Genomic DNA, 57,671 nt, shown 5'->3' with positions numbered 1-57,671 from the left:
TCGTCGCCGAGCTCCTTGCGGAATTGCAGTATCGTGCGCTCCACGCCTCCCAGGAACGTGTAGTACAGGCCGGCCTGCATGCAGGTTTTGGTGTTCGTGCCGAGAATCGTCTCCGGTCGGGTGATCTCCACCTCGGGCAGCTGGGCCGTGTCGCCCCACAGCGCCGCCGCTCCCGTGCGGATGCCGGTGGTGATTACCCCGGCGTCGATCACGCCCTTGTCGCTCACATGCGTGAACGTGGTGGCCGTACCGAAATCGGCCACCAGCACCGGGCCGCCGTACTCGTAGTAGGCGCCGGCGCAATCGGCCAGGATGTCCGCGCCCAGCGATTTCGGGTCGTCCACGCGCACGTTCATGCCGGTTCTGATGCCCGGTCCCACCACCATCGGATCGATGTCGAAGAACTTGATGATCGATGCCCGGAAGGAATGCATGACCTTCGGCACCACCGAACAGATGACCACGTCGTCCACATCCGCGGGCGCAAAACCGCTCATTCGCAGGAATTCGGTGAGGAACAGCCCGTATTCGTCCGACGTGTGGTTCGCCTTGGTGGTGATGCGGTAGGTGCCGGCCATGCGGCCCTCATCCAAAAAACCGAGCACGATGTTCGTATTGCCGATATCGACGGCGACCAGCATGATAACCCTCCAGCGTTGAGATGGATTTCAAGAGGCAATCCTACCCGTTGCAGCTGCGGTATCGCATTTCTTTTGGTAGGTTCGTCGTTCTTTTGGCAGGTCCATTTGGGAGCGGACATCGTAATCGTGCGTTTTCCGGCCTCTGGGCAGAGGCGCACCTACCAAAGGAACGACGAACCTACCAAAAAAGAAACCGATGCCCGTGAATTACGGCCTCGCGTCTATGATGGGGGCCGGTGGACGACCCGGCATGGGCGGCCAACCGATATATCGATAATCGCACATAACAGAACAGGTAAGAGGAAACACCATGTCTCAAGACATGTCCCGGGACAACGGTGCGCACGCGGGCAACGGCGCAACCGAGAACAACGCGGCGGCAGCGGAGAGCGCCGTAACCACGGCAACCGCCGCAACCACGGCAACTGCCGCGACCACCGACGCGAGCCTGGCCTCGCGCGCGAAGCAGCCGAAGAAGAACGGCCCCAAGTGGTGGCTGATTTCGCTGATCGCCGTGATCGTGGCGGTGGCCGTCGTGGTCGGCATCACCTTCGCGTACGCGAAGGACGACAAGAGCGACTCCCAGACCACGGCATCCGCATCGACGACCGCCGACACCGTGACCATCGGCCTCAAACTGGCCCCCACCAACCTCGACATCCGCAACACCGCGGGCTCCGCACTCGATCAGGTGCTCATCGGCAACGTGTACGAGGGCCTGGTGGCGCGAGACGAGAAGAACCAGGTGGTTCCCGCCATCGCCTCCAGCTGGGACGAATCCAAGGACGGCCTGACCTACACCTTCCAACTCAACAAGAACATGACCTTCTCCAACGGCGACACGCTTGACGCCGAGGACGTGGCCTGGTCGATCAACGAGCTCATCGCCAAGCAGTACCACGATGCCGACGCGCTCGCCGCCGTGAGCAAGGTGGAGGCCAAGGACGCCGACACCGTCGTCATCACGCTGAAGACCCCGAACTCGAATCTGCTGTGGATTCTGACCGGCCGCGCCGGACTCGTGTTCGACAAGGACGCCACGTACGACCTCAAGACCCAGGCCATCGGCTCCGGCCCGTACACGGTCGCCAAGTTCGTGGAGAACAGCTCGATCACGCTCAAGGCCAACGGCAAGTACTGGGGCGACCACAAGGCCAAGACGCCCACCGTGGTGGTCAAGTACCTGGCCGACGACAACGCCGCGGTCAACGCCCTGAAGTCCGGCGACGTGCAGGTGCTCGCGCCGATCACCGAGACGCTGGCCGGACCGTTCGCCTCCGACACCGACAACTACACGGTCAAGGCCGGCAACGGCACCGACAAGTACGTGCTCGCCTTCAACAACGCGGCCGGCTCCAAGCTTGCCGACAAGCGTGTGCGTCAGGCCATTCGCTACGCCATCAACCACGAGGAGATCATCGCCTCCCGCGGCGGTGCGGACAAGGCGCTGGGCGGCCCGATCCCGTCGCTCGACCCCGGATACGAGGACCTGACCGGCCTGTACCCCTACGATCAGGACAAGGCCAAGTCGCTGATGGCCGAGGCCGGATATTCGGCCGATAAGCCGCTCGCGCTGACCCTCACCTACGCCAACATCTACGGCACCGAGCTCGGCGACCAGCTGCGCTCGCAGCTGAAGCCCATCGGCATCGACCTCAAGGTCAACGTAGTGGAGTTCTCCACCTGGCTGCAGGACGTGTACACCAACCACGATTTCGACATCTCGCTGGTGGACCACAACGAGAGCCACGACTTCGCCAGCTGGTCCGACCCGACGTACTACTTCGGCTACGACAACAAGGACGTGCAGAAGCTGTACGCCGAAGGCGTGGCCGCCACCTCGGACCAGGAGCGCGACGCCAAGTTCGCCGAGGCCGCCAAGCTCGTCTCCGAGGACGCCCCGGCCGACTGGCTGTTCAACTACCGCATCACCACCGTCACGGCCAAGGGCGTCGAGGGCTTCCCCTTCGACCTCAACCAGACGGTGCTGCCGCTGTACAACGTGACGTACACCAAGTAGCCGCGGCTCGCGAAAACCTCGGCTCCCCTCCCCGAGAGGAGCCGCCTCATAGGTAACTGAGAAGATCTCCGAAATCATCCAAGTGCCAAGGAAAGGAGGCCGGCGATGCGATTCGTCGTCCGCCGACTACTGCTGTTCGTGGCGGCGTTGTTCGGCCTGTCCGTCGTGGTGTTCGCGGCGCTGCGCATCCTGCCCGGCGACGTGGCCTCCATCATGGCTGGCGTGAATGCCCCGCCCGAGAAGGCGGCCCAATTGCGCGAGCAACTGGGCCTGAACCGTCCGTTGACGACGCAATACCTCGACTGGATGGGCGCGCTCATCCGCGGCGACTTCGGTACGTCGATCCTGACCGGCCGCTCCGTGACCGCGCTGGTCGGCGCGCGGGCCTCCATCACCTTTCCGCTCATCGTCGCGGGGCTGCTTGTCGCGCTCGCCATCGGGCTGCCGTTGGGCTGTGCGGCCGTGCTGGCCCGTTCGCCCCGAGTACGCGGCATGTTCCACATGCTGGCCATCGTCGGCGGCGCCGTGCCCGCCCTGTGGGGCGGCATGCTGCTCATCCTGCTGTTCGGGCGGGGCGTGGGCCTGATCGGCATACTGCCCTCGCAGGGGTTCCCGCTCGACGGCTGGGCCGCGCCGGGCAAGGCGTTGCTGTCGCTGGTGCTGCCGGCGCTCACGGTCGGCATCATCGTCGGCGCATCCCTGATGCGCTACACCCGTGCCGCATTGGGCGATCTGGCCGGCTCCGGCTACATCGACATGGCCCGCTCCTGCGGCATGACCCGGACCCAGGCCGTGCTGCGCGTGGGACTGCGGCTCGCCACCCCGCAGCTGGTCTCGGTGATCGGCCTCACGTTCGCTTCGATGATCACCGGCGTGATGGTCATCGAGAACCTGTTCGCCCTGCCCGGCATCGGCAACGGGCTCGTCACGGACGTCGGCAATCGCGACCTCATCGCCGTGCAGAGCGAGCTGTTCCTGCTCGCCGCGTTCTTCCTCGCCATCGGTCTCGTGGTGGATGTGCTCCACCGTCTTCTCGACCCCCGGCTGAAAACCGCCGCAAACCTTTCGGAGGTGAACGCATGACCGTTTCGCCGACCGCCCCCTCCACGCCGGTCATCATCCTCAAGTCCATGTGGCGCCGCGGCGAGGGCAGATTCGCGCTGATCGTGCTGGCACTGTGGGTGCTGGTCGCCGCGATCTCGCTCATCTGGACGCCGCAATCCCTGTGGGCCACCGACGGCTACCACGTCTGGGCCAAGCCGTCCGCCGACCACTGGCTCGGCACCGACGGTACCGGCTCGGACGTGTTCAGCTGGCTCATGGCCGGCTCTCGTACCAATCTGCTCATCGTGCTGCTTACCGTCGTGCTCTCCGCCGTATGGGGGCTGGCGCTGGTCGCCGCGATGGTGGCCCGCCACGCCGCGCTTTCCAATGCCACCGTTGTGGCGGTCGATGCGCTGATCTCCATCCCCATGGTGCTCGTGGCGCTGATTCTGGCGGTGCCGCTCGGCGCGTCGGTCACCGTGATCGTCATCGCCTGTGGATTCGGGTACGGACTCAATCTGGCGCGTGTGGCCCGGCCTGCCGCAGTGCTGGCCGCCCGCTCGGCCTACGTGGAGTCGGCGCTGTCCAATGGCGCGAGCGGCTGGCGGGTGCTGACCAGCCACATCATCCCCAACATCCTTCCGGTGCTGGCCGTGCAGCTCTCGCTGTCGGCGGGCACGGCGGTGCTTGCCGAATCGGGCCTGACCTACCTCGGCATCGGCGTGCCCTCTGGCGTGCCGAGCTGGGGGCATTCGCTGGCCACTTCGGTCAAGCTCATCAACGTGTTCCCCCTCACCGTGCTGTGGCCGGGTCTGATCGTCACGCTGGTGGTCGTGGCGTTGAACGTGTTCGGTGACGTGCTGCGCGACGCCATCGACCCGGTGTCCAACCCTGCGCTGCGGCAGGCGGGTGCCGCGGTACCCGCCGGGCATGGCGATGACGGCGTCGATGATGTCGATGGCATTGACAATGACGAGGCCGATACGGCACAGAGACGTGCCGAGGATGTGTCGGACACTGCGGCCATGATCGGAAGGAGCACACGGTGAGCGTTGACATCCGTGGACTTGGCGTCGCCATCGGCGGTCGCGCGATCGTCTCCGACGTGGACCTGAGCATAGCCGACGGCGAGCGGGTGGGGCTCATTGGCTCCTCCGGCTCCGGTAAGTCGATGATTTCCAAGGCCATACTGGGACTGCTGCCGCAGGGCGCGACGGCATCCGGGTCGATAACGATGGGCGGCGCCGAGGTGATTGGCGCGCCGGAACGCGCACTCGCCGACCTTCGTGGCCGATACGTGGGCACGGTGTTCCAGAATCCGGCCGCATCGCTCAATCCGGTGATGACCGTGGGGCAGCAGATCGCACTGCCTTTGCGGCTGCACTACGACCTCAGCAAGGCCGAACGGGTCGAACGCGTGACGGCCATGCTCGACAAGGTCGGACTGACGGGGGAGACGGCCGGCAAATACCCTCATGAACTGTCCGGCGGACAGCAGCAGCGCGTCGGCATCGCCACGGCGCTCGTCACCTCGCCGCGCCTCATCATCGCCGACGAGCCGACCACCGCGCTCGACTCCATCACGCAACGGCAGATTGTGGACCTGCTGACCTCGCTCGTGGACGGCGCGGGCGCGTCCTTGCTGTTCATCACCCATGATTTCTCGGTGCTCGCCCGCGCCACGTCCCGATGCTACGTGTTGGACGCCGGACGTATTGTGGAGTCGGGGAATACGGCCGACCTGCTCGCCGTGCCGAAGACCGTCGAAGCGCGACGGCTGGTTTCCGCCGCACGCAACCTGACGTTGCATGCCGGCATCGGGAAGGGGGTTCGATGACGCAGACGACTTTGGCCTCCGACCGGGAGGAGCGTCTTGGGCGCGAGACCGGAGACGATGCGGCCCGGACGCCTCTGGCGTCCTCGGCATCCTTGGTGCGTCCGCCATCCCGGATCCTTCGGGACCAACGGACGGACGACGGCCGGGCTTCCGGCTCCGAAAGGGAATCGGATTCCCTGCTGCACACTGCCGATGCTGATGTCGATACCGATACCGGCGCCGGCGCAGAGCCGCCCCTGCTCGCCGCGCGCAGCATCAACGCTTCGTTCGCGGCCCGCGACATGCATCGCGGCCTGTTGGGATTCGGCCGCGCCCCGCGCAGACAGGTGCTGTTCGACGTTTCCGCCGACGTGCAGCCGGGGGAGTGCCTTGCGGTGATTGGCGCATCCGGGTCGGGCAAGACCACGCTCACCCGCATCATGCTCGGATTGGGGGCTGCCGATTCCGGCGAGATCGTGTATCGCGGTGCCGAGGTGAGCCGGGGCTCGGCCGGGATGAAGGCCCTGCGCGCCGAGTCGTCCATCGTGTTCCAGGACCCGTACGGTTCGCTTGACCCGCGTTGGACGGTCGAGCGGTCGGTGTCCGAACCGTTGTGGTTGCGTCGGCGCGCGCTTGGCTTCGCGGCCGACGAGGTGGAGGGCAAGACCGTGCAGGCGCTGGCCCGCGTGGGCCTTGACCCGCGCATGTTCCTTGGCCGCTACCCGTGCGATTTGTCCGGCGGACAGGCCCAGCGCGTGGCCATCGCCCGCGCCATCGTCAACGAGCCGCGCGTGATTCTCGCCGACGAGCCGATGAGCGCCATCGACGTGGCCGCCCGCGTCCGGATTCTCGAGACCTTCCAGTCGATTCTCTCCGGTGAGGGCTCCCGAGCCCTTGACCCTGCCACCGGCCAGCCGATTCGTCCTGCCATCATCATGGTCTCCCATGATCTGGGCGTTGTGCAGCATATCGCCGACCGCATCCTTGTCCTGCATGAGGGGCGCGTGGTCGAATCCGGACCTACGGCGGCTGTGCTCGGTGACCCTCAGTCCGACTACACCCGGCAACTCATCGCCGCCGCGTCGCTATAAGCGGTGCGCTCATCGCCGCCGGCGTCATGTTCCGTCGTGAAATCAGTCGTGCGCCGAGAGTGCCGGGCTCGTGACCGGGCGGCGTGACCGGGCCGCCGGTGCGCCCGGGGCGACACGCGGAGGTCGTGGGCTGTGCTACGCTATGAGGCATGCAGTTCATCTCATGTTGTTGTCGCTAACCGACGCCCCAGGGCGAGCGGTCAGTGACGCATAACTTGAGATAGAGCATTCGAATCGCGGCGGTCACCGCAGTTGTCTCCGATGAATCACGGTATGGAAGTGTTCCGTACCCGAAGCCATGGCGTATTATGGCGCATCGGTCGAGACGCACGCACAACGGATGGGAGCCACCACCGGACAAAACGGTGAAACGGCGAACGCCGCGCGGCAATCATCCTTGGCAGCCCAACGAATCCCACACGAATCTCAATCAACGGTCATCATCGCTCCTCCGCTCGCCGGGGACGTCGGTTCACGACAGCCAACATGGACAATCAGTCGAAACCAACCACCCCGTACAGCAAAGGACCTCCATCATGACCATCCACAACAGCCTCGCGGAACTCATCGGCAACACCCCGCTCGTCAAGCTCAATCACATCCCGCAGTCGCTCGGCGTCAAGGCCACCATCGCCGTCAAGGTCGAATACTTCAACCCCGGCGGCTCCTCCAAGGATCGCATCGCCGAGCGCATCATCGACGCTGCCGAGAAGTCCGGACAGTTGAAGCCCGGAGGCGTGATCGTCGAGCCCACGTCCGGCAATACCGGCGTCGGACTGGCGCTCGTGGCCCAGCAGCGCGGCTACCGCACGATCTTCACCCTGCCGGACAAGGTCTCCGAATCCAAGCGTGCGGTGCTGCGCGCGTACGGCACCGAAGTCATCGTGACCCCCACCGACGCCGGCCCGGACGACCCGCGCTCCTACTATCAGGTGGCCGAACGCCTCGCCAACGAGATCCCCGGCGGCTTCCGTCCGAACCAGTACGACAACCCGAACGGCCCGGAAAGCCACTACTACACCACCGGTCCGGAGATCTGGGAGGCCACCGACCACAAGGTCACGCACTTCGTGGCAGGCATCGGCACCGGCGGCACGATCTCCGGCACCGGCAAGTACCTGAAGGAGGCATCGAACGGCGCGGTCAAGGTGATCGGCTCGGACCCGGAGGGTTCCATCTACTCCGCCGATTCGCTCGCCGAGGTCCACCAGTACGACATCGAGGGCGTGGGGGAGGACTTTTATCCCAAGGCCTTCGACCGCAACATCACCGACGACATCGTCAAGGTCAATGACGCCGAGGCCTTCGAGATGACCCGCAGGCTCGCGGGCGAGGAGGCGCTGCTGGTCGGCGGCTCCTCCGGCATGGCCGTGGCCAGCGCCATCAAGTACGCACTTGCCAACGATCTGGACGAGAACCAGATCGTGGTGGTCCTGGCCCCCGATTCGGGCCGCAGCTACCTCGAGAAGATCTTCAACGACGACTGGATGCGCGCCAACGGATACGGCGACATCGTGGACCGGACCGCCAAGCCGTCGCTCGCCGCGCAGTATCTGGCCTGACCGGTCCCTCCCATAACCCATAACCGGTCATCAATAACACTGATACCCGCTGACGCCAACACGCCCATCCGTCATCAGTCCATCATCCGTCCCTGAATTACCCTCGAATACGAACACACCGAAAGGAACCACCATCATGTCCGCTGAATACAACGCCAAGTTCGCCGATACCGCCCTCGCCACCCGTGCCATCCACGCCGGTCAGGAGCCGGATCCCACGACCGGCGCCGTCGTGACCCCGATCTTCGCCACCTCCACGTTCAAGCAGGACGGTGTGCTGGGCCTCAGGGGCGGACATGACTACTCGCGTTCCATCAACCCCACGCGCACCAGCTTCGACGAGCAGCTCGCGGCCGTCGAGGGCGCCAAGTATGCGCTGAGCTTCGCATCCGGCCTCGCCGCCATCGATGTGCTACTGCGTTCCACCATCCTGCCGGGCGACAACATCCTGCTCGGCAACGACGTGTACGGCGGCACCTACCGTCTGTTGGCCAAGGTGTTCGTGCCGTGGGGCGTGGGCCTCGACGTGGTGGACATCACCGACACGGCGGCCGTGGAGATGGCGCTCGCCGCCAAGCCGTACAAGTACGTGTGGGTGGAGACCCCCTCCAACCCGCTGCTCAACATCACCGACATCGCCGCCACCGCCGAAGTGGCGCACAAGCACGGCACGAAGGTCGTGGTGGACAACACCTTCGCCTCGCCGGCCCTGCAGCACCCGCTCGCGGACGGCGCGGACGTGGTGGTCTACTCCACCACCAAGTACATCGGCGGCCACTCCGACGTGGTCGGCGGCGCCGTGGTCCTGAACGACGAGGAGATTCGCGAGAAGGTGGCGTTCCTGCAGAATGCGGCCGGTGCGGTGCCCTCCCCGTTCGATTCCTGGCTGGACATCCGCGGACTCAAGACCCTGGACCTGCGCGTCAAGCGTCACAGCGCCAACGCGCTCAAGGTGGCGCAATGGCTGGAATCCCAGCCCTCCGATGTGATCGAGCGAGTCTGGTGCCCGGGCCTTGAATCCCACCCGGGCCATGAGATCGCCGCCCGACAGATGCACGGCGGCTTCGGCGGCATCGTCTCCGTGCAGCTTGCGGCCGGCGGCGAGGCGGCCAAGCGTTTCGTGGACCATACGCAGATCTTCACGCTGGCCGAGTCGCTGGGTGGCGTGGAAAGCCTCATCGAGGTGCCCGCCGCCATGACCCATGCCTCCGTGGCCGGTACCACGCTGCAGGTGCCCGCGAACCTGGTGCGCATCTCGGTCGGCATCGAGAACGCCGACGACCTCATCGCCGACCTGCAGCAGGCGCTCGAGCGGATCTGATGCCGTGGCGGATGCGGGCGAGCGTTCCGCACAGGTTCGCATACGGTTTCTGAATACGAAGAATCCCGACACCGATAAGGTGCCGGGATTCCTTTTACGCTGACCTGTGCGGTTGCTGTTGTGACTGCATCACGCGCCGGTGTACGTGGTGGCATCCGGGCCGGCGGCACGCAACGGCTCGCCGGAGGACGGGGTGGTGCCATCGACCACCACACGGGTGCCGAGCGGTGCGAAGTCATACATCCACTTGGCGTCGGCCACCTGCATGTTGATGCAACCGTGGGAGCCCGGGATGCCCTGCTGGACGTAAATCGGGTGCTCGCCCCACATGTACACGGGCACGCCGTGCAACGCTTCGCTGCCGTTGTAGTAGGACACCCACGGGGTGCCGGGCTGGGAGTAGCCGGGGCCGCTCATCGTCTGGGATTCGTATTTCAGGTACACGTAGAACGTTCCGGTGGCGGACAGTCGCGAACCGTCGGCCGTGTACTGGCCGGAGGCGATGTTGAACGTGGCGACCGGCGTGGTGCCGCGGTAGGCGGTGGCGGTCTGGTTCGTCAGGTTCACATGCACCCACGGATCGCCGTTGGCCACGTCGAAGTTGTGGGGGACCTCGACCTCCTTGACGTCATACGGGGTGTCCTTCACCGCTACGGCCGTATCGACCGGCTGGTTCTGCTCCAAGGCCTTAGCGATCTGTGCGGGGGCATCGCCCACGCCGGTCACCTCCACACCGTCCTGGCCCAAGGTCTTGTCGGCGCCGATGCGCTGACCGCCCTCGGCCTTCGGTGCGATGTAGACCTCGCGGGTCACCTTCTCCTCGGTCAGTTCCTTGACCACGTCGGCGCTGGCGACGTACGTGCTGATGGCCTTATCGTCCACCTTGAGGCTGATTTCGCCCGTCTTGACATTGGTGGTCGGCTTGAGGAACGTGGCGATCTGCTCGGCCGGGATGGTGATGTTCCGGTCCTTCGTGTTGCCGAGGTTGATGGTTAGGCCCAGACGCGCGTTGGCGTCATCGCTGACCTGCTGGGCCACGGCCGGGTCCACGATGTCCTTGCCGGTCTCCAGCTTCACGGCGACCGTGGTGTGCTCGCCCGGGTTGCCTACCGTCTGCTTCACGGCGGCGGTGATGGTCTGCGTGTTCGGCTGCTTGCCATCCTTGCCGGCGACGACCTCGAACTGCTGGGAGTCCTTGTTGTAGCTCACGGAGGTCAGCTGCACGCGGTCGGCCTCATCCACCAGACCATCGGTCACGTACTGTTCGGCCGTGGCGTTGTCCGTGCTGGCGGCAAGCGCCACATGCGGCTGGTCGAAGATGTTGAGCTTGGCGAAATCGCCGGTCTTGGCGTTGAGCAGGGCATCCACCGTCTTGGACGTGTCCACGGACACACCCAGATCGCTCAGGGAGGCCTTGGCGGTCTTGCCGTCCGCGGTGAAGCTCACCACCGTGTTCTTCACCTGCTGGTTGACGGTGTCGGTGAGCTCGTCCTTGGTCTGTCCCATCACGGACACGTTGCCCAGATGCACGCCGGGCGCGGCCTTGTCCTGGAAGTACCAGCGGCCGATGAAGAAGTAGGCGATCAGCGCGGCGAGCAGCACCGCGAGCACGGCGAAGAGCACCACGAGCCCGGTCCTGTTGCGGCGTTTCGCATGGTTCATGCGGGACCTGCGCTTACGGGTATCGACCGCATCCGTATCGGCGGTAGTCCTCGGCATGCCGTCAAAACCCACGGGACGCAGCACTGTGGTCTGCTCGTCGTTCGGGCGTGGGAATGAAGTTGTTACGTCGGTCATATCCACCTTATTCTTTGCATATTCTGCACATCATATTGCGGGAAAGATACACTACTCCCTTTCCCCTTGTCTGCATAGTAATACGGCCGGGCTACCGCATTCCTCGCCACTGCGCCCGTTGAGCCGCCGGCGCAACCGTTTGTGACCAACCTCACGCGGTGCGGGGCAACGTGGTGGCCTCCGGGCCGGGACGCTCAGCATCCCCTCGGCCCGGCGGCGTCGCTACACTGGTCAACTATGACAGCACAGGATGCATTGGGGGCGCTCAAACGGTATTTCGGCTACGATTCGTTCCGGCCGGGGCAGCAAGGGATCGTCGAATCGCTGCTCGCCGGGCGCGACGTACTTGGCGTCATGCCCACCGGCGCCGGCAAATCCGTGTGCTATCAGGTGCCCGCCGCCTTGCTGCCGGGCGTCACAATCGTCATCTCCCCGCTCATCTCCCTGATGCGCGATCAGGTGGATGCGCTGAACGATCTGGGGCTGCCGGCCGCGTTCGTCAACACCACCCAGACCCCGGACGAGCAGTCGATGGTGTTCGCCCAGGCCGCCGCAGGTGAGGTGAAACTGCTGTACGTCGCCCCGGAACGTTTGGAGACGGGACGGTTCCGCGACTTCGCCTCCCGCACGCCGATCGCGCTTGTGGCCGTGGATGAGGCGCATTGCGTCTCCCAGTGGGGGCAGGACTTCCGTTCGTCGTATCTCGGCATCGGCGACTTCATCGCCTCCCTGCCGAGCCGTCCGCCGGTGGGCGCGTTCACCGCGACCGCCACCGAACGGGTGCGCCGGGACATCGTGGGGATGCTGGGACTGCGCGATCCCTCCGTCACCGTCACCGGATTCGACCGGCCGAACCTGTACTTCGACGTGGTCAAGCTGGAGACCAAGTACAAGGCCGCGTGGGTGGCCCGCTATGTGGCCGATCACGCGGACGAATCCGGCATCGTCTACTGCGCCACCCGCAAGGAGACGGAGGCGCTCGCGGCCACCCTCAACCAGATGGGGCATTCGGCCGTGGCCTATCACGGCGGCATGGCCCCCGATGTGCGCGAACGGGCCCAGCGCGACTTCATCACCGATCGGGTGCCGGTGGTCGTCGCCACGAACGCCTTCGGCATGGGCATCGACAAATCCAATGTGCGGTTCGTGATCCACCACAACATGCCCGAATCCATCGAAGCCTACTACCAGGAGGCGGGACGCGCCGGACGCGACGGCGAACCCAGCCGGTGCACGCTGCTGTGGAACGAATCGGATATCGTCACCCGGCGTCGTCTTCTGGACAACGACTACGACAACGAACGGCTCACGCCCGAGGAGCAGGAGATTGTGCGCCAGTCCAAGCGCAGACTGCTGGACGGCATGGTCGGATACTGCCGCACCACCGAATGCCTGCATCGGTACATGACCCGGTATTTCGGGCAGGAGCTCGAGCCGACGGGCGCGGCGAAGGGGACGGCCGGGGCCGCCGAAAACACCTGCGGAGCCTGCTCGAACTGCGAAAGCACGTTCGAAACCATCGACGTGACCCGTGTGGCCCAGGCCATCAGCCGGTGCGTGCATGACGTGAACCAGCGGGTCGGGTCGGGCAAGATCGTGAAGATCCTGCGCGGCTCCAAGGCGCAGGATCTCGCGTGGCTCAATCCGGAACAGATGCCCACCTTCGGCATGCTCAAGGACGTGAACGAGGCGCGCATCCGCGACGTGCTCAGCCAGATGGCCACGGACGGCTATCTGGCCATCGCCGAAGGTCGTCTGCCGATCGTCATGTTCGGCCGTCGCGCCGTCGAAACGGCACAGCCGGACTTCCACTATGAGATCAAGCGGGTGGAGCGCAAGGCCGGTGGGACGGGCGGCTCGGGGCGTTTCGGCGGCGGCAACGGCGCCGGCAATGGCGCCGGGAGCGCCGGATTCGCCGGCGCAGTATCCGACGGCGACGGCCGGGCGCTTGACTCCTACATCCCGGACGACGAGGACGAGGCGCTGTTCCAGAAGCTGCGTGAGCTGCGCCGCACCATCGCGCAGGAGATCGGCAAACCGCCGTACATCGTCTTCTCGGACAAGACCCTGCGCGACATGGCCCGCATCAAGCCGGTCACCGACGCCCAGTTCCTTGCCGTCAACGGTGTGGGCCAGCACAAGCTCGACCTGTACGGCAAGCGGTTCATGGAGGCGGTCGCCGCGTTCGATGCCGGGTGAACCGGCGATTCGCCCACCCCTATTGGCACCCGACCGGCATCAGGGAACACCCCTAATGGGTGCGCAACCTGAACGTTCGCACTAGACTCACTGGAAGAAGTGTGATTCGCGTCACCGCGATGCAACGGTTGTGAGAGGTGCGGTCACGCGCGCAGCGCTCGCCAATGGCGACGAACGAGAGAGAAGGTGCCCGTGCCTCGATCAGACAGTCCCGCCGGCATATCCGGCGATTCGCCCGTCGGCGGCCGCATCGGCGGTTCCGCTGGCCGTCCCATCATCGAAGTGAGGAACCTGCGCAAGGAATACCCCGTCGAGGACGAGACGGTGGTGGCGCTGGACCGCGTGAACCTTGCGATTCTGCAGGGGCAGATCTGCTGTATCTTCGGCGAATCCGGCTCCGGCAAATCCACGCTGCTCAACCAGCTGGCCGGCATGGAGAAGCCGACCCGTGGCGGCGTACGCATCGGGGGAGTGCCGGTCAGCCGTCTCGACGAGCGCGAGCTCGCCGCATTCCGCCAGAAGCATCTCGGATTCGTGTTCCAGTCGTACAACCTGCTGCCGAACCTCACCGCCGTCGAGAACGTGGCGATGCCGCTCATGTTCCGCGGCGTGCCTAGGGAACAGCGGGAGCGGGCGGCCCGCGGCGTGCTCAAGCGCGTGGGATTGGGCCATCGCCTGAGCCACTATCCGCGTCAGATGTCCGGCGGACAGCAACAGCGCGTCGGCATCGCGCGTGCGTTCGTGACCAAGCCGGAGGTGGTGTTCGCCGACGAGCCCACCGGCAACCTCGATTCCAAGACCAAGGCCGAGGTCATGGACATGATCTGCTCGTTCGCGCGCGATTTCAACCAGACCATCGTGCTGGTCACGCACGACCCGCAGATGGCCTCGTACGCCGACCGCATCGTCACGTTGTTCGATGGGCGGATCATCGATGACCGCTCCAACACCGCCCATTCCGATCATTCTGATTATTTCGATTATTCCGACCATTCCGACCATTCCCACCGTTTCAACGCCGCAGTCCAAGGAGTCGACCGATGAAGCACCTCACCAATCGCATGTTCGCCGTCATCACGGCATTGCTCGCCATCCTCGCGCTGGCGTTTGCCGTCGTCTCCCTGCCGCATCCTGCATACGCCGAGGATGGCAATGCCTCCGCACAGACCTCGGACGGCGGCGGTGACACGCCTGTGGCCGGCCCCGTGCCGAACATCATCGTCACCAACTTCACGTACGGCGGCGATTCGGTGGCCGCCGGCTCCAAATTCGACCTGGCCTTCACCTTCCAGAACATGGGGCAGGTCGCTGTCTCGAACATGGTGGTCACGGTCGATGGCGGCGAGAGCTTCGCCATCGCCGGCGGCACCAACACCTTCTACGTGGATGCGCTGTGGGCCGGATACTCGTTGACCCAAAGTCTGCCTATGCAGGCCGTCTCCTCGGCCAAAAGCGGCGCGCAGCCCATCACCGTGAGCTTCCGATACGAGTATGTGGACTCCGGCTCACGTTCCTCGAACCAGTCCGACATCAAGATCTCCGTGCCGGTCAGCCAACCCGACCGCTTCGAGATCAGTGAGCCGGCGCTTCCGGACCAGGCCTTCGCCGGCGAGGAGACCACGGTCACGATGGAATACGTGAACAAGGGCAAGGGCGACATCTCCAATGTCGAGGCCACGATGGAGGGCGAGGGCTTCGACGCCACGATGAAGACCCAGTACGTGGGCAATGTGGCCTCCGGCGCCACCGGCTCGATTGGTTACGCCTTCACGCCGCAGTCCTCGGGCGAGCTCGACGCCAAGCTCAAGATCACCTATGAGGACTCGGACGGGCAGACCAAGACCAAGGAATTCCCGGTCAAGCTCGCCGTGAGCGAGCAGATGCCGGTGACCGACCCCACGATGGACCCCGCGATGAATCAGACCGTCGATCAGGGCCTGCCGTGGTGGGTCTGGGTCGTGGCGGTGGTGGTCGCGGCCGGTGTGATTGTGGCGATCGTGGTGCTGGTCCGCCGTCGTCGCAGCAAGAAGGCCAAGGACGATATCGATGGGGAATGGGATGACTGGTCCGGGAACTCCGGCGCGTCCGGTGCCTCCGGTTCCATGGCTGGCGATGCCGCATCCGGTGTTGCTGGTGGTACCGGCGCGGGCACTGGAACGGGGACTGCGGACGCCACCGTCACCGAGATCATCGACTCCGGCAAGGCGGCGCTGGGCGGAGGTGCCGTCGTCTCCGGCGGGACCGAAGCCGCCGCGTCGGGTGCCGACGGCGGCAAACGGGCCGGCGGTTTTCGCGGCGCCGCCTCGCATAAGGCCTGACGGGAAGGCCATCCCATGCGATTCGGCGATATCCTGCGGCTCTGCCGCCAGAACCTATGGAGACGCAAATCACGTACGATCCTGACCGTGCTCGGCGTGATCGTCGGCTGCTGCTCCATCGTGCTCATGATCTCCCTCGGCCAGGGCATCAACGAGCAGAACGAGAAGATGCTCAAGCAGATGGGCGATCTCTCCATCGTCACCGTCTACACCTCCGGCGGCAGTAGGACGAACACCGGCGCCGGCACCACCGAGGTCAAGCTGGATGACAAGGCCCTCGAGAGCTTCCGTTCAATGAGCAACGTCTCCGGTGTGACGCCGGTGATGAACCTGCCGTACAACGCCACGCTCAAGGCCGGCTCGGGCGGACGGTACGTGGCCGACTTCGTGCAGATCATGGGCATTGACATGACGCAGTTCGACCAGATGGGCTACAAGATCAAGGACGGCTCCATGCCGGTCCGCGATGGTCAGGTCTTGGCCGGCGAGTGGCTGGCGTACGACTTCATGGACACCCTGCGCGGCGGCGAGATGCGCTACGCCAATCGCGGCGACGGCTCGTATTCCTGCACGTATAACGAGGCCACCGGCCAGTGCGAGGAGCCCGAGGATCAGGACCCGTATTTCGATCCGATGAAGACCCAGCTCACGCTGGTCACCGGCACCGATTACCAGGGCAGCTCCTACAGCATGCAGATGATGGGCGGCGGTTCCGGGAGCGGCACGGGCTCCCAGTCGGAGACCGTCACCGTGGACCTCACCGTCTCCGGCATTACCAAGGCGGACCAGAGCAAGGGATACTCCACCTCCAGCGGATTGGTCATGGACCTGAAGGACCTGAAGGCGCTAATCGCCAAAGTGGACCCGTCCACGGCCAAGAAGACCTCGACCACGTACGATCAGGTGTTCGTCAAGGCCGCGGACCTATCGTCCGTGCCCGAGGTGGAATCGCAGATCAAGGCAATGGGCTTCGACACCTCGTCCTACGAGGACATGCGCAAGTCGCTGGAGGAGCAGTCGAGGGCCATCCAGCTCATCCTCGGCGGCATCGGCGCGGTGTCCCTGCTGGTGGCGGCCATCGGCATCGCCAACACGATGGTCATGTCCGTGACCGAACGCACGCGCGAGATCGGCATCATGAAGGCGCTCGGCTGCTATGTGCGCGACATCCGCATGATGTTCCTCACCGAGGCCGGGGCGATCGGCTTCTTCGGCGGACTGGTGGGATGCATATTGAGCGGTCTGATATCGCTGGCCATCAATCTCGTCGGCATGACGTATCTTTCATCGATGTACATGGGCAGTTCGGGCGACGCCGCATCCCTCTCGTTCGGGGAACGCTTCTGGCAGTCGCTGGCTGGCGGCGAGGACGTGACCCGCTATTCGGTGATTCCGTGGTGGCTGTTCCTCTTCGCCATCCTCTTCTCGACGCTGATCGGCATTATCTTCGGCTTCGGACCCGCCAACAAGGCGGTGAAGATTCCCGCGCTGGACGCCATCAAGAACAGCGAGTGATGCTTGCGACAATGATGGGGTCGCCTGTCCAAGAAGACAGACGACCCCATCATCAGAAATCAATCGACATGGGTGCCGCCGCCGATAACCCGTATCGGTCGGCGGCCATGCTCACTGCTCGGCGATAGCGGCCTTGAGCTCGTCCACGCGGTTCGTGCGCTCCCACGGGAACTCCACGTCGGTGCGGCCGAAGTGGCCGTAGGCGGCGGTCTTCAGGTAGATCGGGCGCTTAAGGTCGAGTTCGTCGATGATGGCGGCCGGACGCAGATCGAACACCTTGCGCACCGCCGCGGCGATCTGGCCGCGCGTCACGCCGTCACGCTCCGTACCGAACGTCTCCACGTTGATGGAGACCGGGTCGGCCACGCCGATCGCGTAGGCTACCTGAACCTCGGCCTTGTGGGCGAGTCCTGCCGCCACGATGTTCTTGGCGACCCAACGCGTGGCGTAGGCTGCGGAACGGTCGACCTTCGACGGGTCCTTGCCGGAGAATGCGCCACCGCCGTGATGGGCCGCGCCGCCGTAGGTGTCCACGATGATCTTGCGGCCGGTCAGACCGGCGTCGGCGGCCGGGCCACCCAGCACGAAGGAACCGGTCGGGTTCACCAGCTGGCGGTACCCCTCGTACGGCACTTTGTCGCCCAGCACGTCCTTGAGCACCGGGTCGATGACGTGCTCCTTGAGCTGCGCCTCGAGCCACGCATGGCTGGCCTCGGGATCGTGCTGGGTCGAGATCAGCACGGTGTCGAGGCGTACGGGCTTGTCGTTGTCGTCGTACTCGATGGTCACCTGGGTCTTGCCGTCCGGGCGCAGGTGCGGCACCTCGCCGGACTTGCGCACCTGGGTGAGGCGGTAGGCGAGACGATGCGCCAGATAGATGGGCAGCGGCATAAGCACCGGGGTCTCGTCGGTGGCGTAGCCGAACATCACGCCCTGATCGCCGGCGCCCTGCGCCTCGTAGCGCTGTTCGCGGCTCGCGGCCGATTCCTCGGCGGCGTTCAGACGGCTGACGCCTTGGTTGATTTCGGCGCTCTGGCCGGTGATGGCCACGATCACGCCGCAGGAGTCGGCGTCAAGACCGACTTCGGAAGAGGTATAGCCGATGTTGCGCAGGGTCTCACGCACCTTGGCCTGCACGTCGCAGTAGCCTTCGGACGTGACCTCGCCGAAGACCAGGAACACGCCGGTGGCCGCCGAGGTCTCCACGGCCACATGGCTGGTGGGATCCTGGGCCAGCAGATCGTCGAGAATAGCGTCGGAGATTTGGTCGCAGACCTTGTCGGGGTGGCCTTCGGTCACGGATTCGGCGGAGATGAGCCGCTTTTCTTCTGTCATATCATCCCTTTCGTAGGACTTATCGCCCCGCGTCGGACGCGAAGCACAATGATACGGTGTCGGCGATATTGAGTTATCAGATATGTGCCTGTCACTGTGGAGTAGACATACGAAAGGGCTCGTGCCAACCAGCGCGGTGGCGCGAGCCCTTATAGCGTGTTCGCTCCTGAAGTCGATTTATAGCCGTTGGACGCGGCTCAGGCAAGTGTGTTGTCTGAATTCGGTCCGTGGCGAACATCTCGGGAGTGGAGCGAATTCAGAGCGAAGTCAGATCAGATCAGTTGCCCTCGTTGGTGTCGTCCTCGCCCAAGGTCTCCTCAAGCAGACCCTCGTCGATCTCGCGGAAGGCGATGGACAGCGGCTTCTCGTTGTTCTGGTATTCGACCAGCGGGCCGACGTTCTGCAGCAGGCCCTCATTGAGCTGGGTGAAGTAGGAGTTGATCTGACGGGCGCGCTTGGCCGCGAAAATGGCCAGCGCGTACTTGGAATCGGCGTGCTGCATGAGGTCGTCGATCGGCGGGTTCGCAAGACCAGTGGGATGCGGGTCGGTGCCAAAAGCCATGATGCTTATCTCCAGACTTGGAAAAATCTATCTCAACCGAAGCAAGTGTAGCCGTCCGTGGGGACACTGTGGGATACCGGGCAAAGGCCGCCGGATGCGGCGGTCGGTCGGAAGCCCGGCGGATTTGGCGAATTATCGGGCCAACCGCCGACTTCGCCAACGTTACGTTTTCGAAAATTCCATAATGTGACTCTTGACAAAACCCGTGTCCCGCGCAAGAGCTTGAATGGAACCATGACTGAAATGCGATCTGCAAAACTCATGTCCGGCCGCGTCTTCGCAGGCGCGCGTGCCCTCTACCGCGCCGCTGGCGTCAGCGGCGACGATATGGGCAAGAAGCCCATCATCGCCATCGCCAACTCCTTCGACGAGTTCCTCCCCGGCCACGTCCACCTCAACAAGGTGGGCCGCATCGTTTCCGAAGCCATCAAGGAGGCTGGCGGCATCCCCCGCGAGTTCAACACGATGGCCGTGGACGACGGCATCGCCATGGGCCACACCGGTATGCTCTACTCCCTGCCTTCCCGCGATATCATCGCCGATACCGTGGAATACCAGTGCAATGCGCACTGCGCCGACGCCCTGATCTGCATCCCGAACTGCGACAAGGTGGTTCCGGGCATGCTCATGGCCGCCCTGCGTCTCAACATCCCGACCGTGTTCGTCTCCGGCGGCCCGATGGAGGCCGGCACCACGGTGCTTGCCGACGGCACCGTCAAGAAGAACACCGACCTCATCTCCGTGATGTACGCCTCCGCAGACGATAGCGTCTCCGAGGAGGACCTGCTCAACTACGAGAAGACCGTGTGCCCGACCTGCGGTTCCTGCGCCGGCATGTTCACCGCCAACTCGATGAACTGCCTGACCGAGGCCATCGGTCTGGCCCTGCCGGGCAACGGCACGATCCTCGCCTCCCACGGCTTCCGCAAGGAGCTGTTCCGCAAGGCCGCGCGTCAGGTCGTCAAGATCGCCAACCAGTACTACAAGGACGACGACGATTCCGTGCTGCCGCGCTCCATCGCCACCAAGGAGGCGTTCGAGAACGCCATGACCATGGATGTGGCCATGGGCGGTTCCACGAACACCGTGCTGCACATTCTGGCCATGGCGCAGTCCGCTGACGTGGACTTCACCCTGGACGACATCGAGCGCATCTCCCACACCGTGCCCTGCATCTGCAAGGCCGCGCCTTCCGGCAAGTGGGAGATCTCCGACGTGCACCGCGCGGGCGGCATCTGCGGCATCCTCGGCGAGCTCGACCGCGCCGGCAAGCTGCACAGGAACGTCCACTCCATCGATTACCCGACGCTCGAGGACAAGCTCGCCGACTGGGACATCATGCGCGACACCTGCACCGAAGAGGCCAAGACCATGTACCACGCGGCACCGGGCCACATCATCTCCCCGGAACCGTGGACCCATGAGACCCTGTTCGACTCGCTCGACACCGACCGCGTGAACGGTGCCATCCACGACATCGACCACCCGGAGATCCACGAGGGCGGTCTCGCCGTGCTGCGCGGCAACCTTGCTCCCGACGGCTGCGTAGTGAAGACCGCCGGCGTGCCCCAGGAGATTTGGAAGTTCCGTGGACCGGCCCTGGTGGTCGAATCCCAGGAGGAGGCCATCAAGGTCATTCTTGACGACACGCTGAAGCCCGGCATGGCTCTGGTGATCCGTTACGAAGGCCCGAAGGGCGGCCCGGGCATGCAGGAGATGCTGTATCCGACCTCCTTCGTCAAGGGCAAGGGCATCGGCAAGCAGGTGGCCATGCTCACCGACGGTCGCTACTCCGGCGGCTCGTCCGGTCTGGCCATTGGCCACATGGCCCCCGAGGCCGCGAACAAGGGCCCGGTGGCGCTCATCAAGAACGGCGACATCATTGACATCGACATCGAAGCCCGTTCCGTGAACGTCGAACTGACCGACGAGCAGCTGGCCGAGCGCCGTCGCGAGCTCGAGGCCGGCGATGGCTACGTGGCGCACCGCGACCGCAAGGTCTCGCAGGCCCTCAAGGCCTATGCCGCCTTCGCCCGCTCCGCCGACAAGGGTGCCACCAGGGACCCGGATCTGATCAACAAGCTGTCCGGCCTCGCCTGATGTGCTGCGAGCCGGCGGCTCAAGGTAGGCTAAGGTAAGAGTGAAGGGCGGTCTCCGACATACGGAGACCGCCCTTCACTCTTATCCGGCATATCCGGCTGCTGCGCTCAGTCTTTTGCCTGCTCCGCCTTTCGGCAGTCGGTGCACAGGCCGAAGACCTCGAGCGTGTGCGATTCCACGGTGAACCCGTGGCTTTCGGCCACTTTGCGCAGCCAAGTCTCGCTCGGCGGGTCGATTTCGACGGTCTTGCCGCAATTGCGGCACACCAGATGATGGTGATGTCCGTCGTCGCCGCACAGACGGAACAGCTGCTGCCCGTCAAGCCGGATGGTGTCCGCGGCGCCTGCGTCGGCCAAGGCGTTGAGCTGGCGGTATACGGTGGCCAGTCCGATTCGGGACCCAGCGTCCTGCATGCGACGGTGCAGCTCCTGCGCGGAGATGAACTCGTCGCATGCCGCCAAAGCCGCGTGGATGGCGTCCTTCTGTTTGGTCTGACGTTCGATATGTTCAGCCATACAGACGGTCACGCCCTCTTCTCGTACGGCTTCAGATCATCCCAGCAGCCGGTGGCCTCGAGCTCGGCGACGGTACGGGCGGTGTCATCCGTGAGCACGGTGATATGGCCCATCTTGCGGTTGTGCCGCACCTGGGCCTTGCCGTAGTCGTGCACGTTCCACTCCGGATGCTGACCGATGAGCGCGCGCGTGGGGGCCACATGCTGGCCGAGCACGTTGACCATCACGGCCGGGCTCAGCAGCCGGGGCTGGATGAGCGGCCAGCCGGCGATGCCACGGATATGCGCGTCGAACTGGTCGATCGAGCAGGCCTCGATGGTGTAGTGGCCGGAGTTATGCGGGCGCGGGGCGAGCTCGTTGACGATCACACGGTCGTCCTTGGTCACGAACAGCTCGATGGCGAGCGTGCCGGCCAGTTCGAATCCCTTGGCCAGCGCCAGGGCCATCTCATGCGCGGTCCGGGCGATCTCCGGGCGCACCTCGGCCGGGGCGATGGTCATATGCAGGATGTTGTTGCGGTGGTCGTTGCGCACGATAGGGAAGGTCACATAATCCTTGCCGTTGCCGGACACGAGGATGGACGCCTCGAACGCGAAATCCACGAAGCCCTCGAGGATCGAGGGAGGGAAGCCGCCGCCGCGATCGCCGCGCGCGCGGATCTTCTCCAAATCGGCATCGTTCCTCAGCACATGCTGGCCGTGGCCGTCGTAGCCGCCGGAACGCGTCTTGAGCACACACGGGTAGTGCAGCTCGTCGATGGCGGCCTCGAGCTCGTCGAAGTCGTTGACCTCACGCCACGGCGCGGTCTCGATGCCGTGCTGGTTGATGAACGTCTTCTCGTTGATGCGGTCCTGCGTCACGCGCAACAGGTCGGTGCCCTGCGGGGCGGCCACCAGATGACGCACCTCGTCGATGGACTCGGCGTCCACGTTCTCGAACTCATAAGTGAGCACGTCGGATTTCTCCGCCAGATCGTGGATGGCGGTCTTGTCGTCGTATTCGCCGACGATCTGGAAATCCGCCACCTGCGCGGTCGGACAGTCCGGGGTCGGGTCGAGCACGCCGATGCGGAAGCCCATGTATTTGGCGGACAGGGCCATCATGCGGCCGAGCTGGCCGCCGCCGATGATGCCGATTGTGGCGCCCGGCTGCAGCATCTGCACAGCGCCGTGGGTTTCCTCAAACAAGCTGGGCATTGGATTCGGCCACCTTCTCCTTCAGCGAGTTGCGGTAATCCTCGAGCTTGTCGGCCAGCTCCGGTTCGAACGCGGACAGCATCTGCACGGCGAGCAGACCGGCGTTGGTGGCGCCGGAATTGCCGACCGCGGTGGTGGCCACCGGGATGCCGCCGGGCATCTGCACGATGGACAGCAGCGAATCCCAGCCGGAGAGCGCATGCGAACGCACCGGCACGCCGATCACCGGCAGCGTGGTCTGGGCTGCGATCATGCCCGGCAGGTGGGCCGCGCCGCCGGCGCCGGCGATGATCACCTTCAGGCCGTTCCGGCGCGCGTTATGCGCGAAATCGGCCATCAGCTCTGGTGTGCGGTGTGCGGAGATGACCTGCTTGTGGTATGCGACGCCGAATTGGTCGAGGATGTTGCAGGCGAGCTTCATGGTCTCCCAGTCGCTGGCCGAGCCCATGACCACGGCGACTTCAGGCTTGGATTCGTTTGCCATTATCATTTACTCCCTAGTTATTGAGAATATGGCCCACTGTACTCCGCTCTTGCGAAGAGTCGGCGTGCGTGATTCTTCGTGCGCTACAGCTCGATGACGATCTTGCCGAACACGTCGCCGGCGTCGAGCTTGGCGAAGGCCTGGGGTGCGGCGTCGAGCCCGGCGAACGTCGAATCGATGGTCGGGTGGAGGTTGGCGTGTTCGACGAACCGCAGCAGTCTGGCGAAATCCTCGCGCGAGCCCATTGTGTTGCCCTGCACACGGATGTCCTGGAAGAACACGCGCGTCAGTTCGGCACCGGGTTGGTCCCCGGTGGTCGCCCCGCAGACGGCGATGGTGCCGCCGGGGCGCACGGATTTGACCGAATGCGACCAGGTGGCCGCTCCCACGGATTCGATGACCGCATCCACCTTATGCGGCAATCGTGCGCCGGCCTCGAAGGCCGCGTCCGCGCCGATTGCCAGCGCGCGCTCGCGTTTGTCCTGGTCCCGCGAAGTGACGAACACCTCAAGCCCGGCCGCATGGGCCAGCTGGATGGCCGCCGTGGACACGCCGCCGCCGGCACCTTGGACGAGCACCGTGTCACCGGGCTTGACGTTCGCCGAGGTGAAGATCAGAGAATAGGCGGTCAGCCAGCTCGTGCCGAGCGTCGCCGCCTCGGCCATGGTCAGGTTCGCGGGCTTGGCGAACACGTTGGCGGAGGGCACGGCGACATGTTCGGCCATCGTGCCGGGGTACTTCTCGGAGAGGATCGTGCGGCGCTCGCCGGGGGCCACGCCTGCGCCGTCGGTGCCGATGAAGGTGTAGAGCACCACCTCGCCGCCGGCCTTGAGTCCGTGCTTGCCGGGGATGTCCTCGTCCAGAACGCCTGCGCCGTCGGTGCCGAGGATCATCGGCGTCTGTTCGGCGGACAGTCCCACGCCTCTGAGCGACCAGAGGTCGTGATGGTTCACACTGGCTGCACGCACCGCGATCGTGGACCAGTACGGGCGCGGTGCGGGTTCGGGGCGGTCGCCCACCGCCAACGCGGCGAGCGGGTTGGTGGAATCGACGGTGGATGCGTATACGGCTTTCATGATGAGCTCCTTCGCTGGTATGGGCGCGAATCGCCTGATGCGGTTCGACCGGCATGGTCCGGGCGGCGCGGCCCGTTGGTCTCGGACCGCGCGACACGGCCGGGTGACACGGGTCAGGCGGCACAGTCCGGGTGGCACGGTCCGGATGGATGCGTCGGCGTGGTGTTCCGGCCCAATTATCGCACTGATGGCTGCCCGATATACGGAGATGTTGGGGGTATTGACGACTCCGCCGCATGCCTGAAGGCATCGAACAGTAGGATTGCGCCTTCGGAAAGGCTAGTGGAGGGGAGTTCGACGGTATGGATGGCATGATGACGGGAGCTTCCGGATCGTTTGATTCCGATGCGCTGCTGCGTTCCATAGCCGGCCCGGACGACGTCAAGAGGTTGTCGGACGCCGAAGTGCATGAACTTTGCTGTCAAATTCGCCGCACGCTGCTGCGTTATGGTCATCTTCACGGTGGCCATATCGGCTCAAACCTCGGCATGGTGGAGGCAACGGTGGCGCTACACCGGGTGTTCGACTCGCCGCGCGACCGCATTGTTTTCGACGTGTCCCACCAGAGCTACGTGCACAAGATGCTCACCGGGCGGGCGGCGGCGTATCTGGATGCCGACCGTTTCGGCGAGGTCACCGGGTTCACGAATCCCGGGGAGAGCGAACATGACCAGTTCGTGCTCGGTCATACCGGCACGTCCATCTCGCTGGCGTGCGGTTTGGCCAAAACCCGCGATATGGAGGGCGAGGCGAGCGGCATCGGCAACGTGGTGGCGATCATCGGCGATGGTTCGCTGAGCTCCGGCGTGGCGTTCGAGGGATTGAACAACGCGGCCGAACAGGGCGGCAACCTCATCGTCATCGTCAACGACAACGAGATGTCCATCGCCGGTGATTTCGGCGGCATGTACGGTCCTCTTGCGCGGCTGCGCGCTTCCGGCGGCACCGCCCAGCCCAATCTGTTCGAGGCGTTCGGATTCGAGTACCGGTATGTCGGGCGCGGCAACGATGTGGACGCCCTGACCGCGGCGTTCCGCGAGGTCAAGGACATCGATCATCCGGTGGTGGTGCACATCCACACGCTCAAGGGGGCGGGCTATCCCGACTGCGGTTGTGGGCGTGGTTGTGGTTGTGGCCGGGACGCTGGTTTGTCCGTGCCGTCCGAGCGGTCGGATGATGCGAGCCAAGAGGGATGTGGAATGCACGGCGCGAACCGGGAGGGGCGCGGAATGCCTGGTGCGAACCGGGAGGGGCGTGGAATACACGGCGCTATCGAACGGGACGATTCCTCGTGTCGGAACGCGGCCCCGGAGTCTTCGGCCTCCGATGCGGGCGTGCGCCCGGCATGCAACGTGTCCCACACCGAACCGTGGCATTCCGATCACTGCAACCTGTCCGACCATGATCCGCACGAGGGTCAGTGCGAGGCCTCCCATTGGCAGAATCCCGACGCCGCGCTCGGCCGACCGGACGACCCGCGCAAGCATTACGGCAAACTGGCCATGGCGGCGCTTGAGCCACGATTCGCCAATGAGCCTGGTCTGGTGGTTATTTCGCCGGCCACTCCCGGCTCCAACGGCATCACCCATGAGTTCCGCGAACGGGCTGGAGCCCATTACGTAGACACCGGCATCACCGAATCGCATGCCGTCGCGTTTGCAGCGGGCATCGCCCGCGCCGGCGGAACCCCGGTGGTGGCCACCACCGCATCGTTCTTCCAGCGGGCCTACGATCAGTTCTTCCAGGAGATGAGCCTGAACCGCTCGCGGGTGACCGTGCTCGATTTCCTAGGTGGCCTGTCCGGCTCGGACAACACCCATTCCGGCGCGTACGACGTCATGATGTTCGCCAATATCCCGGGTGTGACGATGCTGGCGCCGACGTCACAGGCTGATTTTCTGGCCGATCTCGCCTGGGCCACGATGCCGGACGATCACGATGATGGAGCGCGGAAGCCTGATGATCGGCCCCGCTTCTCCGCGACCGAAGGGCGCAACATTGCCGATGCGCAGGGCGGCATCGGTGGAGGCGCCTTTGCGTATGACCATGCCGGCGAGCGGAAGCGGTCGGAACAGACTCGGTCGTGCGAGGGCGCTTCTGCCGGCTGTGGTGGTCTGGTAGCCCCGCCGGATGGTCCCGTGGTGATTCGTGTGCCGGGCGAGCCGATTCTGGCCGCCGAGCGCGATGCGTCGTTGCTGCCGTTGACCGGTGGCCGGCCCTCGCCGCAAGTCGTTTCGGGTGATACCGCGACGCCTGATGATGTGAATTGCGACTCGTCGCGACAGTTGCACCCGTTGCACTCATCAGGGAATCATTCGGAAGCTTTGTCTATCGGTCAGATGTCTGATCCACTGGCGTGGCGTGTGACGCATGCCGGTTCCCGCGTGGCGATCATCGGTCTGGGCAACACGTATCCGCTGGCCGAACGCACGGCAGCCGCGTTGATGCATGATCGTTCGGTCGCCGCCGGCGGGCGTCGTACGGATGCGGGAGAGGATACGGCGTCGGGACACGGCCCTTCCGGCGCATCGCTGAACGTCACGGTCATCGACCCGCGGCAATGCAGTTCGCTGGACGTTGCGGCGCTGGAATCGTTGCGAGAGGACCACGAGCTGGTCGTCACGCTGGAGGACGGCCAGCTTGAAGGCGGCTGGGGCGAGAAGGTGACCGCGTATTACGCGAACCACCGCATTGACGGCGCCCGGACCCCGCGCGTGCTGAACTTTGGCGCCGATAAGGAGTTCACCGACCGTGTCTCCTTGGCCGACCTCAATGAACGCTATGGACTTACGGTGACGCATCTCGTCAAGGTCATTCGTGCCGCGCTCGTATAGCGGATGATTGTCGTGGTCCGGCGTGCGAGCCGGTCAGCTCGCACGCAGTGCGTCCGTAATTGCAGGAAGGGCCTACCGCAGGTGGGCGGTGGGGGAGAGCCGGGCGCCTCGGGCCCAATCGGCGGCGCGCATGGCTTTCTTGCCCTGCGCCTTGACCTCAATCAGCTCCAGTGCCTCGGTTCCGGTGCCGACCCAGACATTCCGCTTACCCACGCTGATCGCGCCGGGCTCCAGACCGGTCGGCGTGTTCGGATTGGACCGATCCGCCGGTTGCGCGGCGAGGATATGCAAGGTGATGGCATCGTCCGACTTCCCGGCCTGCAGCTCGGTCCATGCGCCGGGGTGAGGCGTGCATGCGCGAATCTGACGGTCGATGGCCTGTGCCGCATCGGTCCACGAAATCCGGGCGTCCTCGACGGAGATCTTGTGAGCGTATTCCAGCCCATCGGCGGGCTGCGGGGTGAATGTGGCTGTGCCGTCACCCACCGCGGCCAGCGCATCCACATACATGGGCGCGCCTTCGTGGGCCAGCCGTTCCAGCAGTTCGCCGGAGGTTTCACGGCCGGTCAGGGGAATCGTCATCGAGGCGACGATCGGACCATCGTCCAATCCCTCGCCCACCTTGAACACGTCGGCGCCGGTGGTGGGGTCGCCCGCCCAGATCGCCCGCTGCGCCGGCGCGGCACCGCGCCACTTCGGCAGATTGGAGAAATGCAGGTTGTACCAGCCCATCGGCACCGCATCCAACACCGTTTTGGGCAGGATGTTACCGTACGCGATCACCGCGGCGATATCCGCATTGAGCGCGCGCAAGGACTCTAGGAATTCGGGGGAGCGCGGCTTGGCGTCGATGACCGGCAGACCCAGTTCCAATGCCGTGGCTTTGACCGGGCTCGGCGTGAGCCTGCGTCCACGACCAGTAGGCGCATCCGGGCGGGTGATCACGCCGACCACCTCGAAGCGCGGGTCGTCGGTGAAGGCCTTCAGCGAGGGCACCGCCACATCGGGCGTGCCCGCGAACACCAGTCTGAGCATAATCCTCCTTATCAATTGGTCTGATGAAGCGCCCCGTATATGGGGGTATTTCTGCCTTACCGCACGTTCGGGATGTCGAGGCCGTTGGCGATGAGCAGTTGACGCAGCTTGACCGGATCCTTGAACCGGGTGCCGCGGATGCCGGCCGCATTCGCGCCGACGATGTTCATGGCCTTATCGTCGATGAACAGCGCGCCATCGGCTTTGATACCGAACTGCTTGAGCGCCGCCTCGTAGATCTCCTTGTGCGGCTTGCGCAGGTGCACGAAGCCGGAGACGAGCTTGCCGTCCAGCTGCTGGAGGATGTCGCACTGCTCCTCGGCGATGTGGAACGAACCGGCCTCCCAGTTGCTTAGACCCCATACGCCGATGCCTGCGGCCTTGAGATCGTTGACCAGTACGCGGGCACCGGGCACGATGCCGGTCAGGGAATCACGGAAGTTGGCCATGTAATACTGGAGGATGTCCGCCCACTTGTCCCCCTTGCGTTCGCGCATGATGGCGATCGCCTCTTCGGGGGCGGTGCCTCCGTCCATGAGGTCGTTGATGTCGTAGAACCCGGAGATGTCGTTGTCCAGGAACTGTTCGATGGTTGTGCTGCTATAACGAGGGATGAGCGCCGCCGCCGGGTCCCAGTAGATCAGCACATTGCCGAAGTCGAAGATCACATCGGTGATCGGCTTGCCGGCATTCGCCGCCGCCTCGCCGTCCGCGACCAGCACGTCGTACTCCATATCCGGTTCACCGGGCCAACCCTTCATAGCTTCCTCCTTTGGTTCGGTGTGTGTCCTATTCCATGCTTCCATGCGTAGGCGACGATTGGATCAGGCGATTGGACAGTCGAATGGCCCATTCGTCAGATCGTCAGATCAGATCCTTGGGGTCCACCCGGAACCGCAGTTCGCCCGCCTCCCTGGCGGCCACATGCCGCGCGGTCTCCCGGTGCAGACGGATCGCCAGCTCGGCTCGGGACCGCTGCGGAACCCGCACCACGGCCTTGACCCGGTCCGCGGTGGCTTCGAGTTCGCGGGCGTCCACGGTGTCCGGCTGCGCGATGGGCACCGGCCCGAGCATGCCGGGCATGTCGTCGCAGACGGACCAGTCTCCGCCAAGAGCGCCGATGCGTTGCATCAGTGTCATCACGGCATCACGACGCCCCCATACGCAGCCCGCGGCCACCGCCGGTGGCATGCCGGTCTCGACTCGCTCCTCCATATCCTTGGCGGCAAGTATCCGCGAATCCCAGAGCATCAGCGATTGGGCGATGGCGGGATCGGTCTCGCCCAGAATCAGGGCCTGGCCTCCGCGCGATCGGGGCGCGCACAGTGAGACGGCCCGCATCCATGCCGTCAGTGTGTCGAGTCTGGCATCCACCCCCAACGCGTACAGGCTGGTCCAAGCGTCCAGTATGGCCACCGCACGGTATTCGTGGCCGGCTGCGCCCTGTTCTGTGCTGACGGGCCGTACGCGAGGTTCGAATCCTGGCGTCGCGATGACGATCATTGGTCGGCACGCCACATCCGGCACCAGCCCCTGCGCCTTGCTGGAGAGCACCACCGGCACCCCGCGGAACAGGCCGGCCAATTCGGCCGCGGTGCCGGCGGCACCCACACGCACGACACGCATGCGCTCGTGATGACATCCCGGGCATGTCCAATTGATGGCGGCTGCACCGCACCAGCGGCATCGTGGCGTGGCATCCCGTCCGTCCGACGACCGTTGCAATGGCCCCGCGCATTTCGCGCATCGGGCCTGCCGATGGCATTTCGCGCAGCTGAGCGTCTCGCTGATGCCATCCTGGGGGATGGACAGCAGTACCGGCCCACTCTCCAAGGCCTTGCTCAACACGCGCACTGCAGTGTGCGGCACTCGGGCGCCGATGCTTGGGTCGGCCAGCCGGGCCAGCTCATCCCGATTGAGCCATCGCACCCACGGCGTGGCGTCCTTGAGCGGCGATGCCAGTGGATGGATCGCCGTGGAATACCCGCTCACCGGCGTCTCCACAGTGTCCGGTCCCGTGTTCTCCCACTGGCTTTGCGGCGTCCGCGCGTTGGCCATGGCCACGAACACGCCGTCATGTGCCTTGGCTCGCAGCCTCATCACGCCACGGGCCTGAGGATAGGGCATCATGCCGTCCATGTTCTGATAGGCGGCATCCTCCAATATCGCGAACAGGGCCGGTCCCTGAACCGGGGCGTACATGACGGCGCGCGTGCCGACGACCACCTTCACCTGACCCAGCGCCACCGCCAGATAGGCGCGGTAACGGTCGGCTGCTGGCATGGCCTCTGCATTGAGCACGGCCACATCCCCGGTCCATCCTCCGGTGGGGGAGGGGGCGAATCGCGTGAGCCCGTAATTGCGCAGCATGGGCAGCAGATCCTCCACCTCGCGCATGGTGGGCAGCTCCACCACGGCGCTTTTGCCTGCGGTCAGGGCCGTGGCCACCATCCAGGCCATGTCCCGCTGCCACTGCCGCGCGCCGGGCATCAGATCGAAGACGAAGGATTGGAACCGGTTGCCGGTAAGCCCGTCCTGCAGTACGGAGGCCTGCGCGTAATTGGCGGCGATGCGCCGATACCCCTGCGCAGCGCCGTCGGCCAGCCCGGTGCCCGGTGCCCGGTGGAACGACGCCGCAAGTCGCTGCTCATCCTCGACCTTGGCCACACGCGGCGGGACCGCGAACCGGAGAATATTGGCGCGGGTGCCGCCATAGGCTTGGGCGATCAGACCGATGTCCTCCCGCATCGAGGCGGGGACGAGCACGTCGGGGCTGAGCACACGTTCGAGGTATCGCAGCGAGGAACGGGGTACGTCACTGGAGGCGCCGCGCGACCAGATCACCCCGCTGATGCGCTGCCCCCCGAACCGTACCCGTACCAGCACGCCGGGCTGTGCGGCCTCGCTGTCCTTCTCCTCGATGAGATAGTCGAAGGTCTGCCCCAGATGCAGCGCCTGCACATCCAGCACCACATGGGCTATGGGGTCATGCTCGGCCGGAGTGCGCTCCGCGGACGCGCGTTTGCGACGCTTGCGTGGGGCAAGCCCCGCGAGCGTCAGCTGTTCGGCGTCCTGTGCAGTCATGGGTCCACTATAAATGCGTAAAAGAAAGACGGTAAAATTTTACCGAATCCGTCGAAAACATGCGGTTTATTCATGCTTCACAGCCTCACAAGGGACGCATTGCCCTCGAAAGGCCGATAGCGGTGGCCGGCGTGAAGCCGATAGCGGCGGGAGCGGCTCCGCAATCGACTTCACCAACAGCCGCTCCCGCATCATCCCGGCAGGGCCTCCTTTCGGCAGACCCCATTCCGGCAGGGCCGCATCCTGGCAAGTCATCCTTCCGGCAGAAGGCCCGCCCGTATGCGGCCACCCGCATCACCGCAACGCTACTTGCGCAGAAAATCGAGCACCCGGCGCAGGTCACGCTCATTGATGGCATCGTCCGCGGCCAGCTGCGTCTTCGGCTTGGCGCAAAACGCCAGCCCCAGACCCGCAGCCTGAATCATCGGGATGTCGTTGGCGCCGTCGCCCACCGCCACGGTCTGGCTGATCGGCACACCCAGACGCTGCGCCCATGCCTGCAGCGCGTGCAGCTTCACGGTCTTGCACACGATCTCACCGACCACCTTGCCGGTGAGCCTGCCATCCTCGACCTCCAGTCGGTTGGCGATCCAATAATCGATGTGCCCCTCGGCGGCGAGGCGGTCCACCACCTCATGGAAGCCGCCGGACACCACGCCCACCTTCCAGCCGTGCTCGTGCAACGTGTCGATGAGCTCCAACGCGCCCTGGGTGAAATGCAGTTTGTCATGCACGGTGTCGAACACGGAGACGGGAAGCCCCTTGAGCAGGGCCACGCGGGCGCGCAGGGCATCGCAGAACTCAAGCTCGCCGCGCATCGCGCGCTCGGTCACCACCGCGATCTCCTCACCGCAGCCGGCGGCCTCGCCCAGCTCGTCGATGACCTCCTCGTCGATCAGCGTGGAGTCCACGTCCATGACCAGCAGACCCGGCTGCGCCAACGTGGGCAGCGAGACGGTGCCCGACGTCGCCTCCGCTCCGGCCACCGTCTCGGCGGCGACGGCATCGGCGAGACGGTGGCCGGAGCCGACGGTCCCCTCGGACTTGTCAACAAAATGCACATCTTCTTGCGTCATGCATCCGATTCTCGAAAAACCTTGGGACAATGCCCCCTATGAGTTTTTCCCAGGCCTTGACCCTTGCCACAGCCAACGCCCCGGCGGCCGCCGCGCATGCCGTCCAAACCGTCCGGACCCTCACCACGGCATCCGTCGACCCCGTCCCCGTATGCTCGGCCGCCGAGCCCGGTCTCATCGGCACCATCACCGCATGGCTGGTGAGTCTCATGGACACCATCGGTGGCGTCGGCGTGGCATTGGCCATCGCCCTCGAGTCGATCTTCCCTCCCATCCCGTCCGAAGTGATCCTCCCGCTCGCCGGTTTCACCGCGGCCCGCGGCACGCTGAGCCTGCCCGGCGCGATCATCTGGGCCACCGTCGGTTCGGTGCTGGGCGCATGGTCCCTCTACGGCATCTCGCGATGGGTCGGGCTGCACCGCATCAACCGCGCCGCCGACAAAATCCCCGGCGTCAGCCGTGAGGATGTGGGCAAGGCCAACGACTGGTTCACCAGGTACGGCACATGGTCGGTGCTCATCGGCCGCGTGATTCCAGTGGTCCGCTCGCTCATCTCCATCCCCGCCGGATTCAACCGCATGAACTTCCTGCAGTTCACCGGATGGACGTTCCTCGGCTCGGCCGTGTGGAACACCATCCTCGTCTCCGCCGGATACCTGCTCGGCGACCAGTGGTGTTCCATCCAGGGCGCGCTCGGCGTATTCGAGGATCTGGTCATCGTCGCCGTGATTGTGGTCATCGTGTGGTTCGCGGTCCGCAAAGTGCGTACGCTGATGCGTAACAGGAAATCCCAGCAATAATGACCGCGCGCCCGCATGGGCGAAGGAACCGTATGACCTCAACCGAAGAACTCGCCGCCCTGAACGACCGGCTCATGGCCAAGAACCACGCCCTTGCCGAGGCGCTGAGCCGCGCCGGCAAGGAGCTCGTCAAAGCCAAGTCGCAGCTCGCCCAGCTCGCGCAGCCGCCGCTCACCTTCGCCACGATGGTCAAGGTGGACTCCACCCATACCGATGAGGACGGCATCCAGCACGCCAGCGCCGAAGTCGTCTCCGGTAGCCGCCGCATCGTGGTGCCCGTCGCGTCGAACGTCAACGCCGCCCGCCTGACCTCCGGCGCCACCGTGATGCTCAACGAGAAGCTGGTGCTGGTCGAACAGCGCGACACGGACACCGTGGGTCAGATTCGCACGGTCAAACAGACGCTGGACGACGGCAGGATCATCGTGACCGACGCGTCGGGCAATCCCGTGGTGCTTCGGCGCTCCGGCGCGCTCGCCTCCGCTGCGGTCAACCAGGGTGACCGGGTGGTCGTGGACCCGTCCGTGCGCATGGCGCTTGAGGTGCTGCCCGAGGAAGGCGACCGCGATATGGTGCTCGAGGAGACGCCGGACGTCTCCTTCGCCGACATCGGCGGATTGGACGAGGAGATCAGCCGCATCCGTGACGCCGTGCAGCTGCCGTTCCAGCATCGCGCGCTGTTCGAACGCTACGATCTCAAGCCGCCGAAGGGCGTGCTGCTCTACGGCCCACCCGGCAACGGCAAGACGATGATCGCCAAGGCGGTGGCGAACGCGCTGTGCGACGGCGGATACGACATCAACGGCGACGGCACCGTGAACGGAACCGAACGGATGGTCAACGGCGTGTTCCTTTCGGTCAAGGGGCCGGAGCTGCTCAACAAATACGTGGGCGAATCCGAACGGCTCATCCGCCTCATCTTCAGGAGGGCCCGCGAACGCGCCGCCGAGGGCAGGCCCGTGGTGGTGTTCATCGATGAAATGGACTCGCTGCTCAGGACCCGAGGCTCCGGAGTCTCCTCGGATGTCGAGACCACCATCGTGCCGCAGTTCCTGTCCGAACTCGACGGTGTGGAATCGCTCGACAACGTCATGGTGATTGGCGCCTCGAACCGCGTGGACATGATCGACCCCGCCGTGCTGCGGCCGGGCCGGCTCGACGTCAAAATCCGTATCGGACGTCCCCGGCTCGCCCAGGCCGTGTCCATCGTGAGCCATTACCTCACCGACGAACTGCCGCTCGAGGAGGGCGCGGACTCGCACGACCTGTCCGAGGCGCTGGCGCGGGACATCTATGAGGTCTCCGAACGCCGTCACCTGTGCGACGTGCAGAACGAGGCAGGCCAATGGTCCGCACTGTATCTTCGGGATGTGGTCTCCGGCGCCATGCTCAAAAACGTGGTGGACCGGGCCAAGACCCGGGCCGTCAAACAGTCCATCGAAACCGGACAGGACGTGGCCATCACCGTGCCGTTGCTCGCTGCGGCGGTGGAGGACGAATACCGGGAGACCGGCGATTCGATGGTGGACGTCGATCCCGTGCAATGGGCCCTCATCAATGGCATGGACCCGATCCGGCGTATCCGGGCGCGCCAATGAGCTGATGGGCCGGAGTAAGGGACGGAAGCAAGACTTAAGGGACGGAATCAAGAACAAGGAGCATGTGCATGACCGTCAGACGAGTGATGGGCACCGAAACCGAATATGCGGTCTCGTTCAACGGGGCCGGCCGGTACAACCCCGTGCAGCTGTCCTTCGACGTGGTCAACGGCGCGGCCGACGCCAACAGCCGGTCCATCCGATGGGACTACCGTCAGGAGGACCCGGTCAACGATGCGCGCGGCACGCGGCTCGAGCGCGCCGCCGCCCGACCCGACATGCTCACCGACGCCCCGCAGCTCAACATCACCAACGTGATCGCGCCCAACGGCGGCCGTGTCTATGTGGACCACGCCCATCCCGAATACTCCGCGCCCGAAACCACCGATCCGTTCGAGGCCGTGCGATACGACCATGCCGGCGACCGCATCATGCAGGCCGCCGCCGAGCGCGCCGCCGCACGCACCGGCACGCCAATCGTGCTCCATCGCAACAACGTGGATGGCAAGGGATCGTGCTGGGGCACACACGAGAACTACATGATGGACCGCGCCGTGCCGTTCGACCGGGTGACGCGGCTGATGACCCTCCACTTCGTGACCCGGCAGATCTACGCCGGCTCCGGCCGCGTCGGTCTCGGCGAATCGAGCGAGATTCCCGGCTTCCAGCTGAGCCAACGTGCCGATTACATCCACGCCAAAGTGGGATTGCAGACCACGTTCGAGCGGCCGATCATCAATACCAGGGACGAGTCCCACGCCACGGATGACCGCCGTCGGCTGCATGTGATCGTCGGCGACGCCAATCGCATGGATGTGCCGCAGGTCCTGAAGCTCGGCACCACGAGCATGCTGCTGTGGCTGCTCGAACATGCGGCGGAGACCGGATTCGACGTGGACGGGTTCATGGACGGGCTGGAACTGGCCGACCCGGTCGACGCCATGCACATCGTCTCCCATGATCTGAACCTCGACGCCCCACTGCGGATGGCGAACGGAGGCACGACCACCGCGTGGCTTATCCAGCTCAAACTGCGGCAGGCCGTCTATCAGGTCGCCGCGCTGGTGGACGGCACGGATACCGCAGGGGAGCCCGCCTGGCCCGACAAATCCACCACATCCGTGATGGCGATGTGGGGGCAGGCGCTCGCCGATGTCGCCGCGATCCGTCATGCCGGCGACGAGGAGCGATTGACGATGACGAACGAGGCGGGTCGCGTCGAATGGCTGCTCAAATGGCAGCTGTTGGAGAGACTGCGTCGGAAGATTACCGGTACGGCCGGCGTTCCCGATGCGTCCCACGGGACGTCCGAGGCCGGGGAGACGGCGGTATCGCGTTCCGGAACCGCGCACGGCGTACCCGGCTGGGCGGACCCGCGACTTGCCGTCATCGATCTGAAATGGGCGGCGCTGGACCCGGCGGACAGCGTGTTCGCCAAAGTCGCCTCCCGCACCGAGCGGGTCAACACCAAAGCCGAGATCGCCGAGGCTGCGGCCGAACCGCCGGAGGACACCCGTGCATGGCTCCGGGCCATGCTGGTGCGCCGGTTCGGTCCTGAGGTCGCCGCGGTGAGCTGGTCGCGCCTCACCGCCCGCGATCCGGAAGACGCGCGGCATGATGATGCCACGGAATTCTATGGCAACGCCGGTCATTTGGCCGCTCCCGACCGGCATCTGTTCTCGCTGGACATCTCCGATCCGCTCGCCTTCACCAAGACACGGTGCGCCGGACCGCTCGAACAGGCCGGACACGCCATCGACCTGCTCAGGGCGTTGGCATAGCGTAATCGATGCCGATAGACTGGAGGACTATGGAAGACACACGTGAAGAGACGCCGCAGTATCTGCGAAGCCTGGCGCTCAAGGTCGCCGGTCTGCTCGAGGAGGCGGGGCAGCACGCCCTGCAGGACCAGCTCAACCCGAAGAACCTCGTTTCCACTATGGAAGCGGAGGGTAACAGCTACCTCAAGCTTGAGGTCGACGGCAAGATCCTGCGCTTCATGAGCACCCGTCTTGCGGACATCGCCCACTTCGATGGCTTCTGGACCACCCGTCCCGCCGAAAGCCGACCGGGCCAGCGCTACTGGTATATCGGCAAGATCGACGGCGTGATCAACTACACGCGGCGCATGAGCGAATGGACGCTCACCGTCGCGCTGTTCGAATTCGACGAGAACCGCGAGCCCAAGCCCATCCTCGGCGTGGTGCATGCCCCGGCGCTCGGCCTAACCTATCTGGCCGCGCGAGGCGCCGGCGCCGTGCGCATCCACAAGACCTCGGTGGGGGAGAAGCGCGACAAGGTCGTCCCCTCGATGACCGCCTCGCTCGACGGCTCCGTATTGAGCTATGGCATGTCCTTCATTCCGGGCGAGTCGCAGCGCGCGCTCGACGTGGCCTCCGCACTGGCCGGACGTCCGGCGGACATCAAGCGCGTGGGACCGGCCTCGCTCGACCTGTGCAAGGTGGCCGACGGCACATACGACGCCTACTTCGAGCCGATGCTGCACGTGTGGGACATCCCCGCCATCGCCGCCGGAACCGTGGTGGTGTGGGAGGCCCAGGGCACACTCGGCCGATGGAACGGCGACCGCATCCACTGGCGTCACGACAACGACGTGGTGGCCACCAACGGTCTCATCGTCCGCGAGCTCATGCAGTACCTGAAGTAACGGCGAAGTCAGCTGGTTTTTCCAGCTGGCTGTTGATGACATAGGCTCTCCTGATTGGCTCCCCTCGCCGAGGGGAGCTGGCGGGCGCCTTGTCACAGTCGCAACAGCGCAATCAGCAAGAACAGTACGACAAGAACAGTACGAACAGTAAGAACAAAAGAAAGCATCATGCCACAGCAATTCCAACAGCCGCAAGCCCAATCCAATGAAGCCCATGACGAGGAGGCGCAAGCCGCCGTCCAATCTCAGGATCAGACGCAGGACCAATCCGACGCGCTCGACGACATCCTCGACGACATCGAATCCACGTTGGAGACCAACGCCGAGGAATACGTCAACAGCTTCGTGCAAAAGGGCGGCGAGTGATGCCCCAACTGCGTGACAGCGGCACCAGAAGCCTCCACGCTGCGGAACCCGTGCCATCGGCGGAGATGGACGGGTTCTGCCGTATTTTCGGCGTCGAAACCGAATACGGCGTGGCGGTCACCGGTGCCAGCAGGCCCGTGGACGCCGGGCAGGTGGCGATGACCATGTTCCAGCCCATCGTCTCGCGATCCCGGTCCACCAACACTTACCTGTCCAACGGCTCCCGCCTGTATCTCGACGTCGGCTCGCATCCCGAATACGCCACCGCCGAGGCCCGAGACCCACGCGAGGCGTTGGTGCAGGACCTTGCCGGCGAACGGGTGATGCGGAACCTCGCACTGAAGGCGCAGGCGAAACTGCGCGAGTCGTACGGCGAACACGCCACCATCCATGTGTTCAAGAACAATGTGGACTCCGCAGGGCACGCCTTCGGATGCCATGAGAACTATCTGGTCCGACGCTTCGTGCCGTTGGAGGCCATCGAGCATCAGCTGCTGCCGTTCCTTATCACCCGCCAGCTCTACACCGGGGCCGGCCGCATGACCCCGGACGGCTTCCAGATCACCCAGCGGGCCGATTTCCTCGACGAGGCCGTTTCCTCGGCCACCACGCGCTCACGCCCGATGGTCAACACGCGCGACGAACCGCACGCCGATCCGGACTCCTTCCGCCGTCTGCATGTCATCATCGGCGACTCGAACCGTTCGCAATGGGCCACATGGATGAAGCTCGCCGTGACCCACCTCGTGCTGTGCGTGATCGAGGAGGCGGCCCGGCGCGGTGTGCCGAGCGGCTTCGAGGCATGCGCGCTGGCCGACGCCGGCGCGGCCAATCGCGCGGTCAGCCACGACGTGACCTGCCGCGAGGCCCGACTCGCCCTTGCCGACCCGGATGCGTATCGGGCGGTCGGGGAGTCGCTGCCGCATGAACGTCCGGAGACGGACTCCGGCTCGATCGTGGATTCGATTCCGGGTGCCGCTGATAGTGATAGTGACGGTAATGGCGACGCCGTCGATCGCGCCGGTATGCCGACCGCTCTGGATATCCAGTACCGGTATCTGACGATTGTGGAGCGCTTCGTCGAGCGGCACATGGAGGCCCTGAAGGCCGACGTGCGGGATGGTGCGGCCGCAGACGGCATCGGTTCGTTGGCGTCGGATGCCGGACCGTCGCACGTCATCGCCGAATGGCGCTCCGTGCTGGACGCGCTGAGGGACGGCCGTATCGACGACCTCGCCGACCGTGTGGACTGGATTGCCAAGAAGCGTGTGCTTGATGCGCTGAAACGCCGCCGCCCCGATGCGACGTTCGCGCAACTGGAACAGTTCGAACTGGACTACCATGACATCGCCAACGGCCGGCTGTACGACTCGCTGGTCTCGCGCGGCCAGCTGCGGGAGCTGGTGACGGCGTCGGACGTCGAGCGCGCCATCCACGAGCCGCCCGCCGACACCCGAGCCGCCCTGCGCGGCCGGTTCGTGACCGCCGCCCTTGCCGCCGGCGGCCAGTTCTCCGCCGATTGGACGCACCTGACCGTGACCGCCCCCCAACGCCACGAAGCCGTGCTCCTCGATCCGTTCGATGCCGCCGAAACCCCGGAATTCACGCGGCTTATGGAGGCGCTTGGCCGCTGACGCCCCGGGCTGTCCTCCGAACCGGTATGGTGGATATGTTCGGCATGGACGGCGGAGGGAGTGTGCGGCGCATGTTCACGGTGGCGGTGGTCGAGGATGACGACAATGCGGTGGCAAGGCTCCGGGCCTGTCTGGAGCGGTATGAGCGGACACATGAGGGCGTGCGGTTCAATGTGACCGTGTTCGGTGAGCCGACGGCGTTTCTGGACCCGTATAAACCGGTGTGGGACATCGTGTTCATGGACATCGAGATGCCGAATATGGACGGCATGGAGGCGGCACGCCGACTGCGCGCCCTTGATTCGGAGACCATACTCGTCTTCGTGACGAACATGGCGCAGTTCGCGGCCAAAGGCTATGAGGTCGATGCACTCGACTACATCATCAAGCCGTTCGCCTATCCGGATTTCGAGCGCAAGCTCGGCCGTGCCATCGCCATACGAGAGGAGGAGTCGGCCGCGGTGATGATCATGCAGCGCGGCGGCACCAGACGCATACTGCTGCGTGACATCGAATACATTGAGGTGCGCGATCACAGCCTGATCTACCACACGGAGTCCGGCATCGTCACCGGCAGCGGATCGTTGCAGGATGTGGTGGACAAGATCGGTCAACGCGGATTCCTCCGGTGCAGCAAGGCATTCGTGGTCAACATCCGGCACATCGTCGCCGTTCAGGGCAATGACCTCACGCTCGGCGGCGGTGAGACGATCGCCATCGGACGAACCTACAAAAAGACCTTCATGACCGATCTGGCCGCCGGCATGGCCGACGGCACCGTGTTGTGAGAGCATCGCCATGGGGCAGGTCATACGGTTCTTCGACGCGAACGGCATGGTGTTCGAACTTCTGATCACCACGCTGATGTTCACTTGGTGGCTGGAACGCCGTCCGGGGTTCACGGCCCGTTTCGGTCTCGGCATGGCGGCGCTGCTCGTCGGCTCCGGCCTCTGGCGGCTGCTGGTGCCGGTCAATCTGTGGACGGTCAGTGCGGAGAACATGCTCGCCTACGTGATGTACACCGTGTGGATCGCCCTGTGCTGGCGCGTCAACATGCGTCAGGCCGTGTTCTACTTCGTGATGGGCGGCACTCTCCAGCATTTCGTGTACCGGGGCGCCCGGCTCGCCTCCACATGGCTCCACTACTTCTGGGAGGACGCCTCCTGGATCGACACGTACGTGTATGCGCTGATGGAGATCCCGTTCTTCGTGATCGGGTATTGGTGCTTCGGCAGACCTCTGGTGCGCAAACAGACATCCGCATTGGCGGGGCGCTCGGTGCTGATGCTCCTGTTCGGCATGCTGCTGTGCATCAGCGTCTTCACGAACCTGTTCAACGCGATGGTCGGTTCGCAGGTGGGGTCGGCCGCCTTCGGGATATTCAGCGCGTTCGACTTGGTCACCTGCGTCTTCGTGATGCAGCTCGCCATCGAGATCGTCATCAATCAGGTCGCCCGGTCGGACGGCGAGGTGATGCGCGAGCTGCTCCGCCAGCAGAAGCAGCAGATGGCCGCATCGAAGGCGACCATCGACCTCATCAACGTGAAGACCCATGATCTCAAAAAGCAGATCGCCTCACTTGGCGCGGCCATATCTGATGACCAAGTCAGGGAGCTGTCCGGGCTGGTCGACATGTATGACGCCTCGGTGCGCACGGGCAACGAGACGCTGGACGTGCTCATGGCGCAGAAATCGATGGAATGCGAACAGCAGGGCATCTGTTTCGACCGGATGGTCGACGGTTCGCTGCTCGCCTTCATGAATCCGGTGGACCTGTACTCGTTGTTCGGCAACGCGATCGACAACGCGCTGGAGGCGGTCGCGCGGCTCGACGCCGGCGAGGACCGGTATATCTCGGTGCGTGTGCGGCGGGATAAGGGCATGGCGATGATCCGCGTCGAGAACCCGTTCGCCGGCGATTTGACCTTCGAGGACGGGTTGCCCCGCACCTCCAAGGAGGACGCTCGGTACCACGGGTTCGGCACACGTTCGATGCGTATGATCGCCGAGCAATACGATGGCACGATGGCCATATCCGCGAGGGGAGGGGTCTTCCGGCTGACCGTGATCCTCCCGCTGCGTGACGCCGATGCCGGCCGGTGACGGGTGCCTATCCGCTCGTCACCGGTTTTCCAATGCTCCCGCCATCTGCTCGGGCATACACCCGCCACCCGAGTCCGGTGCCGTTCACCCCGCGAAAACGACCGTTCACGCAACGGCGTTTGAGCGGTGGCCGCACCCATCCGAGACTTGAACCGAAGGCGCGCACAGTGGGGCGCCCAGACATTCAAGGAGGATGAGATGTTCAAACGAACGAACTTGTGGCGGGGACTCACCGCCATCGGCGCGTTGCTCCTCGCCGTCGCCATCATGGCGGGATCGATCATGGAGACCTATCGCACGTCGCTTGACGCGTTCGCCGGCACCCGTAGCCAGCGCACGGTGACCGACCAGTCCGCGGACGGCGGCAACAGCTGGACCTACCAGTCCGAATTCAAGTCCGCCAAGGAGGCGTACGAGGGTTGGAAGGCCTTCGCCAAGGAGGAGGCGCAGGAGACCTTCGCACTGCTGAAGAACAGCAACGACGCGCTGCCGATCTCCAAGAACGCGAAGATCACCATGTTCGGCGTGCGCAGCTACGCCCCGGTGTACGGTAGCTCCGGCGGATCGATCGCCGACGGCAACTCCACCGTGGAGATCACCGATGCGTTCAAGGAGTCCGGCTTCGACATCAACCCGTCGATGCTCAAGGCATATCAGGAATACTTCAAGGACAAGAAGTGGACCACGCCGCAGTTCGGCAGCGGCATCATCCCGGAATACGCGGAGATCACCAAGTACGACGACCCGTCCGAGCTGAGCCTTGACGAGCTCGCCCAGTTCAACCCCGACTACAACTCCCAGTACAAGGACTACAACGACGCCGCCATCGTGGTCGTCGGCCGCCCGGGCGGCGAGAACGGCGCGTACAACATCGGCGAGGACGGTCTGGCCGACGGTGTGCACACCGCGAACGGCAACATCCTGAGCCTTTCGGATGAGGAGATGGCGTTGGTCAAGGAGGCCGAGGCCAACTTCGACAAGGTTATCGTGCTCGTCAACTCGGCCAACGCGATGGAGATCTCCAACCTCAAGAACGACCCGAAGATCGACGCGATCCTGTGGGTTGGCCTGCCCGGCTCCTACGGCTTCTATTCCGTGGCCGACGTGCTCAACGGCACCGTCTCGCCGTCCGCCCACTTGGGTGACGTGATGGTCACCAACGCGGCCGTGTCGCCGGCCATGCAGAACTTCGGCGACATCCCGTGGTCGAACGCCTCCGACTTCTCCGAGGACGCGGCCGTCAACTCCTACCTCATCGAATCCGAAGGCATCTACACCGGCTATCGTTACTATGAGACCCGCTATGCGGACATCGTCATGGGCAACGGCGGCGAGGAGGCCTCGGCCGGCACGTACTCGAACACGGACGGCACCGTCGCCACCAAGGATGGCACCTGGGACTACGCCAACGAGGTCGTCTACCCCTTCGGCACCGGCCTGAGCTACACCACGTTCAAGCAGACGCTTGACAAGGTCGAGATCTCCGGCGACAAGAAGACCGCGACCGTCACCGTCACCACCGAGAACACCGGTGACGTGGCCGGCAAGTCCGTCATCCAGCTCTACGCCTCCGTGCCGTACACCGACTACGACAAGAAGAACGGTGTGGAGAAGTCCGCGATCCAGCTCATGGACTTCGAGAAGACCGACTCCCTGAAGCCGGGTGAGAAGCAGACCATCACGATGGACGTCGACATGACGAACATCGCCAGCTACGACGCCAACAAGGCCAAGACCTACATCGTCGATTCGGGCGACTACTACTTCGCCATCGGCGACGACGCGCACGATGCGCTCAACAACGTGCTCGCCGCCCAAGGCTACGACGAGTCCGACGGTATGACCGCCGCCGGCGACAAGTCCAAGACCTACCAGTGGACGTGGGACGGCGACGTGGACGCGGCGACGTTCTCCACCTCCGACACTGGCACGGCGATCACCAACCAGCTCTCCGAGGGCGACTACTCGATGGACTACAACTCGTTCGAGGACGGCACGGTCACGTACCTGACCCGCTCCGACTGGAACGGCACCTTCCCGAAGACCTATTCCGGCCTGACCGCCGGCAGCGAGGTCTCCAAGCTGCTCAACAACGATTTCATCGAGCTGGCCACCGATGACGACGTCTCGGACATCACCATCGGCGACAAGTCCGCCAGCGACCTGACCATCAACGATATGAAGGGCGCTGCCTTCGACGACGAGCGTTGGGACGAGCTGACCTCCAAGGTCTCCGTCAAGGAGTTCATGTCGTTCGCCGAGAACGCGTTCCACATGATCGGCGGCATCGAATCCGTCGGTCTGCAGGACATGACCTCCGACGACGGCCCCGGCGGCTCCGACTCGCACACCCTGTCCGAGGGCCAGTACCAGGGCAAGGCGTTCTCCGATGCCAAGGACGAGGCCTACGCGAACAAGACCTCCCGCGTCGCCCCGTCGCCGACCAACCTCGCCTACAGCTGGAACAAGGAGCTGGCCTACCGCAATGGCGAGCTGATCATCGGCGAATCGAGCCTTGTGTTCAACCTGCCGATCATCATCGGTCCGGCGGCGAACCTGCACCGTCATGCCTACAACGGCCGTGGCGTGGAGTACTACTCCGAGGACCCGATCCTGTCCGGCTACATCGGCTCCGCCGCCGTGCAGGGCGCCCAGTCCAAGGGTACGCTGGTCAACGTCAAGCACATCGCGTTCAACGATCAGGAGATCAACCGCTCCGGCATCGCCGTCTTCATGAACGAGCAGAAGGCCCGCGAGATGGAGCTGCGCAACCTGCAGCAGCTCATCGAGGGCAAGGGCAAGCCGGCCTCGTTCGAGACGGATGATTCCAAGGCGGACGCGTACACGCAGGGTGCGCTCGGCGTGATGACCTCCTACAACCGCATCGGTGCCGTGGCCTCGTCCGCCAACGCCGCCGTGATGGTGAACATCCTGCGCAACGAGTGGGGCTTCACCGGCTACAACGTCACCGACTTCACGTCCGTGTCGCCGCACGCCGCCCCGAAGGAGTCCGTGCTCGCAGGAACCACCGCGTTCTGCGGCTTCGGCAACCAGGGCGTGACCTACTGGGATGCGGACACGCTGTCGAAGGACCGCAACATGCTGCTGGCCATCAAGCAGAACGTCCACTATGCGCTGTGGGCGCTGGCCAACTCCAACGCCATGAACGGCGTGAACTCCACCACCCACACCGAGAACGTCATGACCTGGTGGCGTGCGGCCTACATCGCCGCGATCGCCGTCACCGGCGTGGTCACCGCAGGCGGCGTGGTCGGCTACATCACCGTGCGCGTCCGCGGCGCGAAGTCCGTGGCCGCTCCGGCCGGCATCTCCTCCAAGTAGGAAAGGAAGGGAAACGACATGGCAAACCATACTGATCAGACCATCCAGACCAAGCAAACCCTGAAGACCAGCATCCCCGAAATCGTCGCGCTGGTGGGTGCCATAGCCGGCCTTGCGGTCTACCTCGTGACCTCCACGACCGGGTACATGGCCGGGCAGGGAGTCAGCGTGGCGGCGATTGCGCTGAGCGTGGTGGCAATCGTCGCCCTGATCGTCAAGATCGCGTTGGGCTCCCGTCTCGGCGATGTCCTCAACGATGTGCTGACGGTCGGCTCCGAGGCCCTGCTCATCGGCGGATTCGCGCTGTTCGTGCTGGCGCGGGTGCGACTGGCCGCGGACATCTACTTCATCCCGGTCAACTACCCGGCGTCCGAAGAGACCGCGCTCAACATCTCGGTCATCGGAGTCGCCTGCTACCTGATTGCGATCATCGCGCTGATTGTCAAGGCGTTCACCGCCAAGGACGTCGCCCGCGCGATCATCAGCGTCGAACCCGCCGCCCCGGCGGTCGCATGATCCAGCAATGATTGCGGAGTCGGTTCCGGTTTTCCGGGCCGGCTCCGCAACCGATATCCCGTCAAGACATGTAAGGAACACGGATGCACGCCATCGAATTCAACCACGACTGGTCCTACCGCCATCTCGACGCCACGGACGAGCCGTTCACTCCGGTCACGCTGCCGCATGACGCGATGATCGGCGAGCAGCGCAGCCCGCTCGCGGCCAGCGGCCTCAACTCCGGCTGGTTCGAGGGACGCGATTACGAGTATGTGCGCCACTACACGCCGGACGCCGCGCTCGCCGGCCGGACGATGATTCTCGAATTCGAGGGCGTGTACCACAACGCCGAGGTATGGATCAACGGCGAGAAGGTCGCGTTCCGCCCGTACGGCTACACGAACTTCACCGTGGACGTCACCGGCCGGCTGACGGTCGGGCAGGACAACGAGATCCGCGTTATCGCCCGCAACGCCGACCAGCCGAATTCCCGCTGGTATTCCGGTGCCGGCATCTACCGTCCCGTCACGCTGTGGACCGCCCCACGCGACCACATCAAGCTCGACGGCGTGACCGTGCGCACCCTGTCCATCGGCTCGGGCGACGACGGAGAGCCCGCCAAAGTCGAATTCACCGTCGCAACCACCGCCCCCGGCACGATATCCGTCACCGCCGTTCCGCTCCCGCCGGCGGAAGCTGACACGCGAAGCGTGACTGAGATTGGGTCTGTGCCCGCCACGTCGGTCTCTTCTGACGAGGAAGCTGGCAGCCGCAGGCTGACTGGGGGAGAACCGGCCAACGGCAAGGGCCTCGCTCGCGAGAATGATCTAGCTCCAACCGACAACCAGCCTCAGTCCGTCGTACGGACAGCGCCCGCCGGAGACGGCGAGACGACCGTCGTCCTCGACATCCCCGCCCCGTACCTGTGGTCGCCGGAACACCCGAACCTGTACACCGCGCGCATCCGCTACCAGTCCGCCGCCGACCCCACCATCACCGACGAAACGGAAGTTACTTTCGGCATCCGCGAACTCGCCTGGGGCGGTGACGGCCTGACCATCAACGGCGAACGCGCCATTATCCAGGGCGCCTGCATCCATCACGACAACGGCGTGCTTGGCGCCTGCGCCTACGCGGACGCCGAGGAACGCAAGCTCGCCCTACTGAAGGCCAACGGCTACAACGCCATCCGATCTGCCCACAACCCCTGTTCCAAGGCGCTGCTGGACGCGGCCGACCGGCTCGGCATGTTGGTCATGGACGAATACATCGACCACTGGTACATCCACAAGACCCAGCACGACTACGTGGATTACTTCGGTCAGTGGTGGAAACAGGACCTCGCGGACATGGTGGCCAAGGACCGCAACCATCCCAGCGTCATCATGTACTCCACCGGTAACGAGGTGGGGGAGACCGCCCAGAAGCGCGGCATCAAGCTCGCCGGCGAGATGACCGACCTGCTGCACCGGCTCGACCCGACCCGTCCGGTCACCTGCGGCATCAACATCTTCTTCAACTTCCTCACCTCGATTGGTGTGGGCCAGTACTCGGACAAGAAGGCCGCCAAAGAGGTGGCCGCCGCCGAAAAACGCCGTGCGGCCGGTCAGGCGGCCGACAGGCACAAGGCCGTCGGCAGCGAGTTCTTCAACAATCTGGCCGGACTGTTGGGCGCCGGGTTCATGAAGACCATGGCCACGCTGCCGTTCTGCGACTGGGTCACGCGCGATGCCTTCGCCGCGATGGACATCGCCGGCTACAACTATGGCATCAAGCGGTACGCCCACGATCTGCAGCGGTATCCGGACCGTCTGATCCTCGGCTCGGAGACCTTCTGCAACGACGCCTACAAGTTCCGTGAGTTCGTCAAAGGCAATCCACGGCTCATCGGCGATTTCGTCTGGTCCGGCATGGACTACATCGGTGAAACCGGTGTGGGTGCCTGGGAGTACGAGGATTACGCCTCCCGCAACATCGAATACGGCTGGCTGACCGCCGGTTCGGGGCGTCTCGACCTCACGGGCAAGCCGCTCGGCGAGGCGTTGTACACGCGCGTCGCCTTGGAGGCTGAGCCCGGCCCGTACATCGCCGTGGTGCCGGTCAACCACACGGACGACAAGCATTCGCCCAGCGCATGGAAAATGAGCAACGCCATCGATTCATGGAGCTGGAACGGCTGCGAGGGACGCAAGGCGAACGTGGAGGTGTATGCGCGCGCCGCCTCGGTGGCGCTGTTCGTCAACGGTCGGGAAGTCGGTCGCAAGACGCTTGTCGACGACTGTGTCGCCCGATTCGACTGCACTTGGCAGCCGGGCGACATCGAAGCGGTGTCCTATGACGCCTCCGGCCGTGAGATCGGACGATGCGCGCTCACCAGCGCATCCGACCATACGGAACTGCGCGCCGAGGTCGAATGGGTCGGCCGCGCCGGCAAGCATGCCGGCCCTCGGGTTGGTGACGCTTCGATGGGCATGACTTCGACCGATACTGAGGATCTGCTCGAAGCCGTCCGTCTTCTGGCCGGTCCTGCGGAATCCGTATCGGCGGTAGACGCTATGGCGGCATCGGCCCTGCCGACGGCCGTTTCCTCTTCGGAAGTCGTAATCACACCCGGCCGACTCGCCTTCGTACGCGTGCGATACGCCGACGAACATGGCATCACCAAGCCGCTTGAGCGCGGCGTCCTGACTGCCACGGTCTCGGGCGATGGCCGTCTGCTCGGCTTCGGGTGTGCGGCCCCATTCAACAAAGGCAGCTTCGTCACCGGCGAGACTGACACCTACTATGGCGAGGCGCTCGCCGTAGTGCAGGCCTCGGACGATGCCGCCACCGGTGACGAGATTACCCTTTCCGTCTCCGACGGCAGTCACGAGACCTCCCTCACCCTCGTCGTCGCCTAACTCCCGTTCCCCGGCCTCCTTCAAAAAGAGTTGCCTGAACAGTATTGGCTCCCCTCCCTGAGGGGAGCTGCCATGAAGTGGCTGAGAGGAGTTGCCGTCGGAACGGCGAACTTTTGCCGTCGGAATCGAATTCGGCTTCCCTCCCTGAGGGGAGTTGCCACCCCTGAGGGGAGCTGCCACGAAGTGGCTGAGAGAAGCCGCCCGCACATTTGCCAAGATACCCACCCATCCGCCTGCACAGCGTACTCCGAGAGCATCGTTACCATCACAAAAGGAACACCCACATGTCCGACAAGTCACCCATCGTCCAGCCGCCCACCAGCACCAACCCACTCGCCGCATGGTGGCGGCGTTTCGCCGTAAAACACATACTCCTCGCGCAGTTCGTCATGTTCTACGCCTTCTCCCTGTTCGTCACCGTGTTGCAGTACGCGATGCTCACCTTCCTGCCGGACCTGTTCTACCGGTACACCGACTGGTGCACCATCCCCGCCCAGCTCATCCACCTGACGCTCGGTCCGGTGGACACCTATGTGTTCGACTACCCGGTCACCGGCGACGCCACCGGCGGCATGGGATATTTCGCCGCATTCGCCATCACCCTGTTCGTGGCACAGTGCATCAACTTCCCGATGCAACGCAACATCACGTTCAGGTCCAAGGGCAACATCTGGTTCCAGATCGCATGGTACGTGGTGGCGTTCGTGCTCATCACCATCGTGTGCAGCTTCCTGATGGGCCTGTACGTGCCGCTGCTCAAAGGGCTGGTGCCGCCGGCCGTGTACAACATCCTCATCACCGTGGTCAACGGCGGCGTGCAGATGGTCATCTACTTCCCGATCTACAAGATCATCTTCCCTGAAGGTGAGGCGACTGAACGGGCGTCGTGACATCGCGCAGCGCGGCGAACATGTGGTACAACGCGGCGAACACGCCACGCCACGCGGCGAAACGTCCCGAAACGTAAGTTTGCAACGACGGTCACTTACGTTTCGTCCCATTTTCGGGTGTCAAAACGGGACGAAACGTAACAGAGGGTCGTCCGAAACTTACGTTTCGTCCCGTTTGAGGCCAGCCGATGCCAATCGGGTGTGCGTTGGCCTGATGTTGGAGGGCTATGTCGGGTGAGCTGGTCGTGTGCTATCGGTCGGGCATACGTCTCAGGTTTGCACACGGTAATCCGTCATCTGCTCGGCATCGGCTCGTCATCAGCATGGTACCGGCATGGCATCGGCATGGCACCGACACGGCATCGACACGGCACCGACACGGCACCGGCACGGCATCGACACGGCACCGGCACCGGTTGGTCACCGAGATGCTCGATCATCTTTGAGTCACCTCGTGTATGCTGGCCGCCGCACCGTAATCGAACGCATTGGAAACCGGCCGCATAGGAAAGGAGCACGGCATGAGGCATCAGGCCGTCAATCCGTATCTTCCGGCGGGGGAGTACGTCCCCGACGCCGAGCCGTACGTGTTCGGCGATCGCGTGTATATCTACGGGTCGCACGACCGCTTTGGCGCGCCGATGTTCTGTGTCAACGACTATGTGTGCTGGTCCGCGCCCGTGGATGACCTGTCCGACTGGCGGTATGAAGGCGTCATCTATCGCAGGAATCAGGATCCAAGAAACCGTCTCGGCCTGCGACTGCTGTTCGCGCCGGACGTGGCCGTCGGCGCCGATGGGCGGTACTACCTGTATTACGCCTTCGATTTCATGGGGATGATGGGCGTGGCTGTCGCCGATACGCCCGTCGGCCCGTTTGAATTCCACGGCCATGTGCATCACCCGGATGGCACCCTGTGGGGCCGTCGCGCCGGTGATTCCTTCCCATTCGATCCCGGCGTGCTCGTGGACGATGACGGCAGCGTCTACCTCTATTCCGGTTTTCACACCCCGGTGCCCGCCATCGCGACGGGATGCCGCCGCCTCGGTTTCGATGGCGGCTATGTGCTCGGACTTGAATCCGACATGATGACGATCAGGACGCCGGAGAGGCTCCTGTTTCCCAAGTCCGGCCCCGGCTCATTCCCGGGACATGAGTTCTTCGAAGCCTCGTCGATACGCAAATGGGACGGCAAATACTATTTCGTCTACTCATCACGGCTTAACCATGAGTTGTGCTATGCCGTCTCCGATCGGCCCACCGAGGGCTTCCGGTATGGCGGTACGTTGGTCAGCATCGGCGATGTCGGGCTGACCGGGCATCCGGACGAAACCCATGCCGCCAACTACACCGGCAACACACACGGTGGCATGCTGCGCATCGGTGACGCGTTCTACACGTTCTACCATCGTCAGACCAACCGCAGTTCCTACGCGCGTCAGGCCTGCGCCGAACAGCTCGACGCCTCGTTCGACCCGACGGCCGGTGAATGGCGATTCGCCCAATCGGAAGTCACCAGCTGCGGGCTGAACGGTGGTCCATTGCGAGGATATGGACGGTATGAGGCGCGCATCGCCTGCAATCTGTGGAGCCGGACCGGTGCCGGCCGTTACGATGGCGATCGCCCCGCTAAGCGTCTGGCCGCACACCCGTATTTCACCCAGGACGGGCATGACGGCAAGGCTGGGGTCGGGCCGGTGCCCGCATGCCAGTACATCGCCAATATGCGCGACGGTGCCGTCGCCGGATTCAAGTATTTCTCGCCGGTCGTCGGCGAGGCGTCGGACACTGGCACTGTGCCGCGCGATGGAGGATTGCAGGTTGCGTGCGTGACCGTTCGTGCCCATCGTGGCTTTGCGAGGGCCGACGGCAGATTCATGATCTCCACCGATCCTGATGGCGTGCATTGCATTGCCGAAATACCGTTGCACCCCACGAACAACGACTGGCGGGTCTTCCGATCCGTCGTGATGTCGCCTTCCATCGAGCGATCGGAAGCGGCTGGCGATATGGGTCAGCCCGACCGAGGGACCATGGATGGCGTCATGACTATGTCCGCGTCCGATGTCGTGGATACGGCGGATGCATCCGATACATCCGATACGGTGGATGCGGCCACCGCCGCGGCGCCCAATGCCTCGGACTCGAAGCATCGCGCCGTGCCGTTGTATTTCCGCTACGTCGGCACCGGTTCCATCGATTTCCTTGATTTCACGTTGAGCGCCGGCGACTGATACGGCAACATACGCCAAGGGGCCCCGACCGTCATGGTCAGGGCCCCTTCATCGTCTCGTTTCGAGAATCAGTCACTCACTGTTGAGCGGCAGGTCACTCGGTGACGGCCTTCTTCAGCAGGGAGCCGGCGGAGATGCGCACGCCGTAGGAAGCCGGAATGTTGATGGTCTCACCGGTGCGCGGGTTGCGGCCGGTGCGAGCGGCGCGCTTGACGCGCTCGGCGGAGAAGAGACCGGTGAGCTTCAGGCCTTCGCCGGACTTCAGCGCCTCGACGAACACGTCCTGGAAGGCGTTGACGGCGGCCTCGGCCTGGGCCTTGGTCAGGTTGGACTTCTGGGCGATCTTCGAGACGAGATCAGACTTGTTGTATGCCATAAAGCATCCTTCTTGGGTCAGGGGACGAGCACTGTCGTTCGTCCGCGTTCATCACATGATGATAGCGCATGCACCTGCCTAAACCCGCATTTTATAAGGGTTTTCACAACTTTTTACGTGAAATCACCCCGATTTCGGCCGCGAATTGGACACCGACCCGCAATGGGAGACGATTATGCGCGGATTTGCGGTGGATTGCAGGCAGGTAACGTGCCGTTTCGGCATGAACACGCGGTTTTGTCCCGCATGAATCAGACTGCGCAGACGTATTGTACTGTACAGCCCGGTCTGATTCACCGGGCCATTAGGTCGGGCCCACGCTTCGGGCTACATCAGATTACGACGGGCGAGCCAGCGCATCGCCAACGCACCAAGCGGCACGCGCAGCCAGTAGAACACCACGCGATGCAGCAGCGTCGCGGACAGCGCCACGCCCTGCGGCACACCGATTGCGACGAATGCGAAGGTCAGCGCGGCCTCCACACCACCCAGACCGCCGGGCGTGGGCACCGCCGAGCCGAGCGCGTAGGCCAGCATGAACACGAACGTGGCCTCGACCGGATTCGTCGTGTAGCCGAAGGCCTGCAATGCCGCCCAGAACGCGAGGCCGGTGGTCACGTTCTGGAAGAGCGCCCCCAGACAGCTGATGGTCAATTCGCGGGGGCGTGACAGCACATCGAGCAGTTTGTTGACGTAGTTGCGCGCCAACGGCATGAGCCGACCCGTCACCCAATGACGTAGCGGTGGAATCATCATGGCAATCGACACCACGACGACCACCGCGCCCAACACAATCACCAAGGTGTTCGTTGGAATCGATCCGGTGAACGTATTGCGGCCGGTAAACAGTCCGATAAGCACCAGCATTGCGAAGTAGACCGCGTAATAGACCACCAGCGCGGCGCTCATGATCGCCGTGGCCGGGGCGTTCCGGTAGCCGGACTTGCGCAGGAACTGCAGATTCACGAAGGACGGGCCCACGCCTGCGGGCATGGACACCGTCGCGAAGCCGCCGGCCACCTGGCTCATGAACACACCAAGGGGATTGCGGCGGTCCCGGTCCATCAACGCGCCGAGCGAGATGGACGAGCCTATCCAGCCGCATACGCCGAATGCGAGCACCACCAGCGCCATCAGCGGATTCGCGTTGCGCAGCGCGATGATGATCTCCTCGGGGTTGAGTTGCGTGAACACGACCACCACGGCCACGATGACCAACAGCATCGTGATCATCGAACGCCAAGAGAAACGGGCCAGCGTCACCGGTTCGGCCGCCTCGGCGGTCTCTTCGTCAATGAGCGCGTTGATGCCGCCGCGCAATTGCGTCAGCAGCTGCTTATCCCACGTACCAAGCGCGCGAGTGGAGGAGGGGACGGCCATTTTCTGAATGAACGGCACCAGCGTCACCAGCGAGGCGTCGCCCCACGCCTCGCGTGCCGCTTCGATGGTCGGTTCCACGCCGATGAGCGCCGCGAACAACGCCAGCAGCTGGACCTTGTCCAATGCGGCGTTGGCCTGTGCCGAGGCGTTGTCGCCGTTGAGCCAGCCGGCGATCACCGCCGTGCCGTCATCCAGCCGTGCCAGCGTATCCGGCGTGATGCGGCGGTGGGTGTATCCGCGCCGGTTCGCGACGGATAGGTAGCGCATGTAGGCCACGGCGTCCGCTTTGGTAAGGGTGCTCAGATTCGCCGCAAGCTCCACCGAATGGGCGTCGAGCACGAGGATGGCCGATTCGTCCGTGTCCGTGATGCCATAGGGTTCGGGTGCGGGAAGCTTGATGTTGTGCAGGCCGAGCAGCATGGCGAAATGATGCTGCACCGCCTCGCGCACGGAACGGTCGCGTCGGATGGAGACGCTGGTGAACCGGACCCAATCCCACAGCTGCTTGAGATACCCGGCTGTGTGGGTCTGGGCATCCACCACCGATACGATGAAGCGGCGTCCGTTAGCCGTCTCCAGATCGTAGATGCGCGAACCCTCGGCCAGATCGTCCTCAAGGGTGGCGGCCAATGATCCATGACCGCCCAACGGTGCGGTTTGATGCCTGATGAGCGAGGTCGGCTCAAGGCCGATGCCTCTGAGCGCCTCCACCAGTTCGGTGCCCCATACGCCGGTGTTCTGCGTGCCCACGAGGAACCGGATGAGCATGCCCACCATGCGTCCGGCCGCGAGTGAAACCAGCATGCCGGTGACCGAATGCCAGGACAGCACGACCATCACCGCGGCCGTGGCATACAGGATGTTCCAGCTCCATTTTACGCTGGAGCGAGTGCGTCTGGGGCCGGCCGCAGTCAGGAACGCGGCCATGCCGCCGTAGATGTCGGGCAGCAGAGTGGAGCCAAGCGAGGTGGCCGCGGAAATCAACGCGAGAGCCAGCGTGTGGTCGCCCAGTTCGCTGATCGCCGTGGATATGCCCCACACCGTGCCGTATCCGGCGAACATGGCCAACGCGGAAACGGCGGCTTCCAGCCACATTCGTGTAAACAGTAACTGGCCGAGCACGAACACCACGATGACGATCGTGGCGAGTTGTGTCAGTACGGTCGAGGGGAAGTCGGCAAGCCAGTTGATGGCTTTGGCCGCGGTATGGGCATCGGATTCCACGCCACGGGTCATGCCGCCGAGATACACGGCGAACACCATGACCACCGCCGCCATGAGCAGTGACAGTCCCACCCGCATCAGATCGGCGAAATCTCGTGTCCTGCGTGGTGCCACGTCCTCGATGAAGGGCCCGTCGTGCTGGTCGTTATCGTGCGAATCCGTCATATCCGAACGCCCTTCTACTTGGAAAGAAGACTCCTATTCACTGCTTTGGGGCCGAGGCCCGTCCTGCACGCGGCTTGTGGCAGTCATCCGGCCCGTCACCATAGCCATGGAGGTGACGGGCCGGATGACTGCCGGAGGGCCGGACAGGCGTCGTGCGATGTCAGCGGTCGAAGGCGACGAGCTTCGAGGCCACGCCGGTGTAGGTGGCAGGGGTCAGAGCCTTGAGACGGGCTGCGGTTTCGGGGTCGAAGGACTGCTGGTCGATGAATTCCTCGACCTGAGCCTGGTTGATGGTGTGGCCGCGCATGAGCTCCTTGACCTTCTCGTACGGCTTGTCCATGCCCGGCAGGCCCCTGAGCTCGCAGGCGCGCATGGCGGTCTGGATGGGTTCGCCGAGCACCTCCCAGTTCTCGTCCAGCTCGCGCTCGATTACCGCGTCATGCGGGTGGATGGACTTCAGGCCGCCCATCAGGTTGTACAGGGCGAGCTGCGAGTATCCAAGCGCGGAGCCGATGTTGCGCTGGGTGGTCGAATCGGTCAGATCGCGCTGCCAACGGGATTCCACCAGCGTGGCGGACAGTGTGTCGAGCAGCGAGCAGGAGATCTCGAAGTTCGCCTCGGCGTTCTCGAAACGAATCGGGTTGACCTTGTGCGGCATCGTGGACGAACCGGTGGCGCCCTTGACCGGCACCTGCGCGAACACGCCGCGCGAGATGTACATCCACACGTCCACGCACAGATTGTGCATGATGCGGTTCGCGTGGGAGACGGTCGAGTACAGCTCGGCCTGCCAGTCATGGGATTCGATCTGCGTGGTCAGCGGGTTCCAGGTCAGGCCCATGCGGTTCGTGACGAACTCACGGGAGACCGCGATCCAGTCCACATCCGGGCAGGCTGCCAGATGTGCGCCGAACGTGCCGGTTGCACCGTTGATCTTGCCCAGGTACTCCTGGTTCTCGATGTGCTTGAGCTGGCGGTTCAGACGGTAGACGTAGACCGCGAGCTCTTTGCCGAGCGTGGTCGGCGTGGCCGGCTGGCCGTGGGTGAGGGAGAGCAGGGCCTTGTCCTTGTATTCCTCGGCCTTGGCGGCAAGATGGTCGATGATCTCCTTGAACGCAGGTTCCCAGACGTTGTTCATCGCGTTCTTCACGCAGCGGGCGATGGACAGGTTGTTGATGTCCTCGGAGGTGCAGGCGAAGTGCACGAGGGTCTTGAGCGCCTCGTTGATGTTGACCAATTCGGCCGGGGCCTTGTCGATCTGATCGTCGATGTAGTACTCCACGGCCTTCACGTCGTGATGGGTCACGGCCTCGTGCGCGGCATGCTGCTTGATTCCTTCGGCGCCGAAGTCCTCGGGAATCGCGCGCAGAAACGCCTTTTCGGCCTCGGTGAAGGGCTTGACGCCGTCCACGATGGGCTGGTTGCCATTGCCGTCGAAGCCGTTGGCCAGCAGGATCATCCATTCGACCTCGACGCGCATGCGTTCGCGGTTCAGGGCTGGCTCGCTCAGGTATTCCACGAGCGGTGCGGTGGCGTTGTGGTAACGGCCGTCAAGCGGGGTCAATGCGATTGCAGGGGAAATATCGGTAAGCTTCATGCCCTCTAGGGTACTTCCAGCCGTGAACTGGGCGTGTACGATTGGAGGGAACCCGCATTCGCACGGCGCCGGGTCGGTCGGTTTGACCGGTTTGGTCGGTTTGGCCTGGCCGGGGTTGGTCTGGTTTGGTGGGGCGGCCGTACTGGTCGAACCAATCTGAAACCGGTTGACCGGCCCGGTGGGGCGTCCGGTTTCGTCCGAATCTGGGGCGGGCTCCAGTGATTGGTGCAACACTTGACCGACGTGGCAGGGGAGGTGGACACCGCTCCGGGCTGATGTGTCAGCCCGACATCCAAGTCCGTCCGTCACTTCTGGACCTTCGGTTGGATATCTGGCATGTCCTTGCCGGACTCCGGGGTGATGCATGTTGGTTCGTTGGCGGGTCTGTGGCTCATGCGGCCTTCGAAATACCGGGTTTCCTTGAGTTCGCCCTGGATGACGTGTTGGAAGTGCCGCTCATGGTTTTGAATGGCGGGAGAACCCTCGTCGGTGGCATTCTGATAGGCCGCCTGATGGTATTGCAGCCAATGGGTGATTTCCATCTCACTCGATGGTCCGCCCTTGACCGGTGCGGCATCGTACGGGGCGTCTCCGGCGATGGGTGTGGAGCCCGGCGTGCAGGAGCCGTCCTTGTCGATGGTGCTTGGCGTGGCGTCCGGTGCCCGTGACGCCGTCCCCTGCACGGTCAGCCAGGTGGGCGTCGCCGGATTCGGTGTGCCATCCAGGGCGGCAATGAATTCGGTGTCCATCTCCACGCTGGTGACCCATGTTTTCTTCGGTATCGCATGATTCGCAATCGGCGAGCCGGCTGTGACGATATGTTCGATGTTGTAGTCGTCGGCCCAGTTCGAGGCGATGGTTGCGGCCACGATGCCGCCCTGCGAATGACCGACCATCGCCACCGGCTCATCCTTGTCGATGCCGGCCTGCCGCATCGCCTCGATGACCATCCTGGCGCTGTCCGCCTCCATGCTCTGACGTTCGGATGGACTCATCAGTTCCAGATTCTGCATCCAGCCGAACGGGGAATCGGGTTGCCCATCGGTGCCGGGGATGGTGACCAGCCAGGCGTTGGTGCCGTCCGCGCGTTCGTATCGTTGGACGGCGATGGTGGCGTAGTCGAGTCCGCTGTCGAGATCGATTTTGCCGAGCCGCTCGTTCGCCAAACGGTACAGGCCATCCATCGATTCCGCCACCGATTGGCTGGACCGCACCACATCGGCTTTTGTGGTGACCTCACGTACATTAAGGTGGTTGCCTTGCCACAGGTTTTTC

Annotated in this window: 42 protein-coding genes and 1 riboswitch (1 of these 43 running past the window's edge); of the genes, 26 read left to right on the top strand and 16 right to left on the bottom strand. The window is 64.3% G+C overall.

Annotated elements, in window-relative coordinates; translation table 11 throughout:
• A protein-coding gene (locus BG22_RS06095) for a type III pantothenate kinase (RefSeq protein WP_140494119.1) crosses the window boundary here: on the bottom strand, positions 1 to 641 show its 5' portion. It extends 130 nt beyond the left edge of the window; the window shows 641 of its 771 coding nt (coding positions 1-641); it begins with the start codon at positions 639 to 641; the stop codon falls past the left edge of the window.
• A gap of 322 nt (positions 642 to 963) precedes the next feature.
• Here BG22_RS06095 and BG22_RS06090 point away from each other — a divergent pair, with 322 nt between their 5' ends.
• From BG22_RS06090 to BG22_RS06060, 7 genes are all read left to right on the top strand, one after another.
• Positions 964 to 2,661 carry an ABC transporter substrate-binding protein gene (locus tag BG22_RS06090; RefSeq protein WP_140494134.1) on the top strand — a complete coding sequence of 566 codons (1,698 nt, stop codon included), beginning with the start codon at positions 964 to 966 and terminating at the stop codon, positions 2,659 to 2,661.
• A 105-nt stretch (positions 2,662 to 2,766) separates the two neighbouring features.
• The gene (locus BG22_RS06085; RefSeq protein WP_140494117.1) at positions 2,767 to 3,744 is read left to right on the top strand and encodes an ABC transporter permease; all 978 of its coding nucleotides are present in this window, start codon (positions 2,767 to 2,769) and stop codon (positions 3,742 to 3,744) included.
• A 47-nt stretch (positions 3,745 to 3,791) separates the two neighbouring features.
• A complete protein-coding gene (locus BG22_RS06080; RefSeq protein WP_181163409.1) occupies positions 3,792 to 4,754 on the top strand; it encodes an ABC transporter permease in 963 nt (320 codons plus the stop codon).
• Positions 4,751 to 5,542: an ABC transporter ATP-binding protein gene (locus BG22_RS06075; protein WP_140494113.1), complete on the top strand. Its 792-nt coding sequence runs from the start codon at positions 4,751 to 4,753 to the stop codon at positions 5,540 to 5,542. The genes BG22_RS06080 and BG22_RS06075 overlap by 4 nt, the downstream gene beginning before the upstream one ends.
• Before the next feature lie 281 nt (positions 5,543 to 5,823).
• Positions 5,824 to 6,612, top strand: a complete 789-nt coding sequence (locus BG22_RS06070; RefSeq protein ID WP_140494132.1) for an ABC transporter ATP-binding protein — start codon at positions 5,824 to 5,826, stop codon at positions 6,610 to 6,612.
• 536 nt (positions 6,613 to 7,148) lie between these two features.
• Positions 7,149 to 8,174 carry a pyridoxal-phosphate dependent enzyme gene (locus tag BG22_RS06065; protein ID WP_140494111.1) on the top strand — a complete coding sequence of 342 codons (1,026 nt, stop codon included), beginning with the start codon at positions 7,149 to 7,151 and terminating at the stop codon, positions 8,172 to 8,174.
• A gap of 136 nt (positions 8,175 to 8,310) precedes the next feature.
• Entirely contained in the window at positions 8,311 to 9,495 is a 1,185-nt protein-coding gene (locus tag BG22_RS06060; protein ID WP_140494109.1) for a cystathionine gamma-synthase, read from the top strand.
• A 129-nt stretch (positions 9,496 to 9,624) separates the two neighbouring features.
• Here BG22_RS06060 and BG22_RS06055 read toward each other — a convergent pair whose 3' ends face one another.
• The gene (locus BG22_RS06055) at positions 9,625 to 11,292 is read right to left on the bottom strand and encodes a L,D-transpeptidase (protein ID WP_140494107.1); all 1,668 of its coding nucleotides are present in this window, start codon (positions 11,290 to 11,292) and stop codon (positions 9,625 to 9,627) included.
• Positions 11,293 to 11,529: 237 nt separating this feature from the next.
• Here BG22_RS06055 and recQ point away from each other — a divergent pair, with 237 nt between their 5' ends.
• From recQ to BG22_RS06035, 4 genes are all read left to right on the top strand, one after another.
• Entirely contained in the window at positions 11,530 to 13,491 is a 1,962-nt protein-coding gene (recQ, locus tag BG22_RS06050) for a DNA helicase RecQ (protein ID WP_140494105.1), read from the top strand.
• Between the two features lie 282 nt (positions 13,492 to 13,773).
• On the top strand, positions 13,774 to 14,535 hold the full coding sequence (locus tag BG22_RS06045) for an ABC transporter ATP-binding protein (RefSeq protein WP_375137706.1): 762 nt from the start codon (positions 13,774 to 13,776) through the stop codon (positions 14,533 to 14,535).
• Positions 14,532 to 15,809, top strand: coding sequence for a COG1361 S-layer family protein (locus tag BG22_RS06040; RefSeq protein ID WP_258186234.1), 1,278 nt, complete (start codon positions 14,532 to 14,534; stop codon positions 15,807 to 15,809). The genes BG22_RS06045 and BG22_RS06040 overlap by 4 nt, the downstream gene beginning before the upstream one ends.
• Before the next feature lie 15 nt (positions 15,810 to 15,824).
• Entirely contained in the window at positions 15,825 to 17,324 is a 1,500-nt protein-coding gene (locus tag BG22_RS06035) for an ABC transporter permease (protein WP_140494103.1), read from the top strand.
• Positions 17,325 to 17,435: 111 nt separating this feature from the next.
• On the opposite strand, the gene metK is transcribed toward BG22_RS06035, so the two are convergent.
• Together metK and rpoZ are read right to left on the bottom strand one after the other, a co-directional pair.
• Positions 17,436 to 18,659: a methionine adenosyltransferase gene (metK, locus tag BG22_RS06030; RefSeq protein WP_140494101.1), complete on the bottom strand. Its 1,224-nt coding sequence runs from the start codon at positions 18,657 to 18,659 to the stop codon at positions 17,436 to 17,438.
• Positions 18,655 to 18,715, bottom strand: a riboswitch (SAM riboswitch). (Overlaps the previous gene by 5 nt.)
• 221 nt (positions 18,716 to 18,936) lie before the next feature.
• Entirely contained in the window at positions 18,937 to 19,221 is a 285-nt protein-coding gene (rpoZ, locus tag BG22_RS06025; protein ID WP_094667091.1) for a DNA-directed RNA polymerase subunit omega, read from the bottom strand.
• Between the two features lie 234 nt (positions 19,222 to 19,455).
• Here rpoZ and ilvD point away from each other — a divergent pair, with 234 nt between their 5' ends.
• On the top strand, positions 19,456 to 21,321 hold the full coding sequence (ilvD, locus tag BG22_RS06020; protein WP_094667090.1) for a dihydroxy-acid dehydratase: 1,866 nt from the start codon (positions 19,456 to 19,458) through the stop codon (positions 21,319 to 21,321).
• Positions 21,322 to 21,428: 107 nt separating this feature from the next.
• Here the strand turns inward: ilvD and BG22_RS06015 are convergent, their stop codons facing one another.
• The 4 genes from BG22_RS06015 to BG22_RS06000 all read right to left on the bottom strand — a co-directional run bounded on the left by BG22_RS06015 (position 21,429) and on the right by BG22_RS06000 (position 24,592).
• Positions 21,429 to 21,836 (bottom strand): Fur family transcriptional regulator, encoded by a 408-nt coding sequence (locus BG22_RS06015; RefSeq protein ID WP_140494099.1) that lies wholly within the window; start codon positions 21,834 to 21,836, stop codon positions 21,429 to 21,431.
• Between the two features lie 8 nt (positions 21,837 to 21,844).
• Complete coding sequence (gene purK, locus BG22_RS06010) at positions 21,845 to 23,032, bottom strand: 5-(carboxyamino)imidazole ribonucleotide synthase (protein WP_140494097.1); 1,188 nt, start codon at positions 23,030 to 23,032, stop codon at positions 21,845 to 21,847.
• Positions 23,016 to 23,516 (bottom strand): 5-(carboxyamino)imidazole ribonucleotide mutase, encoded by a 501-nt coding sequence (gene purE, locus BG22_RS06005; protein ID WP_181163406.1) that lies wholly within the window; start codon positions 23,514 to 23,516, stop codon positions 23,016 to 23,018. Before purE ends, purK begins: the two co-directional genes overlap by 17 nt.
• 83 nt (positions 23,517 to 23,599) lie before the next feature.
• Positions 23,600 to 24,592, bottom strand: coding sequence for a zinc-binding dehydrogenase (locus tag BG22_RS06000; protein ID WP_140494093.1), 993 nt, complete (start codon positions 24,590 to 24,592; stop codon positions 23,600 to 23,602).
• Positions 24,593 to 24,894: 302 nt separating this feature from the next.
• On the opposite strand from BG22_RS06000, the gene BG22_RS05995 reads away from it, so the two are divergent.
• The gene (locus BG22_RS05995) at positions 24,895 to 27,426 is read left to right on the top strand and encodes a 1-deoxy-D-xylulose-5-phosphate synthase (protein WP_140494091.1); all 2,532 of its coding nucleotides are present in this window, start codon (positions 24,895 to 24,897) and stop codon (positions 27,424 to 27,426) included.
• 72 nt (positions 27,427 to 27,498) lie between these two features.
• Here BG22_RS05995 and fmt read toward each other — a convergent pair whose 3' ends face one another.
• The 4 genes from fmt to serB all read right to left on the bottom strand — a co-directional run bounded on the left by fmt (position 27,499) and on the right by serB (position 32,621).
• Positions 27,499 to 28,461, bottom strand: a complete 963-nt coding sequence (gene fmt, locus BG22_RS05990) for a methionyl-tRNA formyltransferase (RefSeq protein ID WP_140494089.1) — start codon at positions 28,459 to 28,461, stop codon at positions 27,499 to 27,501.
• Between the two features lie 56 nt (positions 28,462 to 28,517).
• On the bottom strand, positions 28,518 to 29,222 hold the full coding sequence (locus BG22_RS05985) for an HAD family phosphatase (protein ID WP_094667083.1): 705 nt from the start codon (positions 29,220 to 29,222) through the stop codon (positions 28,518 to 28,520).
• Positions 29,223 to 29,325: 103 nt separating this feature from the next.
• Positions 29,326 to 31,545, bottom strand: coding sequence for a primosomal protein N' (locus BG22_RS05980; RefSeq protein WP_140494087.1), 2,220 nt, complete (start codon positions 31,543 to 31,545; stop codon positions 29,326 to 29,328).
• 305 nt (positions 31,546 to 31,850) lie between these two features.
• Positions 31,851 to 32,621 carry a phosphoserine phosphatase SerB gene (gene serB, locus BG22_RS05975; RefSeq protein WP_140494085.1) on the bottom strand — a complete coding sequence of 257 codons (771 nt, stop codon included), beginning with the start codon at positions 32,619 to 32,621 and terminating at the stop codon, positions 31,851 to 31,853.
• 29 nt (positions 32,622 to 32,650) lie between these two features.
• On the opposite strand from serB, the gene BG22_RS05970 reads away from it, so the two are divergent.
• The 13 genes from BG22_RS05970 to BG22_RS05900 all read left to right on the top strand — a co-directional run bounded on the left by BG22_RS05970 (position 32,651) and on the right by BG22_RS05900 (position 51,654).
• Positions 32,651 to 33,421: a DedA family protein gene (locus BG22_RS05970; RefSeq protein ID WP_375137705.1), complete on the top strand. Its 771-nt coding sequence runs from the start codon at positions 32,651 to 32,653 to the stop codon at positions 33,419 to 33,421.
• Positions 33,421 to 35,019: a proteasome ATPase gene (arc, locus tag BG22_RS05965; protein WP_375137704.1), complete on the top strand. Its 1,599-nt coding sequence runs from the start codon at positions 33,421 to 33,423 to the stop codon at positions 35,017 to 35,019. The genes BG22_RS05970 and arc overlap by 1 nt, the downstream gene beginning before the upstream one ends.
• 68 nt (positions 35,020 to 35,087) lie before the next feature.
• Positions 35,088 to 36,800 carry a depupylase/deamidase Dop gene (gene dop, locus BG22_RS05960; RefSeq protein WP_140494081.1) on the top strand — a complete coding sequence of 571 codons (1,713 nt, stop codon included), beginning with the start codon at positions 35,088 to 35,090 and terminating at the stop codon, positions 36,798 to 36,800.
• 29 nt (positions 36,801 to 36,829) lie between these two features.
• Complete coding sequence (locus BG22_RS05955) at positions 36,830 to 37,687, top strand: inositol monophosphatase family protein (RefSeq protein ID WP_140494079.1); 858 nt, start codon at positions 36,830 to 36,832, stop codon at positions 37,685 to 37,687.
• Between the two features lie 168 nt (positions 37,688 to 37,855).
• The gene (locus tag BG22_RS05950) at positions 37,856 to 38,053 is read left to right on the top strand and encodes a ubiquitin-like protein Pup (RefSeq protein WP_140494077.1); all 198 of its coding nucleotides are present in this window, start codon (positions 37,856 to 37,858) and stop codon (positions 38,051 to 38,053) included.
• A complete protein-coding gene (locus BG22_RS05945; protein ID WP_140494075.1) occupies positions 38,053 to 39,687 on the top strand; it encodes a proteasome accessory factor PafA2 family protein in 1,635 nt (544 codons plus the stop codon). Before BG22_RS05950 ends, BG22_RS05945 begins: the two co-directional genes overlap by 1 nt.
• A 71-nt stretch (positions 39,688 to 39,758) precedes the next feature.
• Entirely contained in the window at positions 39,759 to 40,475 is a 717-nt protein-coding gene (locus tag BG22_RS05940; protein WP_140494073.1) for a LytTR family DNA-binding domain-containing protein, read from the top strand.
• A 10-nt stretch (positions 40,476 to 40,485) separates the two neighbouring features.
• Positions 40,486 to 41,790: an ATP-binding protein gene (locus BG22_RS05935; protein WP_140494072.1), complete on the top strand. Its 1,305-nt coding sequence runs from the start codon at positions 40,486 to 40,488 to the stop codon at positions 41,788 to 41,790.
• A gap of 198 nt (positions 41,791 to 41,988) precedes the next feature.
• On the top strand, positions 41,989 to 45,132 hold the full coding sequence (locus tag BG22_RS05930) for a glycoside hydrolase family 3 protein (RefSeq protein WP_140494069.1): 3,144 nt from the start codon (positions 41,989 to 41,991) through the stop codon (positions 45,130 to 45,132).
• Between the two features lie 18 nt (positions 45,133 to 45,150).
• Positions 45,151 to 45,648: a hypothetical protein gene (locus BG22_RS05925; protein WP_140494067.1), complete on the top strand. Its 498-nt coding sequence runs from the start codon at positions 45,151 to 45,153 to the stop codon at positions 45,646 to 45,648.
• An 83-nt stretch (positions 45,649 to 45,731) separates the two neighbouring features.
• On the top strand, positions 45,732 to 48,530 hold the full coding sequence (locus BG22_RS11175; RefSeq protein ID WP_258186231.1) for a glycoside hydrolase family 2 TIM barrel-domain containing protein: 2,799 nt from the start codon (positions 45,732 to 45,734) through the stop codon (positions 48,528 to 48,530).
• Positions 48,531 to 48,814: 284 nt separating this feature from the next.
• On the top strand, positions 48,815 to 49,420 hold the full coding sequence (locus BG22_RS05905) for a hypothetical protein (RefSeq protein ID WP_140494065.1): 606 nt from the start codon (positions 48,815 to 48,817) through the stop codon (positions 49,418 to 49,420).
• Positions 49,421 to 49,941: 521 nt separating this feature from the next.
• On the top strand, positions 49,942 to 51,654 hold the full coding sequence (locus BG22_RS05900) for a family 43 glycosylhydrolase (RefSeq protein WP_140494063.1): 1,713 nt from the start codon (positions 49,942 to 49,944) through the stop codon (positions 51,652 to 51,654).
• A 94-nt stretch (positions 51,655 to 51,748) separates the two neighbouring features.
• Here BG22_RS05900 and BG22_RS05895 read toward each other — a convergent pair whose 3' ends face one another.
• The 4 genes from BG22_RS05895 to BG22_RS05880 form a co-directional block, all read right to left on the bottom strand.
• Positions 51,749 to 52,030 (bottom strand): HU family DNA-binding protein, encoded by a 282-nt coding sequence (locus tag BG22_RS05895; RefSeq protein WP_094667237.1) that lies wholly within the window; start codon positions 52,028 to 52,030, stop codon positions 51,749 to 51,751.
• Between the two features lie 327 nt (positions 52,031 to 52,357).
• Positions 52,358 to 54,799 carry a lysylphosphatidylglycerol synthase transmembrane domain-containing protein gene (locus tag BG22_RS05890; RefSeq protein ID WP_140494061.1) on the bottom strand — a complete coding sequence of 814 codons (2,442 nt, stop codon included), beginning with the start codon at positions 54,797 to 54,799 and terminating at the stop codon, positions 52,358 to 52,360.
• A 160-nt stretch (positions 54,800 to 54,959) separates the two neighbouring features.
• A complete protein-coding gene (gene purB, locus BG22_RS05885) occupies positions 54,960 to 56,396 on the bottom strand; it encodes an adenylosuccinate lyase (RefSeq protein WP_140494059.1) in 1,437 nt (478 codons plus the stop codon).
• A 305-nt stretch (positions 56,397 to 56,701) separates the two neighbouring features.
• A partial coding sequence (locus BG22_RS05880) for an alpha/beta fold hydrolase (protein ID WP_140494057.1) occupies positions 56,702 to 57,671 on the bottom strand: 970 nt, incomplete at its 5' end.

The sequence above is a fragment of the Bifidobacterium sp. UTBIF-78 genome (assembly GCF_006408945.1).
Classification (GTDB): Bacteria; Actinomycetota; Actinomycetes; order Actinomycetales; family Bifidobacteriaceae; genus Bifidobacterium; species Bifidobacterium myosotis.
The sequence above is the reverse complement of the archived record's forward strand: the minus strand, read 5'-3'. Positions and strand labels throughout refer to the sequence as shown.

Bases quoted from the DNA above. Each gene is read 5' to 3' on its own strand.
- fmt (WP_140494089.1), bottom strand. From the start codon at position 28,461: ATGCTCAGACTGGTGTTCGCGGGCACGCCCGATGTGGCGGTGCCCTCG.
- BG22_RS05905 (WP_140494065.1), top strand. From the start codon at position 48,815: ATGTCCGACAAGTCACCCATCGTCCAGCCGCCCACCAGCACCAACCCA.
- arc (WP_375137704.1), top strand. From the start codon at position 33,421: ATGACCGCGCGCCCGCATGGGCGAAGGAACCGTATGACCTCAACCGAA.
- BG22_RS06060 (WP_140494109.1), top strand. From the start codon at position 8,311: ATGTCCGCTGAATACAACGCCAAGTTCGCCGATACCGCCCTCGCCACC.
- BG22_RS05970 (WP_375137705.1), top strand. From the start codon at position 32,651: ATGCCCCCTATGAGTTTTTCCCAGGCCTTGACCCTTGCCACAGCCAAC.
- purE (WP_181163406.1), bottom strand. From the start codon at position 23,516: ATGGCAAACGAATCCAAGCCTGAAGTCGCCGTGGTCATGGGCTCGGCC.
- BG22_RS05925 (WP_140494067.1), top strand. From the start codon at position 45,151: ATGGCAAACCATACTGATCAGACCATCCAGACCAAGCAAACCCTGAAG.
- BG22_RS05940 (WP_140494073.1), top strand. From the start codon at position 39,759: ATGTTCACGGTGGCGGTGGTCGAGGATGACGACAATGCGGTGGCAAGG.
- rpoZ (WP_094667091.1), bottom strand. From the start codon at position 19,221: ATGGCTTTTGGCACCGACCCGCATCCCACTGGTCTTGCGAACCCGCCG.
- BG22_RS06085 (WP_140494117.1), top strand. From the start codon at position 2,767: ATGCGATTCGTCGTCCGCCGACTACTGCTGTTCGTGGCGGCGTTGTTC.
- BG22_RS05890 (WP_140494061.1), bottom strand. From the start codon at position 54,799: ATGACGGATTCGCACGATAACGACCAGCACGACGGGCCCTTCATCGAG.
- BG22_RS11175 (WP_258186231.1), top strand. From the start codon at position 45,732: ATGCACGCCATCGAATTCAACCACGACTGGTCCTACCGCCATCTCGAC.
- purK (WP_140494097.1), bottom strand. From the start codon at position 23,032: ATGCCCAGCTTGTTTGAGGAAACCCACGGCGCTGTGCAGATGCTGCAG.
- BG22_RS06000 (WP_140494093.1), bottom strand. From the start codon at position 24,592: ATGAAAGCCGTATACGCATCCACCGTCGATTCCACCAACCCGCTCGCC.
- BG22_RS05995 (WP_140494091.1), top strand. From the start codon at position 24,895: ATGGATGGCATGATGACGGGAGCTTCCGGATCGTTTGATTCCGATGCG.
- BG22_RS05950 (WP_140494077.1), top strand. From the start codon at position 37,856: ATGCCACAGCAATTCCAACAGCCGCAAGCCCAATCCAATGAAGCCCAT.
- dop (WP_140494081.1), top strand. From the start codon at position 35,088: ATGACCGTCAGACGAGTGATGGGCACCGAAACCGAATATGCGGTCTCG.
- BG22_RS06065 (WP_140494111.1), top strand. From the start codon at position 7,149: ATGACCATCCACAACAGCCTCGCGGAACTCATCGGCAACACCCCGCTC.
- recQ (WP_140494105.1), top strand. From the start codon at position 11,530: ATGACAGCACAGGATGCATTGGGGGCGCTCAAACGGTATTTCGGCTAC.
- BG22_RS06015 (WP_140494099.1), bottom strand. From the start codon at position 21,836: ATGGCTGAACATATCGAACGTCAGACCAAACAGAAGGACGCCATCCAC.
- BG22_RS05985 (WP_094667083.1), bottom strand. From the start codon at position 29,222: ATGAAGGGTTGGCCCGGTGAACCGGATATGGAGTACGACGTGCTGGTC.
- BG22_RS06080 (WP_181163409.1), top strand. From the start codon at position 3,792: ATGTGGCGCCGCGGCGAGGGCAGATTCGCGCTGATCGTGCTGGCACTG.
- BG22_RS06040 (WP_258186234.1), top strand. From the start codon at position 14,532: ATGAAGCACCTCACCAATCGCATGTTCGCCGTCATCACGGCATTGCTC.
- ilvD (WP_094667090.1), top strand. From the start codon at position 19,456: ATGACTGAAATGCGATCTGCAAAACTCATGTCCGGCCGCGTCTTCGCA.
- BG22_RS05900 (WP_140494063.1), top strand. From the start codon at position 49,942: ATGAGGCATCAGGCCGTCAATCCGTATCTTCCGGCGGGGGAGTACGTC.
- purB (WP_140494059.1), bottom strand. From the start codon at position 56,396: ATGAAGCTTACCGATATTTCCCCTGCAATCGCATTGACCCCGCTTGAC.
- BG22_RS05980 (WP_140494087.1), bottom strand. From the start codon at position 31,545: ATGACTGCACAGGACGCCGAACAGCTGACGCTCGCGGGGCTTGCCCCA.
- BG22_RS06070 (WP_140494132.1), top strand. From the start codon at position 5,824: ATGCATCGCGGCCTGTTGGGATTCGGCCGCGCCCCGCGCAGACAGGTG.
- metK (WP_140494101.1), bottom strand. From the start codon at position 18,659: ATGACAGAAGAAAAGCGGCTCATCTCCGCCGAATCCGTGACCGAAGGC.
- BG22_RS05930 (WP_140494069.1), top strand. From the start codon at position 41,989: ATGTTCAAACGAACGAACTTGTGGCGGGGACTCACCGCCATCGGCGCG.
- BG22_RS05935 (WP_140494072.1), top strand. From the start codon at position 40,486: ATGGGGCAGGTCATACGGTTCTTCGACGCGAACGGCATGGTGTTCGAA.
- BG22_RS06035 (WP_140494103.1), top strand. From the start codon at position 15,825: ATGCGATTCGGCGATATCCTGCGGCTCTGCCGCCAGAACCTATGGAGA.
- BG22_RS05895 (WP_094667237.1), bottom strand. From the start codon at position 52,030: ATGGCATACAACAAGTCTGATCTCGTCTCGAAGATCGCCCAGAAGTCC.
- serB (WP_140494085.1), bottom strand. From the start codon at position 32,621: ATGACGCAAGAAGATGTGCATTTTGTTGACAAGTCCGAGGGGACCGTC.
- BG22_RS05945 (WP_140494075.1), top strand. From the start codon at position 38,053: ATGCCCCAACTGCGTGACAGCGGCACCAGAAGCCTCCACGCTGCGGAA.
- BG22_RS05955 (WP_140494079.1), top strand. From the start codon at position 36,830: ATGGAAGACACACGTGAAGAGACGCCGCAGTATCTGCGAAGCCTGGCG.
- BG22_RS06055 (WP_140494107.1), bottom strand. From the start codon at position 11,292: ATGACCGACGTAACAACTTCATTCCCACGCCCGAACGACGAGCAGACC.
- BG22_RS06090 (WP_140494134.1), top strand. From the start codon at position 964: ATGTCCCGGGACAACGGTGCGCACGCGGGCAACGGCGCAACCGAGAAC.